General features: G+C 41.1%; 55 protein-coding genes (2 of these 55 cut by a window edge). 33 read left to right on the top strand and 22 right to left on the bottom strand.

Going from position 1 to position 57,671, the window contains the following annotated elements:
- The 5 genes in view from bioA to FTT99_RS12325 are tightly spaced (at most 39 nt apart) and all read left to right on the top strand, a layout consistent with a single transcriptional unit that may run on beyond the window.
- A protein-coding gene (gene bioA / locus FTT99_RS12345) for an adenosylmethionine--8-amino-7-oxononanoate transaminase (RefSeq protein WP_180129912.1) crosses the window boundary here: on the top strand, positions 1 to 345 show its final stretch. 948 nt of this gene lie to the left of the window's left edge; the window shows 345 of its 1,293 coding nt (coding positions 949-1,293); its start codon lies off the left edge, out of view; the stop codon is at positions 343 to 345.
- A complete protein-coding gene (locus FTT99_RS12340) occupies positions 342 to 1,499 on the top strand; it encodes an 8-amino-7-oxononanoate synthase (protein ID WP_180129910.1) in 1,158 nt (385 codons plus the stop codon). The genes bioA and FTT99_RS12340 overlap by 4 nt, the downstream gene beginning before the upstream one ends.
- Before the next feature lie 7 nt (positions 1,500 to 1,506).
- Positions 1,507 to 2,295 carry a malonyl-ACP O-methyltransferase BioC gene (gene bioC, locus FTT99_RS12335; protein WP_180129908.1) on the top strand — a complete coding sequence of 263 codons (789 nt, stop codon included), beginning with the start codon at positions 1,507 to 1,509 and terminating at the stop codon, positions 2,293 to 2,295.
- Entirely contained in the window at positions 2,292 to 2,936 is a 645-nt protein-coding gene (gene bioD, locus FTT99_RS12330; RefSeq protein ID WP_180077434.1) for a dethiobiotin synthase, read from the top strand. Before bioC ends, bioD begins: the two co-directional genes overlap by 4 nt.
- A gap of 39 nt (positions 2,937 to 2,975) precedes the next feature.
- Positions 2,976 to 3,434 carry a nucleoside deaminase gene (locus FTT99_RS12325; protein WP_180129905.1) on the top strand — a complete coding sequence of 153 codons (459 nt, stop codon included), beginning with the start codon at positions 2,976 to 2,978 and terminating at the stop codon, positions 3,432 to 3,434.
- Between the two features lie 103 nt (positions 3,435 to 3,537).
- On the opposite strand, the gene FTT99_RS12320 is transcribed toward FTT99_RS12325, so the two are convergent.
- The 5 genes from FTT99_RS12320 to FTT99_RS12300 all read right to left on the bottom strand — a co-directional run bounded on the left by FTT99_RS12320 (position 3,538) and on the right by FTT99_RS12300 (position 8,860).
- The gene (locus FTT99_RS12320) at positions 3,538 to 3,951 is read right to left on the bottom strand and encodes a biopolymer transporter ExbD (RefSeq protein ID WP_078190075.1); all 414 of its coding nucleotides are present in this window, start codon (positions 3,949 to 3,951) and stop codon (positions 3,538 to 3,540) included.
- 18 nt (positions 3,952 to 3,969) lie between these two features.
- A complete protein-coding gene (locus FTT99_RS12315; protein WP_078190074.1) occupies positions 3,970 to 4,395 on the bottom strand; it encodes a biopolymer transporter ExbD in 426 nt (141 codons plus the stop codon).
- A 14-nt stretch (positions 4,396 to 4,409) separates the two neighbouring features.
- On the bottom strand, positions 4,410 to 5,264 hold the full coding sequence (locus FTT99_RS12310) for a MotA/TolQ/ExbB proton channel family protein (RefSeq protein WP_373684559.1): 855 nt from the start codon (positions 5,262 to 5,264) through the stop codon (positions 4,410 to 4,412).
- A gap of 37 nt (positions 5,265 to 5,301) precedes the next feature.
- On the bottom strand, positions 5,302 to 6,000 hold the full coding sequence (locus FTT99_RS12305; RefSeq protein ID WP_180055273.1) for an energy transducer TonB: 699 nt from the start codon (positions 5,998 to 6,000) through the stop codon (positions 5,302 to 5,304).
- Positions 6,001 to 6,148: 148 nt separating this feature from the next.
- The gene (locus FTT99_RS12300; protein ID WP_078194235.1) at positions 6,149 to 8,860 is read right to left on the bottom strand and encodes a TonB-dependent receptor; all 2,712 of its coding nucleotides are present in this window, start codon (positions 8,858 to 8,860) and stop codon (positions 6,149 to 6,151) included.
- Positions 8,861 to 9,634: 774 nt separating this feature from the next.
- Between FTT99_RS12300 and FTT99_RS12295 the strand changes: the two genes are divergently transcribed.
- From FTT99_RS12295 to FTT99_RS12270, 6 genes are all read left to right on the top strand, one after another.
- Positions 9,635 to 11,362, top strand: a complete 1,728-nt coding sequence (locus FTT99_RS12295) for an ABC transporter substrate-binding protein (RefSeq protein ID WP_180114354.1) — start codon at positions 9,635 to 9,637, stop codon at positions 11,360 to 11,362.
- Positions 11,363 to 11,429: 67 nt separating this feature from the next.
- Positions 11,430 to 13,193 (top strand): ABC transporter substrate-binding protein, encoded by a 1,764-nt coding sequence (locus FTT99_RS12290; protein ID WP_373684558.1) that lies wholly within the window; start codon positions 11,430 to 11,432, stop codon positions 13,191 to 13,193.
- Between the two features lie 23 nt (positions 13,194 to 13,216).
- Positions 13,217 to 15,232, top strand: coding sequence for a M3 family metallopeptidase (locus tag FTT99_RS12285; protein ID WP_078190068.1), 2,016 nt, complete (start codon positions 13,217 to 13,219; stop codon positions 15,230 to 15,232).
- A gap of 10 nt (positions 15,233 to 15,242) precedes the next feature.
- The gene (locus FTT99_RS12280; protein WP_078190067.1) at positions 15,243 to 16,181 is read left to right on the top strand and encodes an ABC transporter permease; all 939 of its coding nucleotides are present in this window, start codon (positions 15,243 to 15,245) and stop codon (positions 16,179 to 16,181) included.
- Between the two features lie 7 nt (positions 16,182 to 16,188).
- Positions 16,189 to 17,328 carry an ABC transporter permease gene (locus tag FTT99_RS12275; RefSeq protein ID WP_180129900.1) on the top strand — a complete coding sequence of 380 codons (1,140 nt, stop codon included), beginning with the start codon at positions 16,189 to 16,191 and terminating at the stop codon, positions 17,326 to 17,328.
- A 13-nt stretch (positions 17,329 to 17,341) separates the two neighbouring features.
- Complete coding sequence (locus tag FTT99_RS12270) at positions 17,342 to 19,081, top strand: ABC transporter ATP-binding protein (RefSeq protein WP_180129898.1); 1,740 nt, start codon at positions 17,342 to 17,344, stop codon at positions 19,079 to 19,081.
- Positions 19,082 to 19,131: 50 nt separating this feature from the next.
- On the opposite strand, the gene rluB is transcribed toward FTT99_RS12270, so the two are convergent.
- From rluB to FTT99_RS12255, 3 genes are read right to left on the bottom strand one after another with little or no spacing between them, the layout of a single operon-like run.
- Positions 19,132 to 20,250 (bottom strand): 23S rRNA pseudouridine(2605) synthase RluB, encoded by a 1,119-nt coding sequence (gene rluB / locus FTT99_RS12265; protein ID WP_168379582.1) that lies wholly within the window; start codon positions 20,248 to 20,250, stop codon positions 19,132 to 19,134.
- Between the two features lie 41 nt (positions 20,251 to 20,291).
- The gene (scpB, locus tag FTT99_RS12260) at positions 20,292 to 20,888 is read right to left on the bottom strand and encodes an SMC-Scp complex subunit ScpB (protein WP_078190063.1); all 597 of its coding nucleotides are present in this window, start codon (positions 20,886 to 20,888) and stop codon (positions 20,292 to 20,294) included.
- Positions 20,885 to 21,679: a ScpA family protein gene (locus FTT99_RS12255; RefSeq protein WP_180129896.1), complete on the bottom strand. Its 795-nt coding sequence runs from the start codon at positions 21,677 to 21,679 to the stop codon at positions 20,885 to 20,887. Before FTT99_RS12255 ends, scpB begins: the two co-directional genes overlap by 4 nt.
- 339 nt (positions 21,680 to 22,018) lie before the next feature.
- Between FTT99_RS12255 and FTT99_RS12250 the strand changes: the two genes are divergently transcribed.
- Positions 22,019 to 22,738, top strand: coding sequence for a GNAT family N-acetyltransferase (locus FTT99_RS12250; RefSeq protein WP_180129894.1), 720 nt, complete (start codon positions 22,019 to 22,021; stop codon positions 22,736 to 22,738).
- A gap of 441 nt (positions 22,739 to 23,179) precedes the next feature.
- Here FTT99_RS12250 and FTT99_RS12245 read toward each other — a convergent pair whose 3' ends face one another.
- A complete protein-coding gene (locus FTT99_RS12245; protein WP_078190059.1) occupies positions 23,180 to 23,797 on the bottom strand; it encodes an L-threonylcarbamoyladenylate synthase in 618 nt (205 codons plus the stop codon).
- 89 nt (positions 23,798 to 23,886) lie between these two features.
- Positions 23,887 to 24,549, bottom strand: coding sequence for an elongation factor P hydroxylase (locus FTT99_RS12240; protein WP_180129891.1), 663 nt, complete (start codon positions 24,547 to 24,549; stop codon positions 23,887 to 23,889).
- A 97-nt stretch (positions 24,550 to 24,646) separates the two neighbouring features.
- Between FTT99_RS12240 and FTT99_RS12235 the strand changes: the two genes are divergently transcribed.
- The 8 genes from FTT99_RS12235 (at position 24,647) to FTT99_RS12200 (ending at position 29,297) form a co-directional block, all read left to right on the top strand.
- A complete protein-coding gene (locus FTT99_RS12235; protein ID WP_078194223.1) occupies positions 24,647 to 25,204 on the top strand; it encodes a DUF177 domain-containing protein in 558 nt (185 codons plus the stop codon).
- A gap of 77 nt (positions 25,205 to 25,281) precedes the next feature.
- A complete protein-coding gene (rpmF, locus tag FTT99_RS12230) occupies positions 25,282 to 25,464 on the top strand; it encodes a 50S ribosomal protein L32 (protein WP_004279227.1) in 183 nt (60 codons plus the stop codon).
- A gap of 205 nt (positions 25,465 to 25,669) precedes the next feature.
- On the top strand, positions 25,670 to 26,650 hold the full coding sequence (gene fabD / locus FTT99_RS12225; RefSeq protein WP_180129886.1) for an ACP S-malonyltransferase: 981 nt from the start codon (positions 25,670 to 25,672) through the stop codon (positions 26,648 to 26,650).
- Positions 26,647 to 27,381, top strand: a complete 735-nt coding sequence (gene fabG, locus FTT99_RS12220; protein WP_078190055.1) for a 3-oxoacyl-ACP reductase FabG — start codon at positions 26,647 to 26,649, stop codon at positions 27,379 to 27,381. Before fabD ends, fabG begins: the two co-directional genes overlap by 4 nt.
- Before the next feature lie 85 nt (positions 27,382 to 27,466).
- Positions 27,467 to 27,703, top strand: a complete 237-nt coding sequence (gene acpP, locus FTT99_RS12215; protein ID WP_078190054.1) for an acyl carrier protein — start codon at positions 27,467 to 27,469, stop codon at positions 27,701 to 27,703.
- A 191-nt stretch (positions 27,704 to 27,894) separates the two neighbouring features.
- Entirely contained in the window at positions 27,895 to 28,368 is a 474-nt protein-coding gene (gene lysM, locus FTT99_RS12210) for a peptidoglycan-binding protein LysM (RefSeq protein WP_078190053.1), read from the top strand.
- A 156-nt stretch (positions 28,369 to 28,524) separates the two neighbouring features.
- Entirely contained in the window at positions 28,525 to 29,004 is a 480-nt protein-coding gene (locus FTT99_RS12205; protein ID WP_180129884.1) for a hypothetical protein, read from the top strand.
- A 65-nt stretch (positions 29,005 to 29,069) separates the two neighbouring features.
- The gene (locus tag FTT99_RS12200) at positions 29,070 to 29,297 is read left to right on the top strand and encodes a hypothetical protein (protein WP_180129882.1); all 228 of its coding nucleotides are present in this window, start codon (positions 29,070 to 29,072) and stop codon (positions 29,295 to 29,297) included.
- A gap of 502 nt (positions 29,298 to 29,799) precedes the next feature.
- Here FTT99_RS12200 and hemJ read toward each other — a convergent pair.
- Entirely contained in the window at positions 29,800 to 30,252 is a 453-nt protein-coding gene (gene hemJ, locus FTT99_RS12195; protein ID WP_180022661.1) for a protoporphyrinogen oxidase HemJ, read from the bottom strand.
- 68 nt (positions 30,253 to 30,320) lie between these two features.
- A complete protein-coding gene (locus FTT99_RS12190) occupies positions 30,321 to 31,550 on the bottom strand; it encodes a beta-ketoacyl synthase N-terminal-like domain-containing protein (protein ID WP_180129880.1) in 1,230 nt (409 codons plus the stop codon).
- A gap of 273 nt (positions 31,551 to 31,823) precedes the next feature.
- Between FTT99_RS12190 and FTT99_RS12185 the strand changes: the two genes are divergently transcribed.
- The 7 genes from FTT99_RS12185 (at position 31,824) to rimI (ending at position 39,688) form a co-directional block, all read left to right on the top strand.
- Positions 31,824 to 33,284, top strand: a complete 1,461-nt coding sequence (locus FTT99_RS12185; protein WP_180129878.1) for an EcsC family protein — start codon at positions 31,824 to 31,826, stop codon at positions 33,282 to 33,284.
- A 155-nt stretch (positions 33,285 to 33,439) separates the two neighbouring features.
- Positions 33,440 to 33,814, top strand: a complete 375-nt coding sequence (gene rpsL, locus FTT99_RS12180; RefSeq protein WP_000246374.1) for a 30S ribosomal protein S12 — start codon at positions 33,440 to 33,442, stop codon at positions 33,812 to 33,814.
- A gap of 178 nt (positions 33,815 to 33,992) precedes the next feature.
- Positions 33,993 to 34,463 carry a 30S ribosomal protein S7 gene (gene rpsG / locus FTT99_RS12175; RefSeq protein WP_005011815.1) on the top strand — a complete coding sequence of 157 codons (471 nt, stop codon included), beginning with the start codon at positions 33,993 to 33,995 and terminating at the stop codon, positions 34,461 to 34,463.
- A gap of 131 nt (positions 34,464 to 34,594) precedes the next feature.
- Positions 34,595 to 36,730 carry an elongation factor G gene (gene fusA / locus FTT99_RS12170; protein WP_111885035.1) on the top strand — a complete coding sequence of 712 codons (2,136 nt, stop codon included), beginning with the start codon at positions 34,595 to 34,597 and terminating at the stop codon, positions 36,728 to 36,730.
- A 93-nt stretch (positions 36,731 to 36,823) separates the two neighbouring features.
- On the top strand, positions 36,824 to 38,014 hold the full coding sequence (gene tuf, locus FTT99_RS12165) for an elongation factor Tu (RefSeq protein WP_180077405.1): 1,191 nt from the start codon (positions 36,824 to 36,826) through the stop codon (positions 38,012 to 38,014).
- 216 nt (positions 38,015 to 38,230) lie between these two features.
- A complete protein-coding gene (locus tag FTT99_RS12160; RefSeq protein WP_078193116.1) occupies positions 38,231 to 39,112 on the top strand; it encodes a metal-dependent hydrolase in 882 nt (293 codons plus the stop codon).
- Positions 39,113 to 39,229: 117 nt separating this feature from the next.
- The gene (gene rimI / locus FTT99_RS12155; RefSeq protein ID WP_111885277.1) at positions 39,230 to 39,688 is read left to right on the top strand and encodes a ribosomal protein S18-alanine N-acetyltransferase; all 459 of its coding nucleotides are present in this window, start codon (positions 39,230 to 39,232) and stop codon (positions 39,686 to 39,688) included.
- Positions 39,689 to 39,773: 85 nt separating this feature from the next.
- Here the strand turns inward: rimI and FTT99_RS12150 are convergent, their stop codons facing one another.
- The 3 genes from FTT99_RS12150 to trxB all read right to left on the bottom strand — a co-directional run bounded on the left by FTT99_RS12150 (position 39,774) and on the right by trxB (position 42,406).
- Positions 39,774 to 40,589, bottom strand: a complete 816-nt coding sequence (locus FTT99_RS12150; protein ID WP_078190044.1) for an arginyltransferase — start codon at positions 40,587 to 40,589, stop codon at positions 39,774 to 39,776.
- Between the two features lie 21 nt (positions 40,590 to 40,610).
- Positions 40,611 to 41,342, bottom strand: coding sequence for a leucyl/phenylalanyl-tRNA--protein transferase (aat, locus tag FTT99_RS12145; RefSeq protein WP_180129876.1), 732 nt, complete (start codon positions 41,340 to 41,342; stop codon positions 40,611 to 40,613).
- A 110-nt stretch (positions 41,343 to 41,452) separates the two neighbouring features.
- On the bottom strand, positions 41,453 to 42,406 hold the full coding sequence (trxB, locus tag FTT99_RS12140) for a thioredoxin-disulfide reductase (protein ID WP_180129874.1): 954 nt from the start codon (positions 42,404 to 42,406) through the stop codon (positions 41,453 to 41,455).
- A gap of 253 nt (positions 42,407 to 42,659) precedes the next feature.
- Here trxB and FTT99_RS12135 point away from each other — a divergent pair, with 253 nt between their 5' ends.
- Entirely contained in the window at positions 42,660 to 45,773 is a 3,114-nt protein-coding gene (locus FTT99_RS12135) for a DNA translocase FtsK (protein ID WP_180129872.1), read from the top strand.
- 41 nt (positions 45,774 to 45,814) lie between these two features.
- Here the strand turns inward: FTT99_RS12135 and FTT99_RS12130 are convergent, their stop codons facing one another.
- Positions 45,815 to 46,711: a LysR family transcriptional regulator gene (locus FTT99_RS12130; protein WP_180161558.1), complete on the bottom strand. Its 897-nt coding sequence runs from the start codon at positions 46,709 to 46,711 to the stop codon at positions 45,815 to 45,817.
- A 104-nt stretch (positions 46,712 to 46,815) separates the two neighbouring features.
- Between FTT99_RS12130 and FTT99_RS12125 the strand changes: the two genes are divergently transcribed.
- Positions 46,816 to 47,718, top strand: coding sequence for an AEC family transporter (locus tag FTT99_RS12125; protein ID WP_180129870.1), 903 nt, complete (start codon positions 46,816 to 46,818; stop codon positions 47,716 to 47,718).
- 77 nt (positions 47,719 to 47,795) lie between these two features.
- On the opposite strand, the gene FTT99_RS12120 is transcribed toward FTT99_RS12125, so the two are convergent.
- From FTT99_RS12120 to FTT99_RS12095, 6 genes are all read right to left on the bottom strand, one after another.
- The gene (locus FTT99_RS12120) at positions 47,796 to 48,083 is read right to left on the bottom strand and encodes a PA4642 family protein (protein ID WP_067766167.1); all 288 of its coding nucleotides are present in this window, start codon (positions 48,081 to 48,083) and stop codon (positions 47,796 to 47,798) included.
- 287 nt (positions 48,084 to 48,370) lie between these two features.
- Positions 48,371 to 48,643, bottom strand: coding sequence for a cell division topological specificity factor MinE (gene minE / locus FTT99_RS12115; protein WP_078190039.1), 273 nt, complete (start codon positions 48,641 to 48,643; stop codon positions 48,371 to 48,373).
- A gap of 2 nt (positions 48,644 to 48,645) precedes the next feature.
- Complete coding sequence (gene minD, locus FTT99_RS12110; RefSeq protein WP_067670152.1) at positions 48,646 to 49,458, bottom strand: septum site-determining protein MinD; 813 nt, start codon at positions 49,456 to 49,458, stop codon at positions 48,646 to 48,648.
- 65 nt (positions 49,459 to 49,523) lie between these two features.
- Positions 49,524 to 50,243 carry a septum site-determining protein MinC gene (gene minC / locus FTT99_RS12105; RefSeq protein WP_078193110.1) on the bottom strand — a complete coding sequence of 240 codons (720 nt, stop codon included), beginning with the start codon at positions 50,241 to 50,243 and terminating at the stop codon, positions 49,524 to 49,526.
- 125 nt (positions 50,244 to 50,368) lie between these two features.
- Positions 50,369 to 51,433, bottom strand: a complete 1,065-nt coding sequence (locus tag FTT99_RS12100) for a preprotein translocase subunit SecA (protein WP_373684556.1) — start codon at positions 51,431 to 51,433, stop codon at positions 50,369 to 50,371.
- Between the two features lie 15 nt (positions 51,434 to 51,448).
- The gene (locus tag FTT99_RS12095; RefSeq protein WP_180129868.1) at positions 51,449 to 52,372 is read right to left on the bottom strand and encodes an acyltransferase; all 924 of its coding nucleotides are present in this window, start codon (positions 52,370 to 52,372) and stop codon (positions 51,449 to 51,451) included.
- Between the two features lie 247 nt (positions 52,373 to 52,619).
- Between FTT99_RS12095 and FTT99_RS12090 the strand changes: the two genes are divergently transcribed.
- The 4 genes from FTT99_RS12090 to FTT99_RS12075 form a co-directional block, all read left to right on the top strand.
- A complete protein-coding gene (locus tag FTT99_RS12090) occupies positions 52,620 to 53,252 on the top strand; it encodes an OmpA family protein (protein WP_168379081.1) in 633 nt (210 codons plus the stop codon).
- Positions 53,253 to 53,389: 137 nt separating this feature from the next.
- Complete coding sequence (locus tag FTT99_RS12085; RefSeq protein WP_078193107.1) at positions 53,390 to 55,429, top strand: UvrD-helicase domain-containing protein; 2,040 nt, start codon at positions 53,390 to 53,392, stop codon at positions 55,427 to 55,429.
- A 64-nt stretch (positions 55,430 to 55,493) separates the two neighbouring features.
- Positions 55,494 to 55,946 carry a dUTP diphosphatase gene (gene dut / locus FTT99_RS12080; RefSeq protein WP_111885270.1) on the top strand — a complete coding sequence of 151 codons (453 nt, stop codon included), beginning with the start codon at positions 55,494 to 55,496 and terminating at the stop codon, positions 55,944 to 55,946.
- Positions 55,947 to 56,508: 562 nt separating this feature from the next.
- On the top strand, positions 56,509 to 57,671 hold the 5' portion of the coding sequence (locus tag FTT99_RS12075; RefSeq protein WP_180129866.1) for a phosphomannomutase/phosphoglucomutase. It continues 262 nt past the right edge of the window; 1,163 of the gene's 1,425 nt are visible here — the first part of the coding sequence; it begins with the start codon at positions 56,509 to 56,511; its stop codon lies off the right edge, out of view.

The raw sequence follows: 57,671 nt of genomic DNA, 5'->3' as shown, positions 1-57,671 counted from the left end.
TTGGCTTGCGCTGTGGCTGTAAAAAGTACCGAACTGCTGCTGTCTCGAGATTGGCAAGCGAATATTCAACGTATCGAAGCTCAATTAAAGTTTCATTTACTAGCACTTTCATCGCTTGAACATGTCAAAGATGTGCGAATACTTGGTGCTATTGGTGTGGTGGAATTGACCTTTAATGTCGATATGAAAACGCTACAACAGGAGTTTGTTCGTCGTGGTATTTGGATTCGTCCATTTGGGAAACTGGTTTATGTGATGCCACCCTATATTATTTCTGAGTATGAATTAAAAATTTTGCTAGAACAAATGGTTGAGGTGGTGAAAAACATGGGGCAGTCGGTATGAATCTGCTTAGCCATTTTTCAGATCAACTTGATCAACTGAAACAGCAAGGCAACTTACGTCAGTTCACTTCTAATCTTCAGCATGATCATTGCATCAGTATTCACGATCACACTATGTTGAATTTAGCGTCAAATGACTATTTAGGTCTGGCTTCAAACCTACATCTACGTGAACAGTTTTTTGATGAAACCCCGAACGCACAGCGTTGGATGAGTTCATCCTCTTCGCGGTTACTGACGGGAAACTTTCCTGAATATGAACAACTTGAATCAACATTAAGTGATGCCTTTCATGGTCGATCTGCACTGTTATTTAACAGCGGCTATCACATGAATATCGGGATTTTACCTGCACTGGCAGACAGTAAAACCTTGATATTGGCGGATAAGTTAATTCATGCCAGTTTGATTGATGGCATCCGATTATCGACTGCGAAATATGTACGTTATCGCCATAATGATTTGGCGCATCTTTCTCAGCTTTTATGCAAATATCATGAAGATGAGGCTTTTGAGCGGATCATTGTGGTGACTGAATCGATTTTTAGTATGGATGGTGATGAAACCGATTTGGCTGAATTGGTACGGATCAAAAAACAATTTCCTAAAGTGATGTTGTATGTCGATGAGGCGCATGCAATCGGTGTACGCGGTGAGCGTGGTTTAGGCTGTGCTGAGCAATATCAAGTTATTGATGATATTGATCTTTTAGTTGGGACATTTGGTAAAGCACTGGCTTCAATAGGGGGGTATCTCATCTGTCATTCGATTATTCGTGACTATTTGATTAACTCGATGCGACCGTTGATTTTTAGTACTGCACAGCCTCCAATCTGTATGGCGTGGACAGATTTTATTTTCAAGAATGTTTTAAATTTAAAAGCAGAGCGTCACCATTTACAGCAAATCAGCCAGAATTTGCAACAAGCGGTGCAAGACAAAGGTTTTGATTGTCCATCTACGTCACATATTGTGCCCGTCATTATTGGCGAATCGAATAAAACTGTTGCCAAGGCTCAAGCTTTGCAAGCGGCAGGTTTTTATATCATGCCTGTACGTCCACCCACTGTGCCGCAGCATAGTTCGCGCTTACGCATTTCACTCACTGCTCAGATTACACAAACTGATTTGGATCAGTTGACTCAATTGTTGTGAGTGACTTGTGAATAATTTTGAGATTGATAAATCCCAAGTGGCGTTACGCTTTGCTCAGGCAGGGCACAGCTATGCTGAACATGCCGTAGCACAAAAAGAGATTGCTCAACATTTATTTGAGTTGATGCAGCAGTATTGTCCAAAGTTGCAAAATCATCCTGTGGAAACGCTTTTTGAAATTGGATGTGGCTCGGGGTATTTAAGCCATTTAATGCTGGAAAATATGCAAATCAATCGTTTGGTTTTAAATGATCTATATGCAGAAATTCAACAGCATTTTCAGTCAAGTCCGCAGATTCAGTACAGACTTGGAGATATCGAACAACTTGAATTTCCACAGCATATCGACTTGATCGCATCGAGTTCAGCTTTGCAATGGGTAGGGAACTTTGCGGGCATTGTCGAAAAAGCCTTTCAAAGTTTAAATCCAGAGGCATATTTTTGTTTTTCGACCTTTGGACAGCAGAATTTACAGGAAATAAAAGCTTTGACTGGGCAGGGTTTGGACTACCTCGATATCGACATGCTTCAAGCTATATTAAGTCAAAATGGTTTTGAAATTCTGCATCTTTCAGAGCAGACAGCGGCATTATATTTTGATCATCCAAAGCAGGTTTTGCAGCATTTAAAAGCGACAGGTGTGACTGCGACAGCCTCACATTTTCGTTGGACGAAACAATCGCTCTTTGATTTTTATTCAGCATATCAACAGTTTTCTTTGCGTGATGAAACTGGGCAGATGCGTTATACACTGACCTATCATCCGATTTTTTGTATTGCACGGAGAATGCCATGACAGGGCAAGTTTATTTCATTAGTGGGATCGATACAGGCATCGGTAAAACATATACCACAGGCTATTTGGCTAAAATATGGAATGAGCAAGGGGCGCGAACGATCACGCAAAAGTTGATCCAAACAGGCAATGTCGATATTTCTGAGGATATAGAACAACATCGTCAAATTATGGGTACAGGGTTGTTGGTCGAAGATGAAACCAAACTCACGATGCCTGAAATATTTAGTTATCCTGCATCGCCACATCTCGCCACCAAAATCGATGGACGTGACATTGATTTTGCTAAAATCGAATACGCGACAAAACGTTTAACTGAAAAATATGACAACGTTTTACTCGAAGGTGCGGGTGGGTTGATGGTGCCATTAACCACGGATCTTTTAACCATCGACTATGTTGTAGAGAAAAAATATCCCGTTATTTTGGTGACATCAGGTCGTTTGGGCAGCATTAACCATACGATTTTAAGTTTGGAAGCACTAAAAAGTCGTGGCTTGGCACTTTATGCACTGGCTTATAATTTAAATCATGAATCGCAAGATGCATTGATTTCTAAAGATACTGCTGAATATTTAAAAGCATATTTAGCCAAACACTTTCCAGAGGCGTTATGGATTGATGTTCCTGTATTGGCATAATGGGCTAACTCTTTATATTAACAATGATTGGGCGTATTTATGACGGATCATGCGTTTATAGAACTTGCGATTCAACTTGCGAAAGAAAATATTGAGCAAGGTGGTCGGCCATTTGGTGCTGTGATCGTTAAGCATGGCGTTGTGGTGAGTACAGGGGTGAATCAAATATTAATCTCGGGCGATCCGACATCTCATGCCGAGTTAAATGCATTAAGACAAGCCGCACAAAATTTAAATACGACGTCTTTGAAGGACTGTGTCGTTTATGCGAGCGGACAACCGTGTCCAATGTGTTTGGCAGCTCTGCGAATGGTTGGAGTTGAAAAAATTGTATATGCCTATTCAAATGCTGATGCAGAAGCCTATGGCTTATCTACAGCAGAGATTGCCGAAAAATTAAGACATGAACCTCATGAACAGCAAGGGTTGAGTTTTAGTCAGTTAAAGCCAAACTGTGATCATGAGCTATATGAATTTTGGAAGCAGAAAAATACTTAATAAATAATAAGAGTTTCTTTCTGAGTCACTAACTGTATAGATTTCTGTGAAGAATTAAAAAAGCCAACTGAGGTGATCAGTTGGCTTTATTGTTGGGGAGCAATTATTGATTTGCTGAGACCCCAATTTTTTTGACATTCAAACGTTGTGCTGCTGCCATCACCATAGCGACATCTTTATATTCTGTCATTTTGTCAGGTTGCACTTTGATCGTATCTTGATCTGCTTGTTGTGCAACACCAGCAAAAAGTGTTTCTAAAGCTTGCTTATTGGCAACGGGTTGACCATTCCAAAATAATTTACCCTGCGCATCAATGCGTAAGGTGACCGGCTCAGGCGGCTTTTCATTGGTTGGCGGTGGCGTACCGTTTGGTAAATCAATATTGATCGAGTTATTTGGAATTGGAATTGTGATAATAAACATAATGAGCAAAACCAACATCACATCGATCAATGGCGTCATGTTGACGTCCAACATAACATCATCGTCTTTATCGGAACCGACATTCATTCCCATACCTTGTCCCTCATCCGATTATGGTGCGGCAACAGGAGTCGTGACAAAAGCAATTTTGCCAATTCCTGCTGCTTGTGTTGCACTAATGACTTCATCAATCGCTTCATATTTTGTCACCTGATCGCCACGGATATGAACTTCAGGTTGCGGACGCTTTTTAGCTTCCGCTTGTAGTCGACTGATCAGCGTATCTTTATCTGCAATGTATTTTTCATTCCAGAAGATATCGCCATTTTTATTGACAGCAATCTGAATATTGATCGGTTTAGTTTCATAAGGCGTGTTCTTTTCCTCAGGCAACTTCACCGGAACTGTATGGATTGCAACAGGTACTGTAATTAAGAAAATAATAAGCAGCACCAACATAATATCAACCAAAGGTGTTGTATTAATGGCTGAAATTACATCATCTTCGTCACCATCTGAATTGACCATCATTCCCATGGCTGATGCCTCTCTTATTTTGTGTCGTTATTATTGTTTTTGATCTCACCGCTTAAAAGTACGGTGTGTAGATCTGAACCAAAGGTACGAACATTATCTAGAACTGCTTTATTACGACGCGTTAACCAGTTATAGCCAAGAACTGCAGGTACTGCTACAGCCAAACCAATTGCCGTCATAATTAGGGCTTCACCGACCGGGCCTGCAACTTTATCAATAGATGCTTGGCCTGAAATACCAATTGCCGTTAAAGCATGGTAAATACCCCAAACTGTACCGAACAAACCCACAAATGGTGCAGTCGAACCGACAGTTGCGAGAAAAGCCAATCCACCACTTAAATGGCTTTGAATTTTATCGATAGCACGCTGGATTGAAATAGTCACCCATGTGTTGAAGTCGATACGTTCCAGCAGATTACCGCCATGTTTTTTAGTTGAATTAATGCCTTTTTCTGCAATAAAGCGGTATGCACTCGATTCGTCTAAGGTTTCTGCTGCGCTATCAATTGAAGCAGCATCCCAAAATTTAGCTTCGGCTTCTTTGCCTTGACGCTTAATTTTAGCTTGTTGAATAAATTTAGTGACCATGATGTACCAAGTTCCAATCGACATCAGGACCAAGATAAAGAGTGTCGATTTAGCAACGATGTCACCTTCACGCCATAGTGCTTCTAAGCCATACGGGTTATAGACTTCTTTGGTTGCTGTAGGCATTGGTGGCGGTGCAGGTGTATTTGTTGTAGTCGTAGTTTCTACTTGTGTTGTTGCAGTATTTGTAGATTCTTCAGCAAATGCTGCTTGCAGTGGGAGTAATGTACTTGTTGCTAAAACTGTAGCAGATGCAAAAATACGCGCAGATTTCATCATTTTATTCATTTATATTCTCCAAATTTTTGTAGATTCATTAATCAAGTTTAAATTCGTATTCAATATCAAACCAATCTTCAACTGGCTCACCATTTTTGAGTGCAGGCTTAAATGTACATAGGCTGAATGCTTTGCTAGCAGCCTTATCTAGAGATTTAGTACCACTCGATTTTTTGACCTTCACTTGTTTCGCACTGCCGTCAGGCCCAACCAATACAGAGATGCGGACAGTTCCTACTTCTTCTGCCATTGCAGCTTCACGAGGGTAATCTGGTTCTTTACATCCAACGCTTCCCTCAGATGCACCACGTGTTTCCCCAGCTGGTTTTGGAGCAGGGGCAGGAGCGGGTGCTGCCGCAGCGACTGGTGCAGGTGCTGCAACAGGGCTAGGAGATGGAGAGGCTGTAGGCGTAGGTGTTGAAACGGCTTTCACTGTTTGTGTTGGTGCAGCTTTTTCAACAACCTTTTGTTCAGGTTGAGGGTCGGGTGTTTTGAGCACTTCCTTAACGAGTTTTGGTAATTCAGGTGGTTTTTCAATTGGTTTCGGTTTTTCTGGCTCAGGTTTTTTATCTTGAATAATGATTAATTCAACAGGTTCTTCTACAGTTTTCTCACCTTTTTTGGACAGGCCAGTAATTAATCCGTAGAGTACAATGAGATGCAGAAGAATGACTGCCCCAATTCCGATCAGGCGTTTGCCGGAATTATTTTCTAATTCGGAAAAGCTTTTGCCCATTACTACTCCTGAAATGTGAGACAAACAATCAATAGTGAAATTGGCACTTGAGATATAAGTGTTTTTTGCATTTTTTATGTTTGACTAATTAATTAAATAAATAGTGCAAGTACGATTCCTATTGGAATCGTACTTGCAAATTTAGCTTTTAGAACTTGTAAGTACCGCGGACATAGAATGTACGACCAGTAGGATCGCTATAACGTGGGTCATAGCCATATTGGAAGTTATCTAAAACGTTCGATGCTGCAGGTTCTTCAGCAAAGATATTTTTGATACCACCAGTGAGCTCTAAGTTTTTAAATCCACTGTAAGTTGTTGCAATGTTATAAAGGGTGTAGTCAGGAACACGATGTTTGTCGAACTGTGCTTTCCCAGTTTGGTTTTGGTCGTCATAACCACGGAAGAACTGTTGTTCAAAAATCATTTTCCAGTTTTCATAACTCCAGTTTAGATTTGCTGTGTGTTTCCAACGTAAAACAGCTGGATCGTCATACACGCCAACTAAGCCTTCCCAAGCACCATCTTTTTCTTCTTGATAGTCATTTTTGATGACATAGGTACCATTAATGCCAAAGCCGAAACGACCTGTCGCGGTTAATGGTGAAAGATAATCTAAGCTAATGTCGATACCTTGAGTTTTAATACCCCCTGTATTCATTAGAATGGTATTGATGTATTCAATACGACCATCGGCACCACGCACGAATAATGAAGCATATTTCTCAGGATCTTCAAAAATTGAAGTTTCACCCACTTGGCCAACTAATTCGTCAATTTCAATGTTGTAATAATCAACAGCTAAAACTAAGTTTTTAATTGGTTCGTAAACAAAGCCGGCTGTAAATGTTTTAGATTCTTCTGGTTGAAGATCTGGGTTACCACCTTGCATACGGTAGAACTGAGTATTACATTCGGTTTGATATTGAGTTGAGGTTGGTTTACCGCCTGGGCAAAGGACAGGGTCGTTATATTTTGCGCCAGTGTAGGTTTTACTTTGTTGCGCATTAATTTCCCAAAGGCTTGGAGCACGGAAACCAGTACTGTAGGTACTACGGAACATAAGTTGCTTCATTGGTTCCCAACGAATACCGACTTTTGGATTGAAAGTGTCGCCAAAATCGCTGTAGTCGTCATAACGTGCTGCAAGTTGAGCTTCAATTGTTTTGGTAATTGGAATTTGAAGCTCAGCAAAAGCGGCAGTAATATCTCGGTCACCTTTACTCAGAGGTTTGTCAGGGTCAATACCACTACCTGGTACAAGGCGTACTAACTCAGAGTTTACTTTTGCTTCCCAATCTTGAGTTGTAAAACTTCCACCAAATGCAAAACCAACATCACCAGCTGGTAAGGTGTAAATCGGGCGGCTCACGGTAAAGTCAAATGTTGTGGAATCAAGTGTTGCTTCGTTTGTTGTACCACTCACATTTAATGAGGTCCAAACGTTAGCATCTGCAGATGGACCAAATGGGTTGATTGTGCCGTCATTTAATCCTTCTTGTAGTTTGTTACGATTTAAGTATCCACTAACAAAGCTATCTGATGCTTCGCCTTTTGCGTAAGTTACGCCACCGTTGATATCCCAACCGTATGCTTCACCTTCAAGTCCAGCAAAAATACGATGAGATTCATTGATAGATTGTGAAACACGGTTGCCCGCTTGAGAGCGTAAGTAAAGTTGTAATGGATCACCACTTAGACCATCAACACCAGGGGTAATACCCTCGCCTGGATAATATTGACTGCTTTTAGGAATCGTGACAGAGCGGCTGTAGACGTCTGGAGCAATAGATGTCGTCACTTTGCTTTTTGCATAGACATATTCACCAATAGCGTTGAAGTTATCGCTAAGTTTGATGGTTGCACGACCAATTGCAGACAAGTCCTCAGTTTCTGGCTGAATACCAATTAAAGCTTGCGTATTGAGGAAGCAGAGTCCGCCATCTTCAGTGACATTGGTTAAATTATTACAATTGGCTGCACCACCATACGGGTTCGCTAATACACCTTCAGGATTTCCGTCAGCATCTAAAGGCCCGCCGTTTGGATCAAGAAAGTTAGCAGGGAAGCCATTTGCTGAACCAGCATCGATACCTAACTCAGGTAGAAGGCCACCACGACGGCTGACTTTACGGTCTTTTGCCATAATTTCTTTGGCTTTACGGTAGTCAATTGCGCCATAAACGTTAAAACCTTGTTCATCTAAGTCGCCATAGCCACCAAAAATCGAAACATCGTATTCTTCGCCGCCTTTATCTTCTGGTTTGAGTAAACCACCGCTAATACCTAAGCCAGTGTATTGTTTTTTTGTAATAAAGTTAATTACACCTGCGATTGCATCTGCACCATAAATTGCAGAGGCACCATCACGTAAAACCTCAATACGTTCAACCATTGCAAGCGGAATAGTATTTAAGTTGGTCTCAGATGTACTAAATGGGCTATAAGCCAAACGACGTCCATTAAGTAAGACGAGGGTTTTATCTGATCCTAAGCCACGTAAGTTCGCTGTTGAGCCTGACGTATTACTTGCACCAACGTTTTGCGCTGTACTGTAGCCCGCTTGGTTCGCACTAATTTTAGTTAAGGCTTCTTCAGTCGTTGTAACCCCTTGTTTAGTTAATTCTTCAACTTTAATCACCGTAATAGGTGAAGAACTTTGAGCAGAAACTCCTTTAATGGATGAACCAGTCACAGTTACTTTGGCTACTTTCGTTGGCTTTACTGTTTCTTCTTCATTTGTTTCTGCTGCATGCGCTAAAGATAAACACAGCATACTTAAACTAAGAGTACTTAATTTAAGTATTGTTTTGCTAAATGGTGTGCCCCCCACAGATTTAGCATTTTTTTTCTCTTTCATAGTAAAAGTATTCCTTTTTGTTGTAGTTAGCGATATTGCTTGATTCTTTTTAAGCAATTCAAGTGCCAAATTTATATTTAAATTTTATTTTCAAATATAAAATACTGATAAATATCTACATTATTGAGTTTAAAGTGGAGAACTTTAAGATGAACGGTAAGTATATTTTTTTTAAAGCTATCCTTTTAATTAGGTTTTATCAGGAATTTAACTTTTGATCAAAATTTTTTTTAAAAACATGATTAGGTACAAATTAAACCTTAAAAAGTGTGAATTAATTCATATTTATGTGTTTGATTTATAAGATTAATCAGTGAAATAAATAAAAAATAAAAACATATAATTCATAGGTTTATATGCTGATTACTTGTCATTTCATCTGAAGGTGATCCATTATGAATCAGGAATGTATTATATTTGTGCAAAATATGCTTGGATGCGTTCAACAACAAGAGTTGAATTTTTGATAAAAACGAGCTTTACTCGGAAAGTCGCTATTATTATAAATTTATCTTAAAAAATGAATTTAAAAGGATATTTAATTCAGATAACTTTCAACCAAGGAGTGGTGGCATGAATTTCGCTTTATATTAATTACTGTATTAAGTTCTACGTTTAAAACTTAATTTAAACTGGTTCATTTTATTTTAGTAAAGGTGGCTTTATTTAAAGTCTGCTTGCGGCTTTGTATTATTAAAAAATCATCAGAAAGGAAAAGGTTTGGAAACTAGAAAATTTAAAATAGCGCTCCTTGCATTATTAATTTCAACAGGGATGATGGCCGAGGTTCAAGCTTCTGCACAATCGAATAAAGTTTTAAATATTGCATTTGAAGCACCGGATGATGGTTTTGATATGGTCAAAACCTATAATTATTATAGTGGCAATATTGCGGAAGCCATTTTTGAACCCTTATTGAAATATGACTATCTAGCACGTCCTGTTGTTCTTGTTCCAAATACTATTGAAGCGATGCCAAAGATTGAACAAGAAGGAAAAGTCTATACCTTCAAAATCAAACGAGGCATCCATTTTTCAGATGATCCAGCCTTTAAGGGAAAAAAACGCGAGCTAGTTGCGCAAGATTACATTTACGCGATTCAACGAATTTTAGATCCAGCTAACCGTTCTCCGACCTATTCATTTATTGATGGCAAAATCTTAGGAGGGGATGCGGTCGTTGCGGATGCAAAGAAGTCAGGAAAATTTAATTACAATGCGGCTATTGCCGGCCTAAAAGCGATTGATCCTTATACTTTGCAAATTACTTTGACGCGCCCTGACTATAATTTTCAATATATTTTGGCCTATGTTACGTTTGGTGCAATTTCAAAAGAAGTTGTTGAATTTTATGGTAATAAAATTGCACAACATCCTGTAGGAACGGGGCCGTATCAGCTCAGTAAATATGTGCCACGTAGCAAGATCGAATTGGTTGCAAACCCGAATTATCGTGGTTTTGTCTGGAATTTTAAATCGACAGGCACAGCTTGGGACAATCAGTTAGTCAAAGAAATGAACGGGAAGAAAATGCCACAAATTGGCAAGGTTTCCGTCAGTATTATTGAAGAAGAACAGTCACGGTGGTTAGCATTTAAAACAGGGCAGCTGAATTTTGATAAATTGACCTCAAATGCAGTACCGCAAGCCTTAGATTCGCAAAATAAACTTAAGCCTGATTTGCAAAAGCTTGGCATTAAGCATTATCCAAATAAAGATGCTGAAATCACCTACAGCATGTTCAATATGCAAGACCCGCTTGTCGGTGGTCAAAGCCTTGAAAAGATTGCGTTACGCCGTGCCATCAGCATGTCATACAATCAAGCTGAAGCGATTAAACAGTTATATCAAGGGCAGGCCGTAAAGGCTGAAATGTTTTTGCCTGAAGGTGTGAGTGGTTTTAATCCAAAATATCGCAGCAGTTTAGGATATAACCCATTGCTGGCTAATAAATTACTGGATCGATTTGGTTATAAGAAAGGTGCTGATGGCTATCGAACCTTGCCCGATGGTAAAGCGTTGACCTTAAAAATAAATACTGAAAATAGCTCTAAATCGGTGATTCAATCTGAGTTGTGGAAAAAAAATCTCGATGCCATTGGGATACGGGTACAGTTTAAGGTCAGTAACTTTGCTGATAATTTAAAAGAAGCGATGCAATGTAAATATATGATGTGGTCTGGAGCGTGGATTGCAGATTATCCTGAAGGGGAGAACTTTGCTCAATTACTATATGGGCCAAACTCAGGACAAGGGAATTTAAGTTGTTATCAATCTAAAGCTTATGACGCATTATATAAACAAGCAATTGTGTTGAAACCTAAAGATCGTGAACCTTTTTATGAAAAAATGAACCGTCAAATTGAAGCGGATAACCCTTGGATTATTCATTCTACACGGATTCGTAATTGGTTAATTCACCCTGAAATTCAGGGGTATAAAACACATCCAATGATGAACACCAGTTGGCAATATCTCGATATTCAGCCTAGTAAAAAATAATTGAGTCAGGATTACAATGAAGCGAAATTCGAATTTTACGCTAACCAAATTTGCTACAGCGTGTTTGATGGGGGGAGTGCTATTCAGTGCGATGCCGACATTAGCAATGGCAAATAATCCAGCAGATCCAAATAAAGTTTTACGTCATATTTTCCCTGTCGCAGAAACAGGTTTTGACCCAGTAGGCGTACATGATCTGTATTCTGCACATGTGAATACCTCAATCTTTGAAACCTTATATACCTATGACTATTTAGCATCACCGGCAAAGTTGGTTCCTAAAACGGCTGCGGCGATGCCAGAAATCAGTGCAGATGGTTTGACTTATACCATTCGCCTGCAAAAAGGCATTTATTTTGCTGATGATCCTGTATTTAAGGGCAAGAAAAGAGAGTTAACCTCGGCTGATTATGCATATACCTTTAGACGTTTAGTCGATCCACAACTTCGCTCACCAAACAGTTGGCTACTCGATGGCCGCATTTTAGGCATGGAGAAGGTTTTAGAAAAGGCGAAAAAAACAGGTAAGTTTGATTATGATGCGCCCATTGAAGGCATACAAACCCCTGATCGGTATACCCTTGTCATTCGTTTAAATTCTCCAGATCAAAACTTTCCAATGTTATTGGCTCATCAACCTGCATCGGCCATGGCACGTGAAGTGGTCGAAAAATATCGAGACAAAGCGGGTTTTGTGATGGGTAAACCTGTGGGCACAGGGCCATATATTTTGACACGCTGGACACCCGGCTCACGAATTATTTTAAAGGCCAATCCAAACTATCGTGGATTTGTCTGGGACTTCAAGGCATCAGATGCCAAAGATGAAAAGATCGTAAAAGCCATGCAAGGCAAAAAAATGCCGCAAATTGGCGTGATTGATATTCAGGTGATGGAAGAATCACAATCACGTTGGTTGACCTTTGCAAAAAATGAAGCGGATTTGTTGGTGCTCGATGGAGATTTGTCGGTACAAGCCTTAAAAGATGGAGAGCTAAAGCCTGAGTTGGCTAAAAAAGGCATCCAAATGTCGCGCATTTCTGACCCCTCTATCGACTATCACTATTGGAATATGCAAAACCCTGTGGTTGGTGGTTTTAGTAAAGAAAAAATTGCATTACGTCGTGCAATGGCGATGGCTTATTCAGCAGATAATCAAATCAAAATTTTGATGAATGGTGATGCACAAAAATTACAAAGCCCAATTCCACTCGGCGTTGTCGGCTATGACCCTAATTATAAATCGAGTATTCCATACTCAGTTAAAGCGGCAAATTTATTGCTCGATCGTTATAACTATAAAGTTGGCGCAGATGGTTGGCGTACTCAACCGAATGGTAAACCGCTAACGATTGAAATGACGATATCTGGCAATAGTAGCCGCAGTCAGCAGTTGGGCGAATTTTGGAAGAAAACTTTAGATAGCATCAAAATAAAAATGACAACAAAGTCGATGCCATTTGCAGAAGCTTTAAAAGCCGAAAAACAGTGTAAAACCATGTTTAAAGCATCTGCATGGATCGCAGACTATCCAGATGCAGACAATTTTATGCAATTGTTTTATGGCAAAAATATCAATGTCACCAACAACGGCTGTTCAAAAATACCTGAATACGACCGTTTATATGAACAGACGCAGCGTATGAAACCGGGACCGGAGCGTGATGCAGTCTATCGGAAAATGTCACGCATATTAGAAGTGTACATGCCTGTCCAAATTAATTATGCACGTTACCGTAGTGTGTTGTCGCAACCACGCGTGATTGGTTATAAAAAGCATCCAATTTTGGTAACAGAATGGATGTACATCGATATTGACCCGAAAAAATAAAATGGAACAAAACTGGAGAAATTATGAAAAATAAAGCTTTGAAACTCACCACCCTCAGTATGTTGATGATCGGCGCTAGCCAATTCGTTCAAGCCGAAGATTCAATACGGAGTACTTTGCCAAAGTTCCAAGCCAAAGAAATACCTGCGCTGTGTGATGCCAAAATTCAGCAAGTGAAAACAGATTTAGCAGCATTTGAGCAAAAAAAGATAAAAAATAATGCAAAAGCAGCACCTGTTTTGGCGGAGTGGGATCAAATTTTTGCCAAATTTGAAGATTTTTATGGACCAATCGGACTATATAGTAACGTCGATCCTGATGAGGCTTTACGTAAGGCTGCGGAAGATTGTGAAATTAAAATTATGGAGTTTCAAACTTCGGTTTATCAAAATCCAAAACTTTATGAGCAAATTAAAAAACTCAAAACCAATGACGAAATTGATAAAAAAATGCGTCAAGACATCTTGGATGGTTTTGAAAATACAGGGGTACAATTTACACCTGAAAAACGTGCTCGTTTGAAAGCTATCTTTGATGAATTAGCAAAAATTGAACAAGAATATGCTCGTAATGTACGAGATAATAAAGAAAAACTGGAGTTTACACCGGCGGAGTTGAAAGGCTTGCCAGACAGCTATATTTCGGGCTTAAAGAAAAATGAAAAGGGCAATTATTTGCTCGGTTTTGAATACCCAGAATACCGTCCATTTATGGAACTAGCAGAAAGTGATGATGCGCGTAAGCGTTACCAAACTGCATTCACGCGTCGTGGTACTGAGAAAAACTTAGTATTGTTAAAGCAAGCAATGGATTTACGTTATGAAATTGCGCAGCTCTTTGGCAAAAAAAGCTATGCCGAATGGGTGTTGCAACACCGTATGGCAAAAGACCCTGAAACAGTGAATAAGTTCTTAGCCGATGTTCATCAAACGGTGGCACCTTTAGAGAAAAAAGAAGTTGAGACTTTACGTGAGTTCAAAGCGAAAAGCCTGAAAATTCCACTCGAAAAAGCTGAAATCAATCGCTGGAGTGAGAGTTACTGGAGTGAAAAACTTCGCAAAGAAAAGTATCAAATCGATCAAGAAAAATTGCGTGACTATTTCCCAACCCAAGCATCTCAAGAATGGATTTTTGCCATTTCATCTGACCTTTATGGCATTGAATTTAAGCCTGCGAAAGTTGATGTTTGGCAGTCAGAAGTTGAATATTATGATGTAAAAGATAAAAAGACCGGTGAGCTGCTTGGTGGTTTATATATCGATAAATACCCACGTGAAGGGAAGTACGGTCATGCAGCTGTTTGGGGCGTAAAAGGTGGTAGTACCTTGACTAAGCGTAAACCGATTTCTGCTTTAGTGACCAACTTTAACCGTAAAGGTTTAAATAGTGATGAACTTGAAACCTTTGTTCATGAGTTTGGTCATGCTTTACACGGTATTTTGTCCAATACACGCTATGCATCTCAATCGGGGACTTCAGTAGAGCGCGACTTTGTAGAAGCGCCTTCACAAATGTATGAAGAGTGGGCACGTCGTAAAGAAACTTTATCTACGCTTGCAAATTACTGTAATCCAGCGTGTCCACCTGTAGATGACGCACTGATTAATAAATTAAAAGCAGTTCATAGCTATGGACGTGGTTTACATTATGCACGTCAAGCCTTGTATGCAAAATATGATATGGCACTTCACTCATCAGATGCTTTGAGTGTTAAACCTTTAGATGTTTGGAAGAAAATGGAAGGCGAGACAGCTTTAGGCTATGTCCCAAGTACTGAATTCCCAGGACAATTCAACCATATCATGGGCGGTTATCAAGTTGGCTATTATGGCTATATGTGGTCTGAAGTGATGGCACTCGATATGTTGTCTGCTTTCGGAGATAACCTAAATAACCCTGAAGTGGGACAACGCTACCGCAAAACGATCTTGTCGCAAGGTGGTCAATATGAAGCAGAAAAATTGGTGCATGATTTCTTAGGTCGTAAACCTGATAACAAAGCTTTCTTTGATGAAATTACTGGACAACGAGTGAAGTAAGGACAACTTTATGCTGGCATATATCATACGGCGTATATGGCAGATGATCCCAACGATGTTGGGGGTTGTTCTGCTCATATTCTTCTTATTTAACTGGGTAGGTGGGGACCCTGCATATATTCTAGCAGGCAAAATGTCGAACCCAGAGCAAATTGAAAACATCCGTCAACAGTTGGGGGTTGATCAACCCTATTATGTACAATTGTGGATTTTCATTAAGCAGATTTTAACTTTTGATTATGGAATGAGTTGGAGTACAGGTGAGTCGGTGTCAGATATTATTTTGACCCGTCTAGGACCGTCACTGACGATTTTAATTCCTTTAACTATTTTGCAAACGATCATTTCAATTGGTTTGGCACTTGCTGTGGCTTCAGTTCGTGGCACATTAACCGATCGTATGATTATGATGCTTTGTACGATTGGTATGTCGATCAGTATTTTGGTTTACATTATTGTTTTCCAATACGTATTTGCATATCAGTTGAGTTGGTTTCCGGTTCAAGGCTGGAGTGATCACTTTAGCGAAAACTTATTTAAATACGGTTTACTGCCTATATTAATTATGTTGGTGGTGAGTATTGCGCCAACTTTGCGCTTATACCGCAGTTTTGTATTGGATGAAGTCAATCAAGACTATGTTCGAACTGCGCGCGCAAAAGGTGTGGGTGAAAGCCGTATTTTAGGTGTACATGTACTCCGTAACGCCTCAATTCCAATTATTACCGATGTCATGTCGAGTCTACCGGCATTGCTGATAGGCGCTTTCCTGATTGAACGATTCTTTGGTATTCCGGGTATTGGTCGTGAAGTCATTATTGCTGTTGAGCGCAGTGACTTCCCTGTCATTAAGGCGATTACAGTCTACGTTGCAGCGGCTACAATGATTTTTAACTTAATCGCGGATTTGATTTATAAACTTGTCGATCCACGCGTTCAGTTGAAGTAGGTGGCCTATGCTAGGAATATTCAATAAGACTAAAGCAACGGCATCAACACCTGCATCGATTGGCTTGTGGAAGTTGGCGATGCGACGCCTAAAGGCCGATAAATTAGCGATGGTGTCGTTGTTCGTTGTACTGTGCTATTTCGTAGTGTTGCTATTGTCGATGACAGGCGTGGTTGCATCCAATTGGAATAAAGAAGTGGCTGTTAGTTATGCACCTCCAAGTTTTATTGGGGCGGAACTCAATGAAACAGCCAAAACCAAAGCATCAGCAGAAGATATGGCATTGCCTGAAAATCCTGTTGATCCTTTAAAAGATGTAATTGCTGAACTGAATGCAGAGATTGCGACTGAGCAAGGTGGTGCCAATGCAATTGACTACTATGGCGTTGTCGATCCACTAGCAGAAGATATGAAGGCGATTGATCAGCAATTGGGTGGTCATTTGTTAGATCAACAAAGTGAGCTAAAACAAACTTTACCGTTTGGTGCGGATAAATGGGGGCAGGATGTCCTGCAAAAAACCATTAAGGGTGCTGAAACATCTATTATTGTTGGCGTGGTAGCTGCATTACTTGCTGTCGTGATTGGGACAATTTTAGGGGCAATTTCTGGCTACTTTGGTGGTTGGGTTGATGATATTTTAAACTGGTTCTATAACATTTTTACCTCGATTCCGTATTTGCTCTTGGTTCTTGCGATTGCTGCTGTACTACAACAAAAGGGGATCTTGTCAATTGTCCTCATTCTAGGACTTACTGGGTGGACGGGGGTATATCGTCTGATTCGTGCAGAGTATATGAAGCATACTTCGCGTGAATATGTGCTTGCTGCCAAAGCGATAGGGGTGAGTCATTTCCGACGCATCTTTGTGCATATCTTTCCGAACGTCAGTCATATTGCATTGGTGCAAATCTCGATTTTAGTGGTGGCCTTTATTAAGTCAGAAGTGATTTTGAGCTTCTTGGGATTTGGCGTTCCAGTTGGAGTTGTGTCATGGGGCAGTATGCTTAATGAAGCACAAAGTGAATTGATTTTAGGTAAATGGTGGCAACTTATCGCAGCATCTGTAGCGATGGCGGTTTTGGTTACGGCATTTTCAATGTTTACTGATGCATTGCGTGATGCATTAGATCCAAAATTGAAATAAGGAGGAGTAAAGGATGACGGAACAAAATCAAACTGTTAAACCAACGCTCCTCAGTGTTCAAAACCTGAAAGTGAGCTTTAAAGCCGAAGATAAAAGCTATATCGAAACGGTCAAAGGAATATCTTTTGACATTCCTGCCAATACAACTGTGGCGCTTGTGGGAGAATCTGGCAGTGGCAAGTCGGTGACCTCGTTGGCAACCATGGGGCTGCTGCCACGTGATCAAAGCCGTATAGATGCAAGCAGTAAAATAGTTTTTGAAGGGCAGGATTTACTGAGTCTGTCTCCAAGAGAAATGCGTAATATCTGTGGTAAAGATATTGCGATGATTTTTCAGGAACCGATGTCGTCACTCAATCCCGTCTTTACGGTGGGTGATCAAATTGCCGAAGTATTACGACTTCATCTAGGTATGGGACGTAAGCAGGCAAGAGCACGGACTTTGGAATTACTGAAGGAAGTGGGTATTCCTTCTCCTGAAACGAAAATCGATGCCTATCCTAGCCAGATGTCAGGTGGCCAACAGCAACGTGTCATGATTGCAATGGCAATTGCATGTGAGCCGAAGTTATTGATTGCCGATGAGCCAACCACGGCACTTGATGTGACGATTCAAAAGCAAATTTTAGATTTACTCGAAGCCTTGCAAAAGAAACGTGAGATGTCGATGCTGTTCATTACGCATGATTTAGCCTTGGTAAGCGAAATTGCCGATCAGGTGATTGTCATGCGTCATGGAGAAATCCGTGAACAAGGCTTGGTCAATGAAGTGCTAGATCATCCTAAAGATATCTACACTCGTGCTTTACTTAAGTGTCGTCCACAGATGTCAGAGCGTCCTTATAAATTGCCAATGATCAGTGATTTTATGCGTCAAAATGGTGATGAGTTGATTGAGGATGTACATTTATCTGAGGAAACCCGTAGACAACGAACGCGTGGTCTCACGGGTAACGAGAAAATTATTTTAGATGTCAAAGACTTGAAGAAATCGTTTTATAGCCGCAAGGGTTTATTGGGTAAGGATGAATATCAGGCGGTCAAAGGTGTCTCGTTTCAACTGGCGAAAGGTAAAACGCTCGGGTTGGTTGGAGAGTCTGGCTCAGGTAAAACCACAATCGGCCTTTTACTGATGCGTCTACAGGAAGCGACAGGTGGTCAGGCGCTGTTTGAAGGTCATGATATTTTGGCGATGAGCGAAAAAGAATTTACCCAATATCAGCGCAAAATACAGATCATTTTCCAAAACCCATATGCTTCACTTAATCCACGTTTTACTGTGGGTCAAATTCTGATGGAGCCGATGCAAGTGCATCAGATTGGGAAGGATGATGCAGAACGAGAGCAAATGGCGTTTGATTTACTTGAACGTGTCAGTTTGCCTGCACAAGCATTTTATCGCTATCCACATGAGTTTTCTGGTGGTCAGCGTCAACGTATTGCCATTGCACGATGCTTGACCTTAAAGCCAGAAATTTTGATCTGTGATGAGTCTGTCTCTGCATTAGATGTTTCGGTTCAAGCCCAAGTTCTGAATTTATTGCAAGACTTACAAGATGAGTTTGGTTTGAGCTATATCTTTATTTCACATGATTTATCTGTAGTGAAATATATTTCTGACCAAATCATGGTGATGAACCATGGTGATATCGTTGAAATTGCAAACTCGGATGAGTTGTATAGATCGCCGCAGCATGAATATACCAAGCGTTTGCTGAGTGCGATTCCACAAACCACTGAACAATTTGCTTAGTAATCATAAAAAAAACCGCTCAAATGAGCGGTTTTTTTATACTTAAGAAATTAAAATTTCTTAAAGCCTTTGTTGTTTCCGCTAAATGCACGACTTGGCACAGAGTCATTACGACGCTCACGATTGCCATAATTGTCGTTACGACGTTCACGGTTACCGAAGTTTTCACTGTTGCGATCATTACGGTTATTGTTGAACCCTTCGTTGCGACGCTCTGAACGATTAAATCCATTGCCTTGGAAACCACCTTCAGTACGACCAGTACGACGTTCGCCACGATTGTCTTGATAACCATTGCTTTGTTGTGGCTGGTTTTCGTCACTGTCACGACGTTGTTGGCGTAAGTAACCACCGCGACGTGCTGCCATTGGTTTGTCTTGCATACGTTCAGTACGACGTTTCGCCATACCAAATAGGCCAGTACCTTGACGTGGTTTAAGCTCAACGGACTTGGTTAAGTTGTCAATATCTTGTTTATCTAGCTCGATCCAACGACCAGTACGTAGTTCGCGTGGCAGAATTACTGAACCATAACGTGTACGTAAAAGACGGCTCACTTTTAAGCCTTGAGATTCGAAAATACGACGAACTTCGCGGTTACGACCTTCTTTTACAACCACTTGATACCAACGGTTAATACCGTCACCACCAATTTCAGAGAATGACTCAAATTTTGCTGGACCATCATCTAAAACAACGCCTTGTAACATGTTGTTTTTTAACTGAGGGGTGACTTCACCCATGACACGAACAGCATATTCACGCTCGATTTCGCTAGATGGGTGCATTAAACGGTTCGCCAGTTCACCGTCATTCGTGAACAGCAATAGACCTGTAGAGTTGATATCTAGACGACCTACCATTACCCAACGATCACCTGTAATTTGAGGTAATTGTTCAAATACCGTTGGACGGTTTTCAGGGTCATTGCGTGAGCAAATTTCGCCTTCTGGTTTGTAGTAAATCAACACACGGCGACGAATTTCGTCTTCAATTTGGAACTGAACTTTACGACCATCGATGCGAAGCTCATCGCCTGGTTCGATACGTTCACCCACTTGGGCAACTTGCCCATTTACGCTCACACGACCAGCGGCAATGACTTCTTCCATATAACGGCGAGAACCCAAACCAACGCGTGCGAGCACCTTTTGCAATTTTTCACTCATGACAGCATAACCTTAGAAATTATCATCAACAGTTCACCTATTTATGACTTCGGTGCATTCGCATCGAGGGCCATAAAAGCTTCCTTGGCATCCTGCAGGGGAGGCAATTGGCCCAAAGAGGTTAGACCAAAAGCATTTAAAAATTGAGGCGTTGTAACTAACAACGCGGGTCGTCCTGGGAGTTCACGAAAACCAGATTCTTTAATCCAGTTCCAGTCAAATAACGTACGTAAAATTTGACTATTGTTGGTCACCCCACGGATTTGCTCAATATCTGCGCGGGTTACCGGTTGATGGTAAGCAATGACAGAAAGAGTTTCGAGCAAGGATGGCGATAAACGAGTTGGTCGTTCAGGCCAGGTCTGTGCAATAATATTACGATATTTTGCACGTACTTGAAAACGGAAACCTTGAGCGGTTTCAACAAGTTCAATTGATCTGCCGTGTTGCAGCATTGAAAGTTGCTGCAAATATTGGCGTAATTCGGTTTTACTGAAACGGTCTTGGAAAGCCTCTTTTAAACGGGCAATACTCACTGCCGCTTCACTGGCAAAAATAATGGCTTCAAGCTGCATCAAAATTTCATGCAGATTATCTTCTGAAGAAACCGCAGTCATTTGTTTAAGTTCAGTGTTCATGCACGTGCTCCCTGAATTGCAAGCGGTGCTTCTACACCTGATGCGACAATTTGGACTTTTTGTTGGCGTGTCAGTTCCAACACGGCCATAAATGTCACGACAACACCCATGCGGCCTTGGTTTGGCTTGAGTAGGTCTGCAAAATCTAACACTTCACCTGACTCAAGCTTAGTTTCAATATAAGCAATACGTTCTTCGAGTAAGACAGGTTCTTGTAAAATTTGGTGGGTAACTGGTTCTGGTCGATTAAAAACACAGAGTATGACATCACGAAGTAATTGAATGTCATAGCCATCATTGGTTTCGACAATCGTTCCTAAACTGACATTGGTATCGAAAGTATCTCGATCCAACACTGACATTTGACCTAATCTTTCCGCAGCTTGTTTGATGCGCAAATACGTTTCTAAACGGTCAATCAATTCTTGTTTAGGATCTTGTTCATGTGCCGCGGTCGATTTAGGTTTTGGCAATAATAGACGCGATTTTAAATCGGCCAATAGGGCTGCCATAACCATATAGTCTGCAGTTAATTCAATATCTAGAGATTTCATTGCATCCATATAAGACAAATATTGGGATGCAATCGGGGCAATATCGACTTGTAATAAGTCGAAGCCATTTTTTTGAATCAGGTAAATCAGAAAGTCGAGTGGTCCTTCGAAATGCTCTAATAGAATTTCAAATGCAGCGGGTGGGATGTACAAATCTTCTGGAATAGCTTCTTGCCACTCATCCAAAACGCGAATGTGTGGAGCATCTTCCATAGAATTATGGACAGTTTGGTTCATTGCAATTATAGGCCACGCGAATTTTCAAAGGCATGCAGACAGCTTTCGCTTCGATCTCACATCGAAAGTAAAAGCACAAAAGTTATAGGGAATAGTGTAATGGAAAAATGCGTTTAAAGAAATTACTGAACGGTTGAATTGGATAAAAAACTTAAAATTTATAGGGAATAGGCTTTATTTATACACATGTAAAATTTTAAAGCTGTGATATCGATCACATCTTGTGTTAATTGTAAAAAATACACTCATCAATCCATGAACTCATCTAAGCTGTGATGTCTGGATGATGGGCGTCCATTATGAAATGATTTGAATGAATTGACTAAAAGAATATTAGCTATGCCACAACAATATAATCAATGGGGTCAGGCCGTAGGGATGACGTTGGCGCAGTTTGAACCTTGCCAGTTCAGATGTAAAACCGAAGTGGGGCAATCTGTTCGACTTATTCCGATGTTGCCCGATCAGCTTGATGATAGTCTTTTACAGCGGCTATGGCAGACAGTACAACAAGAACCCGATGAACGTTGTTGGACGTATTTGCCTTATTCTCAAATTCAAAGCATGCAGCAATTGCGTGATTATTTTCAGCAATCCTTTCATTTTGCGGGTTCCATGCATTATGTCATTGAGGTTGGTGAAGCCGTTGTAGGGTGGATTGGTTTGCTCAATGTACGCCCAGCACATGCCGTCATTGAAATTGGCAATGTCTATTTTTCAAGTTTAATGAAGCAATCAACCGCAGCAACAGAAACTATTTATCTGTTGTTAAAAGCATGCTTTGCAGCGGGATATCGACGGGTGGAGTGGAAGTGTGATGACTTGAACGCGCCTTCGAAAAACGCTGCTTTGCGTTTTGGCTTTCAATTTGAAGGGTTGTTTCGTCAACATGTGATAGTGAAAGGTCGTAATCGTGATACTGCTTGGTTTGCGATGTTGGATCAGGATTGGCCAATGTTGTCTCAAGCATATGCAGCTTGGCTCAATACAAATAATTTTGATGAGCAGGGACAACAAAAAATTCACTTAAAAGAATTTATGCAGCTTTATTGCGCTTGAGCAAAAGTACACGATCAAGGCTTTGAACCTGTTAGTAAGACCCTTTGTTCAAGTGCAAATTCGATAATGTGTTGGCACTGTGCTTGCGAGCAGAGATTTTGACTGGATAGTCGTTTAAACAGCGATTTCACAGTTGATGTATGTAGAAAATAATGAAAAGCCTGAGGTGGTGATGTTGATGAAATTAAATTTTTATCAGATGCTGCCCTTAGTTGAGCCGTGGATTCTAAAGTCCATGGCTCACTGGCATATATAGCAAGATGATTAAGACTGTTTTGCTCGGAGACACTGAGGTCTATCGCATTTTGGAGCTTGAGTAAAATTTGAAATAAAGTCATCAGGTCGATTCCTTTATCGAAAGGTGCTTTAACCGCGTTTTGAGCAGATGACCTTTACATGCTGTGCCTCTGATCGGTAACAGCATGTATTTAACAGTACATGCTATTCAAAGGCACTGACATCACCGACACCACGGCGAATCACTTCAGGGTATTCACCTGCAAGGTTTACAACGCTAGTGGTATTTAAAGTACCTAAACCGCCATCAATCAATACATCTATGCGTTTACCGATTTGCAGTTCAATTTCGTAAGGATCATCAATCGGTTCTTTTTGGCCCGGTAAAATTAAGGTCGATGTTAATAAAGGCTCACCCAATTCTTTGAGTAATAATTGGCAAATCGGGTTGCTCGGAATACGCAGTCCAATGGTTTTCTTTTTAGGATGCATTAAACGGCGAGGAACTTCACTGGTCGCAGGCAAAATAAAGGTAGTGACAGCAGGGGTGTTATTTTTCAATAAACGATACATGGCATTGTCGACTTTGGCATAAGTGGCAATGTCAGATAAATCTGCACAAATAATCGCATATTGATGTTTAGCATCGAGCTGACGAATTTGGGCAATGCGTTCCATGGCATTTTTGTTCCCAATCTGGCAACCGATGGCATAGGCGGCATCTGTAGGATAAACCACCACATCGCCGGCACGAATCCGTTCAACGGCCTGCGTAATTAAACGGGGCTGAGGATTTTCCGGATGTATTCTTAAATGCAACATGTCGTTTTCCTCTTATTATTAAAAGCTCTAGACATTATGTCGCGGTCTATTCGCTTTGTGCAATGTGAAATGCAGTCAAATTGTATAATTTAATCAAGCATTTCACGTTGAAATTCATTCGCCTGTAACATTTTGCCAGCACGTGTACAGTGACAAATGCATTGGATAAAGCGCCAAGCATCGCGTGGAAGTTTGGCTTCACCCTTAAAATAAGCCTGTAATTGTGCATAGACATTATCTTTAAAGCTGCTGCCATCTCCTCCTTCACCTGTGAGGTTGTCGAGTGATACACGAAACTTACGCCCAAAGGCTTTGGCAAATAACCATTCGATCGCTTGGGGCTTAATCTCCACCTGCTCAAAGAGGGCTTGCTGCTCTTTACTACGACCATCTGGTGCATACCAATAGCCTAAATCAGGAAGTAAACGGCGTTGCTCGCCAGCAATAGTCCAATGGCTAATTTCATGCAAAGCGCTATTGAAATAACCATGAGCAAATTGAATACGGGCAGGGCCATTTGAATCAGCAGGAAAGTACTCGGGCTCACAGTCACCTTTCACTAAGCTCACATTCAGGTGGGAAAACCAATGATTAAAGTGTAAGATGAGCCATTCGACGTGTTCTGTTTCTGTGGAAAGTTTCTCCCAAGCCGAGAGTTGCACTTGGTCGGTTGAAATGTCAGAATCAAGCGTTGAAATTGTGCTCATAAGTGATGAAACATTCACTTCTGTTTGCGGCTGCAACAGATGCATAACTTAAGTTACCCAAATGGTCTGTCTAAATAAGTACAAAATTGTATCTTAATCTTTGACAGAGTACTGATGAATTTGTAGAATTGCCGCCTTAATTATGTCAGCAAATACCTTTCCGGCACAGATTGAGCCGTTTAAATGGGCTGAACAGGGCTTTAAATGGTCAGGAACACTGCCATTATCTCGCTTTGTTCGTATTGCTCGTGAAGCTGTTGGATCAATTGATGATCAATTGATTAACATAGACTGTAAGCTATCAATGGATGCTTATCATCGCATTGTATGGCTAGATGGTCATGTTGAAACAAATGTTCCAATGGAATGCCAGCGTTGTCTGGATACTGTTGAGATCCCACTTGTTTCAAGTTTTCATCTAGCTCTTGTAGATGACGAGTCACTGATAGAGCGCTTGGATGAGGATGCTGATTTCATCGTTTTAGGTGAAAGTGAAGCAACAACCAAAGGTTCATATGATGCGCCTGCGACTGCTGATTTACTCTCACTGATAGAGGATGAATTGTTATTGTTGATGCCTTTGTCACCTAAGCATGACGCTTGTGAACATAAGCATCAACCTGCCGCTGAAGAGCTTGTTGAAGAAAAACGGGACAACCCGTTTGATGTTTTGGCAGGTTTGAAGGGTAAACTTAACTAATTTTTGTGTTATACTCTTGAGTATAAGACAATCGAATTTGTTCTGATCCATTTTTTCGATCTTTGTAAGGAGCCATCATGGCCGTTCAGCAAAACCGTAAAAGTCGCTCTCGCCGTGACATGCGCCGTTCACATGACGCTTTAACCGAGAATGCATTAACTGTAGACCAAGCTACTGGCGAGACTCACCGTCGTCACCACGTATCTAAAGATGGTATCTACCGTGGTCGTCAATTATTCGCTAAAGCATCTGCTGAATAATTGGTGATGTATTAAGCGTCAAGCTTAGTAGAAAAAATGGGAGCGTTAAGCTCCCTTTTTTTGTACCGATTTTTTGTTGCATTTGGCAATTACCAAGACAAAAATTAAGTGTTAAATTTCCGTCCCTGAAACAAGCTTACATGGGATTGTGTTGAATAAATGTCCAAATAGCATAAATTCACCAGTCTTGATAAAGGATTTTTTTATGTCTGCTAAACAACTCGAGCAAGCAGCTCAAGCTACTAAAACTGCATTCGTGTTCCCGGGTCAAGGGTCACAGAAAGTCGGCATGCTCGCTGAACTTGCAGAACAGTTTAGTAGTGTGCAAGCAACATTTGCAGAAGCATCAGAAGCAGTTGGCTTTGATCTTTGGCAAATTGCGCAAAGTGGTGAAGGGTTAAACCAAACAGAATTTACTCAACCTGTACTCCTGACTGCCAGTATTGCTTTATGGCGTGTGTGGTTAGAGTTAGGTGGTGTTGCACCGAAATACCTTGCAGGTCACTCATTAGGTGAATACAGCGCCTTGGTTGCTGCGGGAGCGATGAGCCTAGGTGATGCCGTTAAACTGGTGAACCTACGTGGTCAGTTAATGCAAAGTGCTGTACCTGAAGGTCAAGGTGCAATGGCGGCAATTTTGGGTCTAGATGATGCCAAAGTCATTGAACTTTGTGCTCAAGCAGAAGGCCCAGGTTCAGTAGATGCTGCAAACTACAATGCACAAGGTCAAGTTGTCATTGCGGGCGATAAAGCCATGGTTGAAGCGGTTATGGCTGCTGCTAAAGATAATGGCGGTAAGGCAATCGCACTTCCGGTTTCTGTGCCATCGCATTGTGCATTGATGAAACCTGCTGCTGAACAGTTTGCGACAGCATTGGAACAAACTGCCATTGAGCTGCCTACTATACCTGTAATACAAAATGTAGGCGCTGAAATCGCGACTGATGTAGCGCAATTACGTCAGGCGTTAACTGCACAGTTATACCAATCTGTACAGTGGACAAAGACCATGCAGTATTTGCAAGACCAAGGTATTCAGTACATTGCTGAATGTGGTCCGGGTAATGTCCTTGCGAATCTCGCAAAACGTTTGCCAAATATTGAAAAAGCATTCCCACTCGACACGAAAGGTCGTATGGAAGATGCACTGAATGCCATTTTAGTGGCAGAAGGGAAAATTGCATGACACAAGAACGCAAAGTTGCTTTAGTAACAGGTGCGAGCCGAGGGATTGGAGCAGCAATTGCTCAGCAATTGATTCAAGACGGTTATTTTGTTGTAGGTACTGCAACTTCAGAAGCGGGTGCGGAAAAATTATCTGCTGCTTTTGCTGAAAATGGTGCGGGTAAAGTTTTAGATGTACGTGATGCAACTGCAATTGATGCATTGGTATCAGACATTGAGCAAAACTTTGGTTCTGTATTGGTTTTGGTGAACAATGCTGGTATTACCAAAGATAATTTGTTACTTCGTATGTCAGAAGATGATTGGGATGACATTCTCAACATTCATTTGAAAGCCGTTTATCGACTTTCTAAACGTGTTTTAAAGGGTATGACCAAAGCACGTTTTGGCCGAATTATTAATATTAGTTCTGTGGTTGCACATTTTGCTAACCCAGGACAAGCAAACTATTCTGCTGCAAAAGCAGGGATTGAGGCCTTTGGTCGCAGCCTTGCAAAAGAGATGGGAAGCCGCCAAATCACTGTAAATGCAGTGGCTCCGGGCTTTATTGCAACAGAAATGACAGAACAGTTAAGCGAAGAAATTCGTAAAAAGATGAGTGATCAAGTGGCTTTAAACCGTTTAGGTGAGCCACAAGATATCGCAAATGCCGTAAGTTTTCTTGCTTCTGAAAAGGCAAGTTACATTACCGGAACTGTATTACATGTAAATGGTGGTTTATACATGAGCTAAGCGCTCAAGTATAAACTTTCAAAACGATTTAGATTCAATTAAACTAACGGCATTAAAAACGCCACAAGCAATGAGGAGAATTCCTGTGAGCGATATCGAACAACGCGTAAAACAAGCAGTAGCTGAACAACTTGGTCTTAAAGCAGACGAGATCAAAAACGAAGCTTCTTTCATGGATGACTTAGGTGCAGATTCTCTAGACCTAGTTGAATTAGTTATGTCTTTCGAAAACGATTTCGACATCACTATTCCTGATGAAGATTCAAACGAAATCACTACTGTACAATCTGCAATTGACTATGTTTCTAAGAAACTAGGTTAATTTTAGATTTCAGCGATGCTGATTTAAAAAGCCACCATTCGGTGGCTTTTTTTATGCCGAATATTTTGTTTTTACATTAGCTTACGTTTCTGTCACCAACAACAACTCAAAAGCGGTTATTTTTTAGCTATAAGAATAGAGTTTGAACAATAGTTAAATGATTTAAAACAGTAAAAACAACGGAGAAAAATATGGGTCTTTTTGATTTTGTAAAAGGTATTGGTAAAAAAAATACAGCGCCTGCGGAACCTCAAGCAGCGCCAGCAACACCTTCTGAACCATCTGCACAAGAAATTGCCAATAAGTTATTGGGTCATATCAAAGCACTGGGCTTGCCTGTAACTGGTTTGTCTGTGAGTTATAACGGGACTTCAGATCTAGCAACAGTGAAAGGTCAGGTACAAAGCCAAGCAGATCGTGAAAAGATTATCTTAGCAGTAGGGAATATTGATCATGTGGCACAAGTAGATGATCAGTTAACAGTGACGAGTCCTGAGCCTGAAAGTAAGTTCTATACTGTTAAGTCGGGAGATAACCTGTCTAAAATCTCTAAAGAATTTTATGGTGATGCAAATCAATACAATAAAATTTTTGAAGCAAACCGTCCTTTGTTAAAAAATGCCGATGACATTTTCCCAGGGCAAGTGCTGCGTATTCCTGCATAAATATTTGTGTTTACAGTAAAAAAGCCATCTTTCGATGGCTTTTTTTTGTATGCGTGAATGGTGGAGTTGAATATAATGCGGCTGAAATAATTCAAAATAAGAAATCAATGAAACAAAAAAATCATCTTTATTATCTTACTGTTGCTTGCAGTTGTTGTGTGTCTTTGGCTGCGGTGGGATGAGCGTATTGATCCTCGGGTGCTCAAGTGGCAGCAGTCTGAAATTTCTTATCTTTCAAATTACACACAAGAGCCGTATTTTAACTTGCTTGGGCTGAATGCTGGAGATCGGTTTTCGGCATCGAATGTTCGGCGCTATCGTTATCATCAAGATTGGGCATTTAGTTTGTTGGGGCAAGAGCATCAGAATGCATTGGGCCAGCCATTGAATGTGAAGCTAACGCGTGAAAAGTGGTCAGAAGAACAGACGAATTTAGTTGCTGAGTTTCAGCAATTGCTGGTCGATGATCCTACGGCGGTTAGTGCATTTGTTGTTGAGCATCGTCTGGTGCTTGGTGCGTTGATACAGCAAGAAAAGGTGCCGTTGCAGCGCTTTAACACATGGTTGCAGCATGCAGACCAATACCGCAGTTTAAGTATGCCGAGCAATTCCACATATCCAGACTTAAGTATTTAAATCAGTTGGCGATCCTTTATCTGATCAATATTGCTTTAAATAAAGAGGATAAGCTGGATGCATATATGGCTGAATATCACAGATTGCAGCAGATGCTTGAGCGCCCGAACTCATTGGTTGAAAGGATGCTGATTCAAAACTGGCTGGCACGTTATGTTCGAATTATACGTAATGAGCAATTAAAGACTGGACAAGTTGTTTATTTGGAGCCTTTAAGTGTCAGTCAGTTGAGTTTGCGCTCAGCAGCACAATTGGAAGCCTATGGCGTATATGCGGTGTTGAAGCGGGTGTAGCAATCATCGGGCTGGAGTACCTCGTTGATGTATTGGTTTTATTTGCCAAATCAAACTACGAATCAATTGTTTAAGCAATATGAAAAGGCGGCACAGCTATCTGAGTTTTCTTATGATTCGTTTAGGATGCAGGCTGGTCAAGAGCAGGGATAGTATTCATCTTGGCATATCAAAAACTATTTGGGCAATACTTTGTCCAATATAGAGGGGTGCCTTGGGAGCGCTATGTGCTTGCAGGGCACATTTTGAATGATCGTATTATGATTTTTAATTTGTTGAATCAGGGTGCGACTGATTTAACGCAGTTGAATCAAAATAGCCACGGCCGACGTTTCTTTAAAAGGAGGGGGTGTTGCGTGCTGAAGTGCCGTATCCGCGTGAGCAATTTAGAGCACACAATTGGAATATTTTAGATAGCTGTGTGCAGTTGTAGTTTTTGTATATAAACATTTTGATATAGAAATAAAAAAGCCCCAATGAGTAGGGGCTTTTTTACAGTCGTTTAGAAGCTTGGCTTCACTACAACTAAAATAACAACCGCAAATAAAATCAAAGTGGGCATTTCATTAAAATAACGCCAGAATTTATGCGACTTATAATGTGCATTTTCGATAAGCTTTTTACGGTAATAACCACAAACAAAATGATAAATCACCAATAGTCCAACCAATCCAACTTTTAAATAGAACCAAAGCGCTTCATGGTAGTGTCGTGTTGCATCACCCCAATCGACGAGGAAGTGCGCCGTGATCAGTGTAGCAATCATTGCAGGCCACATAATGCCGCGATATAGCTTGCGTTCCATGATTTGAAAGCGCTGATGACTCGTAGCATCATCACTCATGGCGTGGTAGACATAAAGGCGAGGGAGATAGAATAGCGCTGCGAACCAGCAAACAACTGCGATGATATGCAATGCTTTTACCCAGAGGAAAGCATCTGATGGAGCATCCATATATTAACCCTTAAAAGGGCGGTGGGTATGTGCTTTGGCACCGAAGCGCCAAAGCAGCAAACTTTATATTAAGCTTCCCATTTTTTGAAAACGAGGCAAGCGTTTACACCGCCAAAACCAAAACTGTTACTCATCACAGTATTCAATTTTGCATCACGTTTTTCAAGTACGATATCAAAAGGTTTTGCGCCTTCGTCAAGTTCAGTCACGTTGATGTTCGGTGCAATAAAGTCATTTTGCATCATTAAAATAGAATAAATCGCTTCTTGTACGCCTGCAGCGCCCAGGCTGTGACCTGTCATCGACTTGGTTGAGCTGAGCGGAGGAACTTGCCCTTCACCGAAAGCAAGCTCCATCGCTTTAAGTTCAGTGACATCGCCTGCCGGAGTAGATGTACCATGTGTATTAACATAGTCGATGGTATCTACACCATGTTGTTTAGCTTCTTCTAAAGCCATAAGGATACAACGCGTCGCACCTTCGCCCGATGGTGCAACCATGTCAGCGCCGTCAGAATTTGCTGCATAGCCGACAACTTCAGCCAAAATGTTTGCACCACGTGCTTGAGCATGTTCAAGTGACTCTAGTACAACGAAGCCACCGCCGCCAGCGATCACGAAACCGTCACGGTCAGCAGAGTAAGGGCGGGAAGCAGTTTCAGGAGTGTCATTGTATTTTGAACAAAGTGCACCCATTGCATCAAATAAAAGACTTTGTGACCAATGGTCTTCTTCACCACCACCAGCAAGCATTAAGTCTTGTTTGCCTAATTGAATCAAATTGTATGCATAACCAATGGCATCTGCAGATGTTGCACAAGCGCTAGTAATGGTGTGTGCAATACCTTGCATTTTAAATGCCACACCCACGTTTGCGGTAATGGTGTTGGTCATGTTACGTGGTACAAAGAATGGACCAACTTTACGTGCACCTTTGGTGTCTAGAAGTTCTTTCATTTCAACAACAGATGCAGTTGAACCACCACCTGAACCACCCGCAATACCGTAACGTGGATTACCGCCAATTTGTTCTGCTGTTAAGCCTGCATTTTCTACCGCAGCCAAAGCTGAGTTGTATGCATACATTGCGCATACGCCCATAAAGCGTTTTAAACGGCGGTCAATACCGTCAAAGTTTTGTTCTGCAGCCGCACTGACATGACTTTTAAAATTAAGTTCAGCATAACTTGGGTTGAAACGTGTTCCAGAAATCCCGTTTTGCAAAGAATGAGTGACATCTTCTAATGTATTACCAATGCATGAGTTGATGCCCATACCAGTGATTACAACACGTTTCATCTACAGATCCTTTATAGGTAGTGTGTGAGCAAGCTATAGAAAGTATACGAAGGAAACTTTCTAAATAGGCGAACTCATATAATTTGATTGGAATAATGATAGCAGAAAGCTTTTTGAATTCTTATGGCAAATCCTATGCCTATTGTTGACTGAGCTAATTTGCAACTTTGCAGCAAAAAACTTAACTTAAAGATACATATTCAAGTTGTGATAAAGTTTGACTACACCTAGTATTTATCAATAATTTCAAGAATAGTTTTAATGAGGTAGGGAATGGTGAAAACGAATAATAAACCAACGGCAGGTCTACTCTCAAACGCCTTTGGAGTGGCTAAAAAGCTCAGTTCTACTGGGGTGTCCATCATTAATCATGTCGCACCCGAATCCGTAACTAAGGTCATTCAACCTCAAAAAAATGGTCAAACCTTGGAGGGGCAGTCAAGGCAAGCGGGCGTATTTGATGTAAAAAAATATGATAATCCTCAGCAAATCTTACGTGAACACGTTCCAAATGTTTCTAGACAATTATTCGGTCGACATTTTAATACTGTAAATAATGTGGCTAATTTTGTTGCTCCTCAATTTAGTGACAAAATTTCTGATTATTTATTTGATCGACTTAATCATTTTAGTTCGGATATTTCATCTGTAGATGCTGTACTGGATGAAGCTGGGGTACGTGATTTAGAAGAGTTGACACAAGATGTCGATCGTTCGCGTCGTATTAGTCAGGCTCTGGGTGAGCAAAATAAATGGATTGCTTCGATTCAAGGGGCTTTAACAGGTGCGACAGGTGTCATTGGTTCAAGTGTTGATATTCCTGCTTCACTGATTATGACTCTGCGAGTGATTTATCAAGTTGGACGTTCTTATGGTTTCGACTTAAGCAAAGAAAGTGACCAAGATATTGTTCAGTTTATTTTTAAACAGGTCGACTTGAGTTTAATTGCAGAAAAACAAACTTTGCTTATGGCAATAAAAGCTCTGAGTAGTACGCTACAAAATAGTGATTTACATCAATTGCAGCAATTGGTGGGTTCAGATACTGATGCAGCAGCATTGAAAAAATATGTACTAGATGAAAATGGTCAGTTTAAGTGGGCATGGCTCAATCAAATGCCAAAAGTTTCATTGTTAAATCAGCTATCACGATTATCTCCTGTGGCGAGTGTTGGTGTAAGTGTGGTGTATAGTCGCCGTTTAGTGGATGAAGTGAATCAGAAGGCACAGCAAGTCTTTTCTAATGCGCGCCAATATATTTTGCAGCATCAGGATATTAGCTTGTCACCTTTACATGCCTATGAGCGCTCTCTTGAGTTACTTGCTCAAGCGACACCTAAATTACTAGAAGGCATTAAGGCGAAAGATATCGATTTGGCTGAGCCAGTATTGGATCAAACCATAGATGTTGCAGGTCATGAGAGTATTCGTGCAGTAAAAGTCATCAAAAAAGCACAAGCTAAAACCGCTGATGCAGCCGAAGTGGCAGTAGAGCAGGAACAAAAAGTCTCAGAAGGTTTGGAGGCACTTGCAGGAAAAGTTGTTGAGCCTCATTCACCCGTGGCTGCGCAAAAACCTGCTTTAGCTGAAAAAGATGAGTTTGATGTGTTGGAATCTGTACAGCAGGAGGATGTCTCCGTGGATAAAGCTGCACCCAAAACTAAGCCGCGTAAAGTCAAAACAGCAGCCGTAGATAAAGTTACAAAAAAATCAGCAGATTCTTCTGAAAAATAAACTATTTATTTGTGGGTGAAAAATTGCGCAAATCACGATGAATAAATGTTTTCGATGATCGTATATTGTTGACCAATTTTAAGTCTTCGCTTACAATTGCATGCCCTCAAAAAGTAGTATTTTTTGGGGCTTTTTATTAACGGGAGAATTGCCAAATGGCAACAACAAATCAGTTGATCCGTAAGGGTCGTACAACTTTAGTTGAAAAATCTAAAGTTCCTGCGTTGAAGGCTTGTCCACAACGTCGTGGTGTTTGTACACGTGTTTACACAACTACACCTAAAAAACCTAACTCAGCAATGCGTAAAGTTTGCCGTGTTCGCTTAACTTCAGGTTTTGAAGTTTCTAGCTACATCGGTGGTGAAGGCCATAACCTACAAGAGCACAGTGTTGTTCTTATCCGTGGTGGTCGTGTTAAAGATTTACCAGGTGTACGTTACCATACCGTTCGTGGTTCTTTAGACTGTGCTGGTGTTAAAGATCGTAACCAGTCTCGTTCTAAATACGGTGCTAAACGTCCTAAGAAATAATCTGAAAAGATTAACTTCTTAGTTCGTTAGAACTGCAATCCTTTATCGTCTCGCTTGTCTGATTTCTGCATTTTTTGTGAAAATTCCAAGCGACGTATAGTAAGGCCAGCGAAAGCACATGACACTTTGTGCACCTGCTGGAGTAACCTGAAGTGTCATATTTATTAGGTGTATTAAAATGCCAAGACGTCGCGTAGTTGCTGCCCGTGAAATCCTTCCGGATCCTAAGTTCAGCAGCCAAACAATCGCTAAATTCATGAACCACGTAATGCAAGATGGTAAAAAATCTATTGCTGAAAGTATCGTTTACGGTGCTTTAGACCGCGTTCAAGAAAAATCTAAAGTAGACCCAGTTGAATTTTTCGAGACTACTCTTGAAAAAGTTCGTCCTATGGTCGAAGTAAAAGCACGCCGTGTTGGTGGTGCTACATACCAAGTGCCTATGGAAGTACGCCCATCCCGTCGTACTGCCTTGGCTATGCGTTGGTTAGTAGATGCTGCTGCTAAGCGTTCTGAAAAAACTATGGCTTTACGTCTTGCTGGTGAGTTGCTTGATGCAGCTGAAGGTAAAGGCGCAGCGATCAAAAAACGTGAAGATGTGCATCGTATGGCTGAAGCCAACAAAGCCTTCTCTCATTACCGTTTCTAAGCGGATAAGACAGCCCCTATTCAGGAGGGTGACAAATCAGTTGTCACTGTTTTGTCATCGAATCGCTTTAAGTTGCTATGCAGCTTAAAGCGTCCTGTTTTAAACAACAAAATTTAGGAATGCTAGAAATCATGGCTCGTCAAACCCCAATTTCTCGTTATCGTAACATTGGTATCTCTGCGCACATTGATGCTGGTAAAACTACCACTTCAGAACGTATTTTGTTCTACACAGGTGAGAGTCACAAACTTGGTGAAACTCACGAAGGTTCTGCAACTACAGACTGGATGGAACAAGAGCAAGAACGTGGTATTACTATTACCTCAGCGGCAGTAACATGCTTCTGGAAAGGGATGGGTAACCAATTCGAACAGCACCGTATTAACGTAATTGATACCCCAGGACACGTAGACTTCACTATTGAAGTTGAACGTTCTATGCGTGTTCTTGACGGTGCATGCATGGTTTACTGTGCTGTAGGTGGTGTACAACCTCAGTCTGAAACTGTATGGCGTCAAGCAAATAAATATAAAGTTCCACGTATTGCATTCGTGAACAAAATGGACCGTACTGGTGCGAACTTCTTCCGTGCTGTTGAACAAGTTAAAACACGTCTTGGTGGTAATCCAGTGCCAATCGTTGTTCCAATCGGTGCAGAAGAAAACTTCCAGGGTGTTGTTGACCTAATCGAAATGAAAGCGATTATCTGGGACGAAGCGTCTCAAGGTATGAAGTTTGAATATGGCGAAATCCCTGCTGAATTAGTTGATACTGCTAACGAATGGCGTACTAACATGGTTGAAGCTGCTGCGGAAGCATCAGAAGAACTCATGGACAAGTACCTTGAAGAAGGTGAGTTAACTAAAGAAGAAATCGTTTCAGGTTTACGTGCACGTACATTGTTGAATGAAATTCAACCAATGCTTTGTGGTTCAGCGTTCAAAAACAAAGGTGTTCAACGTATGTTGGATGCTGTAATTGAATTCTTACCTGCGCCGACTGATGTCGAGGCGATTAAAGGTATCCTTGACGACAAAGACGAAACTGAAGGTTCTCGTGAAGCGTCTGATGATGCTCCGTTCTCTGCGCTTGCGTTCAAAATCATGAACGACAAATTTGTAGGTAACTTAACATTCGTACGTGTTTACTCTGGTGTGCTTAAAGCAGGTAGCCCTTGCTATAACCCAGTTAAAATGAAGCGCGAACGTGTTGGCCGTATCGTACAGATGCACGCAAATGACCGTCACGATATTGAAGAAATTCGTGCGGGTGATATCGCAGCATGTGTAGGTCTTAAAGATACTACTACTGGTGATACATTATGTGATGAAAATAATGTAATTACACTAGAGCGTATGGAATTCCCAGAGCCAGTAATTGCGCTTGCGGTTGAGCCTAAAACTAAAGCAGACCAAGAAAAAATGTCAGTTGCTTTAGGTCGTTTAGCGAAAGAAGACCCTTCATTCCGCGTACGTACTGACGAAGAATCTGGTCAAACAATTATTGCTGGTATGGGTGAGCTTCACCTTGACATTATTGTTGACCGTATGAAGCGTGAATTCAACGTTGAAGCGAACATTGGTAAACCAATGGTTGCGTATCGTGAAACTATTAAAAAGTCAGTTGAACAAGAAGGTAAGTTCGTACGTCAAACTGGTGGTAAAGGTAAGTTTGGTCACGTATACGTACGTTTAGAACCACTTGCTGAAGATGCTGGTAAAGACTACGAGTTCGCTGAAGAAGTTGTTGGTGGTGTAGTACCTAAAGAATTCTTCGGTGCGGTTGACAAAGGTATCCAAGAACGTATGAAGAATGGTGTCCTAGCTGGTTATCCAGTTGTTGGCATCAAAGCGACATTGTTCGATGGTTCTTACCATGACGTCGACTCTGACGAATTATCGTTCAAAATGGCTGGTTCTTACGCATTCCGTGACGGTTTCATGAAAGCAGATCCTGTTCTTCTTGAGCCTATCATGAAAGTTGAAGTAGAAACTCCAGAAGACTACATGGGCGATATCATGGGTGACTTAAACCGTCGTCGTGGTCTTGTTCAAGGTATGGACGATTTACCTGGTGGTACTAAAGCTATCCGTGCAGAAGTTCCACTTTCTGAGATGTTTGGTTACGCAACTCATATGCGTTCTATGTCTCAAGGTCGTGCGACTTATTCTATGGAATTCGCTAAATACGCTGAAACACCACGTAACGTGGCTGAAGGCATCATCGCTAAGTTCCAATCTGGCGGTAAAAAAGGTGACGACGAGTAATCTTTCGATTACTATAAGCCCAAACTAATTCATAGTTAAAAACCAAATGCTCATGCAGTATCCCTGCATGAGTAGTTTAAAAAGGAAGATCTCATGGCTAAGGCTAAGTTCGAACGTAATAAGCCACACGTTAACGTGGGTACAATTGGTCACGTCGACCACGGTAAAACTACTTTAACAGCTGCAATTGCAACTGTATGTGCAAAAAAATTCGGTGGTGAAGCGAAAGATTACGCTGCAATCGACTCTGCACCAGAAGAAAAAGCACGTGGTATTACAATTAATACTTCACACGTAGAATACGATTCTCCAATCCGTCACTACGCTCACGTAGACTGCCCAGGTCACGCCGATTATGTTAAAAACATGATCACTGGTGCGGCTCAGATGGACGGTGCGATCCTGGTTTGTTCAGCGACTGATGGTCCAATGCCACAAACTCGTGAACACATCCTGCTTTCTCGTCAAGTAGGTGTACCTTACATTGTTGTGTTCTTGAACAAATGTGACATCGTTGATGATGAAGAGCTAATTGAACTAGTAGAAATGGAAGTTCGTGAACTTCTTTCTACTTATGACTTCCCAGGCGACGACACTCCAGTAATCCGTGGTTCTGCTCTTGCAGCGCTTAATGGTGAAGCTGGTCAATACGGCGAAGATGCTGTAGTTGCTCTTGTTGAAGCTCTAGACTCTTACATCCCAGAACCAGAACGTGCTATCGACCAAGCATTCCTTATGCCAATCGAAGACGTATTCTCAATTTCAGGTCGTGGTACAGTAGTAACTGGCCGTGTTGAAACTGGTATCGTGAAAGTAGGCGAAGAAGTTGAAATCGTTGGTATTAAAGATACAGTTAAAACAACTGTAACTGGCGTAGAAATGTTCCGTAAACTTCTTGACGAAGGTCGTGCGGGCGAGAACTGTGGTGTTCTTCTACGTGGTACTAAACGTGAAGACGTTCAACGTGGTCAAGTACTTGCTAAACCAGGTACAATCAAACCGCATACTAAATTCGACGCAGAAGTATACGTACTTTCTAAAGACGAAGGTGGCCGTCATACTCCATTCCTTAACGGTTACCGTCCACAGTTCTACTTCCGTACAACTGACGTAACTGGTGCGATCTCGCTTAAAGAGGGCGTTGAAATGGTTATGCCTGGTGACAACGTAGAAATGTCAGTAGAATTAATCCACCCAATCGCAATGGACGCTGGCTTACGCTTTGCGATCCGTGAAGGTGGTCGTACAGTTGGTGCGGGTGTAGTTTCTAAAGTAACTGCATAATCACTAAATGTGTGTAAAAAAGCGCCTCTTTGAGGCGCTTTTTTTTATGCTTATTCAATGTGATAGGGAAATTGTCTGACAATATTTTTTAAAGCTGTCCTTTAGTGATAATTCACTGTCCTTAACTGAAATAATTACGTGTCAATAAAACCGTAATATGAACTCAAGAAAACCAATAAAAGTTTGAGTATTTCATAACTCAAAAAGGAGTTAGGCATGAACGCTAAAGTAAAGATTACTAATCGAGCAGGTGCAAGTTTCCCTGTACGTCGCATGAATTTTGATTTTGATGCGGTACCAGAGTACTGGATGAATGGCTCAGCAGGTTTGACACATTTTATGACCGCATTGTCTGCTTTATTTCCCGCGGGTGAAATGTTCTTTATTGATAGTGTGCGTGCAGTACGTAAACACCCCGCGATCGCAAATAATGAAGCCCTACAAAAAGAAATTAGTGCTTTCATTGGTCAAGAAGCAATGCATACGCAAGAGCATGAGGGTTTTAATGCTTCTGCACAAAAATACGGTCATGATGTCGAAACACTTGATAAGGCAACGGGTCGTGTTATCCAAGGTGTGCGCAAAGTCTTTGCACGTATTGGTAAACCTGTTGGTATTACTCAAGAAATGGTGGATCTTACTGCAACTACGGCACTTGAGCATTTCACTGCAACGATTGCTTCACAGTTATTGGTAAACCCACATATTCAAGCCTTAATGACTGATGAAACCATGAAAAATATGTGGTTATGGCATGCGATTGAAGAAAATGAGCATAAAGCCGTAGCTTATGATGTATTTGAAGGTGTCTTTGGTCAGGGAATAAAGGCCTACGCACTCCGTACAGGTTCATTGATTGGCGCAATGGTGACATTATTCTTCGTACAAAGTTATTTTGTCGCTCGTTTATTAAAAGAAGATAACAAGCTTAATTTTGAAGCATTAAAAGATATTTATACCTATGGTTATAGCCCTTCAAAAGGCATCATCACTGGTATGGGTAAAGAAATGCTGATGTATTTTAAACCAGGTTTTCACCCGAATGATTTAGATACTTCTGGTTTGTTAAAAACGTGGAAAGCATATTTGGGTCTCTAATCACAGCGCTGTGGTGACTTTTTCAGAAGGGCGATGTAAATCGCTCTTTTTTTTATTCAACTTTATAGACAAACTTTTTATAATGCGCATACCCTAGCTATAGAAAGATAAACGAAGATGATTCGTTTGATGCAAGACGCTGATGTCCAGCAGGTTTACGATATCGAGCGCCGCGTACAAAGCCATCCTTGGACCATAAAACAATTTCAAGAATCGATTGCTGCCTATCAAAGTACGGTGATTGAGCGACAAGGAAAAGTTGTAGGTTTTTGCATTTTACAACCCGTTTTAGATGAAGCAAATTTATTGTTAATGGCGATCGATCCGAGCCAGCAAGGCAAAGGATTAGGTTTTCAATTACTCGATGAATCTATTGCCTTACTCAAAAATAACCCCATTCAAATCTTCTTAGAAGTGCGAGAAGGTAATCAACCAGCGATCCGTTTATATGAAAAAGCGGATTTTCATCAAATCGATTTGCGAAAGAATTATTATCCAAATGCCGATGGAACTCGTGAGCACGCCATTATTATGGTGAAGACTTGTGGTGATGATTTTGCAGCTTTATTTAAATAAAAGCGGTGAAGAGTGATCAAATTTAAAGAAAGCATTCGTGAATAAACGGATGCTTTTTTATTGAATATCTTTTGTTTGATCCCGTTTATTTAATAATAGGATTGTTCCAACCGGAAGGTAGGGTGGTCATCAGGGAATCCCCCAGTTGGCTGATTTCTTCTTGGGTCAGTGGTCGGTTGAGTCGACGCCATTGTCCATCAAGCAGAAGTTCCAGTGGAATGTACTGAGATTTATAATTCATTTTTTGCGAATCGGGCACCCAATAGCCCAAGTAGACATATTGCAGTCCAAGTTTTTGTGCATGCTCGATTTGTTTCAGAATGGCAAAAGTCCCTAGGGAGCGACGGCTTTCATCAGGATCAAAAAAGGTATATACCGCTGAAATACCATCATCAAGTGGATCACAGGTAGATACACTGATCAGTTGCTCATCTAACCACAGCTCTAAAAAGAAACTGTCAGTGCAGCTATTAATTAAAAATTTTTCAAATTGATCTTGGCTAGGTGGGTACATATCACCATCAGCATGCCGCTCATTAATGTAGCGTTCGTACAGCGCATAATGCTTTGCATCGGCATCTTGAGGGCGGCTAATTTTCACCGTTAAATCTTGATTCCGTTTCCACGCTTTTTTTTGCACGCTGTTCATTTGAAATTCATGAACAGGAACGCGAGAGGACAAACATTGGCGACAAAGATGACATTCAGGGCGATAGACAAAATCACCACTACGACGAAAACCCATGCGGGAAAGTTCGGATAACGTGACCACATCAATACGATGGACCGGGTCCAAAAAGACCATCCGAGCAGATTTATTTTCTAAGTAGCTACAATCATGCGGAGGCGTGATGTAGTACTGTAATTCGTTCAACAGGGACTTTGGTTGATAGGAATTCATCGTAATATCCCTCTTTTATTGTCATGCGCTGAGACTCGCCCATTGCGCTATTGTTTTACTTGAAAATACACTGTCCTGATACTTTTTCCAATCGATAGAGGGTTGTTTAACAACATCTTGTAACGAATTAAGGTATTGTTGGCGAGAAAGTGTACTCGCACCTAAGCTTAAGAGGTGATCGTTGACCAATTGGCAATCAATCCATGGCAACTGATTCTCTTGCCCGATGAGCATTAAGGTGTAAAACGCCATTTTAGAGACATCTGTTCGTGTACTAAACATAGACTCGCCAAAGCAGCCATGACCAATATTGACACCATAGAGGCCACCGACAACGATCTCGTTTTCCCAAACTTCAATGCTATAAGCATAGCCTGCGTCAAACAGCGCAGAATATCCCTGAATAATATCTTCTGAAATCCATGTTTCATTGGCATAACTACGCGGCAAAGAACATGAGCGAATTACAGTTTCAAACGCATGATTAATGGTGATCTTATAGTCCATTTTTTTCATGCTGCGTAATAACGATTTGCTCGGATGATAGTCCTTCGGTCGAATAATGCAGCGGGGTTCAGGACACCACCAACAAATCGGATCACCTTCACTGAACCATGGGAAAAGACCGTGACTATAGGCTTCAAACAGTGTGGAAGGGGAGAGGTCAGCACCGATGCAAATTAAGCCTTCACCTTCGGGATCGCATTCAACAGGATCGGGGAAAGTAAATTCAGAAGGAGGGAGTATCGGCATGCCAAGCTTCTTATTGATGTATACGGATTTTTATCATACATAAAAAAGCCGACCATCAGGTCGGCTAATTTTTAAAACTATTTAGCTAAGCAAATGACTTAAGCAAAAGATTATTCACCGAGTGCATCAAGGTATTTTTCAGCATCGAGTGCAGCCATACAGCCTGAACCTGCAGAAGTAATGGCTTGACGGTAAATGCTGTCGGCAATATCGCCCGCAGCAAATACACCCGGAATCGACGTTTGTGTTGCATTACCCGCAGTTCCGCTTTGAACTTGAATGTAGCCATCACGTAGGTTTAATTGACCATCAAAAATACCGCTGTTTGGTTTGTGACCAATTGCCACAAACATACCAGTGACATCAACATTTTGAGTTGAATCATCTTGCGTAGATTTAATACGTACAGAAGTCACACCGGTGTTATCGCCAATGACTTCATCCACTTGGTGATTCCAGATGATGCTGATTTTACCTTCTTTTTCTTTTGCAAAAAGATGATCTTGCAGGATTTTCTCTGAACGTAAAGAGTCACGACGGTGTACTAGAGTGACATGAGAAGCAATATTTGAAAGATACAGCGCTTCTTCCACCGCGGTGTTACCACCACCAACAACCATTACTTTTTGGTTTTTGTAGAAGAAGCCGTCACATGTTGCACATGCGCTCACGCCTTGACCCATAAATGCAGCTTCAGATTCGAGACCTAAATATTGTGCAGTTGCACCTGTACAAATAATCAGTGCATCACAAGTGAACTCTTCCATATCGCCTTTAAGTACGAATGGACGAACATTGAGGTCAACTTCGTTGATATGGTCATACACGATTTCTGTGCCAAAACGTTCAGCATGCGCTTGCATTTGTTCCATTAGGGCAGGGCCTGTTAAACCTTCTGCACCACCTGGCCAGTTGTCTACTTCTGTTGTCGTAGTCAATTGACCGCCTAATTGAATACCTGCGATGAGTGTCGGTTTCAGGTTCGCACGGGCAGCGTATACCGCAGCGCTATAACCTGCAGGACCAGAACCTAAAATAATTAGACGTGAGTGACGAGCGCTCATCCGTAGAATCCTTTTTTTATATGATAATTTGTGGAATTATACGTCAAAGTTTGAAACGATTGTGTGAGATTAAAGTCGATATTATTGATCATCAAAATCGTTTTGAGCTATATAGAATAAAGTTAACAACTATACTTAAATTATCTTGCATCTTTTTTATTGAACAGGTGCATAATAACAGGTTTAGATTCAGCCCATTTTTGTTGTGGGTAATGACAAAAACATTCATGAAGAATTGGTTACAGGAACGTATATGACAGCGGTGTCGGGTGCATATGCACAGCGCTTAATAATGACATTATTCCTTGTTTCATTTGGGATATATCTGTTCCTTGCAACAGTCACATATACGCCATTTGATCCGGGATGGATGCATTTATCCAGTGATACTCAGCAAGTTTCAAATGCCAGCGGCGTCGCAGGCGCATGGATAGCTGACTTACTCTATGGATTTTTAGGTTGGGCAAGTCTGCTGATACCTGTCTATTTATTTCTCGAAGCAATTCAAGTATGGTGGCCGCGTAGTTTTCTAAACCGTCCATTTCGCTATGCCGCTCAGTTCTTTATTTTACTGGCAACTTCAAGTTTACTTTTCCTGTTTTGGAATGTTCCCGAAGATACTTTAGAAAATGCATCGGGCGGGATTATTGGTTATGAACTGGGTCAAAGTCTTGAACAAATTTTAACGGTCTATGGTGCAGCAGTATTTCTCATTGCATTTTGGATCATGTTGTTCACTTTGGCCTTTGGTATCAAGTGGAATAAGACATGGGCAACCATGAAGTCCACACCGGCTTATCTCCAAGATTTGTTCTATCGCAATGTGCCTGAAGGCGATACTGCTTTTGACCGTACCGTACCAACGACTAAAAAAGGCAGTGTGACTACTAATGTATCAAAAGTGATTGCACCAGTCACACCCGCCCATGAGCATCATGCTGTAGAGGTTGATCCTGTAGTACGTGATCGTGTTGCTGAGCGTTTATTTGATGATATTGCTGATAAAGAATGTGCAGACAAAGAAGGCAATGCACAGCATTTATCTACGGTAAATTCGCCGGAGACTGCTACACCATCCGATGAAGATTTTGAACATACTTTGGCGAAAGTGCGTCAGCTTGAGCAAGATCAACAACGTGTTGTTGCGACGGGAGAGGTTTGGCGTGCGTTGCATTCAAATGATGACCAACGGCACAAACAAGATATTGATGCTTTACTGAAAGCTGCAGAAGAAGAGCAGCCTGCCAATCAAACTGAATATTTCAACAAAGCAGCGGATGTGCATTCGACTTCTTCGACAGAAGCGGTGCAACCTGCTAAAAAATCAGTGGATTGGGATGATGATGAAATCTTCGATGAGCTGTTAGCGGCTGTCCCGAATGGTAAAACAGCGACGGATGTGCATAGCCCATTTAATACATCGCAAAATGAAAGTCTAGCAACGCATTCAAATGATTTTGCAACAGGTACTGCTGCAACTGTTGTAGGATTAGGTGTGGCAGCTGCACAAACGACAACGCTCACCACACCGAAAAATATCAGTGCTGAAGCTGAATTTAATGATCTCGATGATTTGCTGGTTGAAGAAGCAGAGCGAGCGATAGAACAGGCACAGCCAGTTCGTACAACCAGTAGTTATGCGCAATCTACGCCTTTGGTTCGTGCTGAAATTAATACGCAGCCGCAGACTTTTATATCTGACGATGAAAAAGCGTTAATCAGCTCGAATAAAGATGCTTTCCGTGAAGTATGGCAAGAAACAGCAGGTAAGCCTGAAGACATCGATTTAGATCTCGAAGATGATTTTGACTTTGATGCGCCTTTAACCGATGCCTCTGGTCGTCCAATGTCTCGTGCGATGCAAGTGGCAAAAAAACGTTTGGATTTACCGACTTTGCCGGGCTTGGAAATATTAGATCCTGTAGATCCGAATAAGAAAGTTAATTTTACCGCAGAGCAATTGTCTCGCTTGTCTGAACTTTTAGAAATTAAGCTGCAAGAGTTTAATGTCAAAGCTAAAGTTGTAGAAGCACAGCCGGGCCCTGTCGTGACACGTTTTGAACTAGATTTGGCACCCGGTGTAAAAGCATCGAAAGTGACCAATATTTCACGTGACTTGGCACGCTCAATGTCTATGGCTTCTGTGCGTGTGGTGGAAGTCATTCCGGGTAAACCGTATATCGGGATTGAAGTCCCAAATAGTTCACGTGAAATGGTTCGTCTTATTGAACTGTTAGAAACGCCGGCATACCGTGATCCAAATGCCTTACTTAGTATGGCGATGGGTAAAGATATTTCGGGTAATCCTGTCTTGGCAGACTTGGCGAAAGCACCACATATGTTAGTGGCAGGTACTACAGGTTCTGGTAAGTCAGTCGCAGTCAATGCCATGTTGCTATCGATGTTGTTGAAATATACACCTGAGCAACTGCGACTCATCATGATTGACCCGAAACAGTTGGAACTTGCCAACTATAACGATATTCCACATTTATTAACGCCTGTTGTAACTGACATGAAAGATGCGGTGAGTGCATTGAACTGGTGTGTGAATGAAATGGAGCGTCGTTATAAGCTGATGTCTTTGATGAAAGTGCGTAAGCTAACTGACTTTAACCGCAAAATTGAAGAAGCAATGGCCAACGGGGAAGATCTCATCGATCCAACTTGGAAGCCAGATGACTCAGCAACGCAAAGTCGTGCGCCACGTTTACAGCCTATGCCGTTGATCGTAATTGTTGCCGACGAATTTGCCGACATGATCATGCAAGTGGGTAAAAAAGCTGAAGAAATGATTACCCGTCTTGCACAAAAATCACGTGCAGCAGGGATTCATTTGCTGTTGGCGACGCAGCGTCCAACCGTAGATGTAGTGACAGGTTTGATCAAAGCCAATATTCCAACGCGTGCTGCGCTACGTGTGAACAGTAAACTGGATTCACGTACTATCTTAGACGCTGGTGGTGCGGAAGACTTACTGGGTCATGGTGATATGTTGTTCCTCGGACCGGGTAAAATTGAGCCTGAGCGGGTGCATGGCGCGTTTATTTCAGACGATGAAGTGAACCGTATTTGTGATGCATGGCGTGAGCGCGGTGAACCGAATTATGTCGATGAAATCCTCACGCCTTATGATGAAGAGCCGACATCTCGCGGTTTTGAAGATGGTGATGGCGGATCAGACCGTGATGCGTTGTATGATCAATGTGTTAGTTTCGTTTTAGAAACACGTAAAGCATCGACCTCATCTTTACAGCGTAAATTCAGTCTCGGCTATAACCGTGCTGCACGGATTATTGATCAAATGGAAGAAAATGGTATCGTAAGTAGTATGGGGCCAAATGGTAAACGAGATATCTTGGTCTAAGTCCTAAAACAAAAAACCTGCTTCGGCAGGTTTTTTTATTTTTAGATTGAGAACCTATCTTGGTAGAACATGGACTGGGCCAGTTCGATAAAGGCTTTGCAGGCAGGGCTCATGAGTTTTTGATTTTTTACGGCGAGTCCAATCTGCCGTTGGGTATTTGGAAAGAGTGGACGTTTAACCACATGTGGATGCAACGCCAACAGCTCAGTAGGCATCGCCATATCTGCAACAATAGCAATCCCTTCCTGTAAATTCACCATGTTTAAAATGGTTAACAGTTGCGACATTTGATAGGTAATTTTAGGTTGTATGTAGTGTTGTTTAAGCAGTTTTTCGACATGGGACTGGCTGCCTGCACGGGTCATAATAAAGGGGTAATTTTGCAGGTCTTGGATATCTAAATAACTGTGTTTGGAAACTGAATAACTATCTGGAATCAAGGCAATGAAAATGTCTTGAATTAAGGGGAAGGTGAACAGCTGCGGCTTGGGGAGTACGGCAAAACCAACATCAATCTGACGTTCAGAAATCCAACGAGACACTTCTGCATCGGTACCTTCTTCGACATAGATTTCAATGTGTGGATAGCGCTCTCTATATGCCTTTAATAGCTCTGGAAGCAGATGAATCGAACTAGAAGAACCAAAAGAGCCAATTCTCAGCGTTCCTTGTTGAATACCATGTGCGGCATGCACTTCTTGTTGCATGATTTGTGCCGTATTGATGACTTCTTTAGCATGCAGCAATAACTGCTGACCAATGTGGGTCAGGCTAATTTCGCCTTGTTCACGGCTAAATAAGCTGACATTCCAATGTTGCTCTAAACACTTTAAGGCATGAGAGACAGCTGACTGAGTAATTCCCAGCTGTCGAGCAGCGAGAGTAAAGCTTTGTTGTTCTGCGACTTTAATAAAGATTTCAAGCTGAGAAAATGTCATTGCCATGAGTAATTACTCATTTTGTTATGAGTCTAGATGAGGATTATATTGTGCTACATAAATGGTTAAAGATGAAATAGCTACTTTATTTCAAGGCGTACAGCATGAATATCGTCGTCGCATTGTTTCCCCTCGTTGCATTAATCGCGATGGGCTATGTGCTTAAATTCACACAGTTTGTTCAGGATGAATTTTGGGCAAATTCAGAAAAACTTAATTACTACGTTTTATTTCCTGTGCTGCTTTTTTTGAATGTATCAGCCGTGCAATTGGATATGAACACCGTTTCACGAATGTTGACAGTACTGGTTGCGGGCACCTGTTTGATCAGCATTGTGTTGTGGGGGATCAAGCAGTTTATGCATATCCCCGTGCAGCGTTTTGGCGTGTATATCCAAAGTCATATCCGTTTTAATACCTATATTGGTTTGTCGCTCATGGGTGCTTTATTTGGCTCCACAGGCATGCAGATGTTTGCTATGTTAATTGCCGTTGCCGTCCCCTTAGTGAATATTATTTCAGTCTTGGCGTTTTCAAATTTAAGTGTGAAGCAATTAGGGCAGACCTGTCAGTCCATCGCAAAAAATCCCTTAATTTTAGGCTGTGTTGCAGGGGTATTGTTTAATTTATCAGGCTTGAGTCTGTTTGAAGGCTTACCTGAACTATTAAAAATCTTGGCAGCCATGAGTTTACCGCTCGGACTACTTTCTGTTGGGGCAGCATTACAGTTTCAGCAAATGCGCGCCGATCTACGTCGTTTAAGTTTAAATACGATAGGGCGTCTCATGTTAATGCCATGTATTGCTTATCTATTGAGTACTTGGATGGGTTTGACTGATTTTGAGCGGATGATTTTAGTGGTCTTTTTTGCTTTGCCAACTGCATCTTCGTCTTATATTTTGACACGCTATTATCAAGGCGATTCACAACTGATGGCGGCCATTATTAGTGTACAAACCATTGGTTTTGGCTTGATGTTTCCATTGCTCATATTGACCATGCATTGATTATGATGATATTCAATAATGCTAATTTTAAATCAGATAAAAAAGCCCGCATCATGCGGGCTTTTTTTTACTCGAAATTAAGCAAATTTTGCCAATACTTCGAGGAAACCTGCGCTTTGACGTGGATATTGAGCAATCACGTCATGAATACGCTGACCTTCAGGATTAGTTGCGTTCACATCACGGCCATCGGCAACGAATTGAGTCAAAAGACGCTCATAGTCATTTGGACGCATATGTTTGAAAGCATGGTAAAGCACGTGAAAGTCGCCATTCACTCCTTCAGGAGGAAGCTGAGTAAGGTAGGCAAAAACACGCTCATCTGACCATTCTTCGTTGAACGTTGCTGGCTGAGATAATGCCATCGCAATCTCCTTGCTGGTTTAAAATACAAAAAGGCAAAAATGAGTACGCAAGTAAAATGGTTTTATTCGCCATCTCTAAGTTAAGCGACTCATTTTATGGTTGGATCTAAAGTTATTTTTTTTATCCCGTTTACTCGAAGCAAAGCTTTTGATCTAACACAGGAATAAAACTAATCCAGCCCACTCGAAGCAAAGCTTCTCATCTTGCGGCTGGGTAAAGCAGCGCTTTACTGATCCAGCCTCACATTTTGCCTTGATTCAATTTACTTGGCTAATCAGAATTCAGATTAACGTTCTTCAGGCAAATTGATATTCATTTCAAGCATTTCAATATTCGCTTCAGAACGAACAGACATTTGAATATGTTGCTCATCTACACCACGAACATAGCGGTTTACTACTTGCATGATTTCTTTTTTCATCATGTCAATCTTGTCTTGGCTGAGGCGTTTACCTAAACCATTTTCAGATGCCACGATGACTTTTAAACGGTCTTTTGCTGTTTGTGCGCTTGAGGGTTTCTCGTCGCTGCTAAAAAGTTTGCTCCAAAATCCTGCCATGATTACGCTCCAAATAGACGTGCTAACCAACCCTTAGGTTTTACCGTAATGTGACGGTAAGGGCGCTCTTCACCAAGGAAACGTGCAACAAGGTCATCATACGCTTGGCCAGCCGCTTCTTCTGTAAACAGAATCACTGGTTTACCTTCGTTTGATGCTTGTAGAACGCTTTTACATTCAGGAATAACACCTAAAGTCGGTACGCGTAAAATATCTTTTGAAATGTCATCAATCGTCAACATCTCTTGTTTATCCGCACGTTCTGGATTGAAACGTGTAATACAGAGATGCTTACGGATACGACCTTCGTTTTGTTCTACTTTTTTGGTTTTGCTGTCGAGCATACCAATAATACGGTCAGAGTCACGTACCGAAGAAATTTCTGGGTTCGTCACAATGATCGCTTCATCAGCATGATACATTGCTAAAATTGCACCACGTTCGATACCCGCAGGTGAGTCACAAATAATGTAATCGAACTCTTGAGAAAGTTCGTCCATTACACGAGCTACACCTTCATCTGTTAACGCGTCTTTATCACGTGTTTGAGATGCTGGCAAAATGTAGAGATTTTCAATATCTTTATCGCGAATAAGCGCTTGTTGTAATCGAGCTTCGTTATTCAATACGTTTACAAAGTCATATACAACGCGACGTTCACAGCCCATGATCAAGTCAAGGTTACGTAAACCCACATCAAAGTCGATCACAACAGTTTTGTGGCCGCGAAGGGCTAAACCTGTTGCAAAAGATGCGCTTGTAGTTGTTTTACCTACGCCACCTTTACCTGATGTTACGACAACAATTTTCGCCACCGAATCCACTCCTGTTATGGTTTAAATCCCCTTTTTTAATTAGGGGTTTGGTGATTATTTATACATTAAAATTGCAAAGCTTCAAATACTAGCTCTTGCTGGTCATTCAAATAAATGTGTACTGGCTGTTTGACCACATGAGGTGGAATGTCATCAGCGACACAGTAAGTCCCTGCAATTGAAACCAATTCAGCTTCTAATGAATGGCAGAAAATACGTGCAGCCGTGTTCCCACCAGCTCCGGCAATGACTCTACCACGAGCACTACCATAAATATGTATATTTCCTGAAGCAATTACTTCTGAACCGCTATTAATACCAGCATTAATAATGATATCGCCATGGTCTTGGACTAAACATTGACCTGTACGCAAGATTTCATTGTGATACGACGTAGCATGACGAATGGTCGGTACTTCGACTGCAGCAATTTTATCTTCGGTTTTTTCTTCTGCAGGCGCGGGTTCTTCAACCACTTGTTCGCGTGTCGGTTTAACTTGTTGTAGTTTGCGATCCGCAGGAACTACGGGAAATTGGATAGCACGTGCTTGGTCCGATAGCGGACCTTCAGTGACACCAATCGGTTGAATTTCAATACTAATAAGTAGTTGAATCAGTGCAATTAGTTCTTGATCAACCGTACTTTCAATCACGGCTAATGTTCCGGGTGGAAAAGCCTTTTGGAACATTGGAGTAAGTTGCTGGCGGATCGCATCATGATCATTGGTATCGAGGTGAATGCGAATCGCATTGACCATTTTGCCTTTTATCCGTATATCAGCCATATTGAATCCTTGAGACTTCTAACTATTACTTTTGTGCCGAAGTAGTTATGTTGTAAATAGAGCAAATCCTAGAACAATTTGCATGAATACTCTAGCGGAGTTCGCAATTATTTTTGACTAAGTGTTTATTCTGTAGCTTGGTCCTGTTCCTGCATAATCTGCTGCCACTGTTTTACTTTCACTTGCTTACGAATAGCTTCTAGACTTTCAAAAACCGCAGAGCGAACCAACTCATCCAGCTGGGCATTATTTTCGATTTCAATACGGCTAACACGCTGTGAAATGTCTAAATATAGATTGGGTTTCTGAGCCGTCGATGTATTGGGATAAGCCAACGGGGAAATTAAACCTTGGGTAATATTTTCACCCAAACGTTGCCCGATACTTTGAATCTGCTGTTCAATGCGGCTGCCAACGATTGGCACTAAGCGCAATAGCTGCGTGAGTTCTGGGGTGTCTTCGATGGCCTGACTGACGATTTGTCCGACATTTTGGGCGATCAATTCACGTTCAGCACGGAGTTCTTTGCTTAAATTTTCTTGCAAAATTTCGGCCAAGACTTGGGTAAATAATTCGCGGTGATGCTGAACGACATTGCTAATCAAATCTTTATGTGTGGTACTGGTGTTTAACTCATGTCTAACTCCATCGAGTACGGTGAGTACCACTCGATCAGACAATTCTTCCATCACCACACGATAATAAAACAAAGCTTTCTTTTGCCATGCCGATGGCACAATCTGATAACCCATTTCATAAAGTCGATAGGCAATCACGCCCGCGCGAAATAAACGCAGGAAACGTAAATGCGGCACAATAGCTAAAATTTCGTACCAATGTATAAACGGGAAGAAGAACCAGCGCTGATGGTGCTTGTTGATGATGGCAATCGCCCAGCGCACCAACAATTCTACAATCAAAAAGATAATGAACCACGCTTCGGTGGTAATCACCCACGGATGCAAATGTTCACGGTAAAAACTCAGCACATCGGGCAGGTGGATACTGTTAAAGAACCAACTGCCAAGATTGCTCATGAGGAAAAAGTTCATGCACAGGCAGAACAAGTTAAAAACAATAATAAACACCATGAATATGTCATAAATTAAAAACAGTTTGAATGACCAACTGTTTGGATTGACATGATGATATTTAGATTTCTTGTTTTGCGGCATGCTGTTCTGCGACATAAAACTTCTTCTTAATTATTCAGTAACTGAGTATTTAGCTTTCATACGAGTAATGAGTTGGTCTTTCTCCGTCCACAGCTCATCTACCCAATGCTGAAATTTTTCACGGAATTCTGCATCATCTTCATAGTTGCCGCCATGCACCCACGTTGGAATTTCAATTTTACGTAAATCCACGGCGATACGTGGAACTTCACCGAGCCAAAATTCGCCATAAGCTGGTGCACCATTTGGATAGACGATGGTCATATCTACGAGAGCATCAACTTGATCCCCTAAAATATTGAGTGCTAGTGCTAAACCACCCGCTTTCGGCTTAAGAAGGTTTTGATACGGTGATTGCTGCTGCGCATGTTTTTCAGGGGTAAAGCGAGTGCCTTCCAAATAGTTCAGCAGGGTAAAAGGCTGGCTCAATAACTGTTCACAAGATTTACGCGCTTCTTCCATATCTCGATATTTAAGTTCAGGATTTTTCGCGATTTGTTTTTTGCTGTGTCGTTTCATCATTGGAAAGCCTAAAATTTTAAAAGCTTGTCCAACAAATGGAATGAAAATGAGTTCCCATTTGGTGAAGAAACGCGTCAGTGGCATACGGGTTAAACCAAAATATTGGTTAACTGTTGTATCGACCCAACTCTGATGGTTACAGGTCATGAGATAGCGACCCTGCAAATTTAAGTCGAGGCCTTCATCGATGGTGATATCCCATTTTGTGTTGGGTAAAACGTGATCAATTAACCAGTTATTAACCATGAGCCAACTGTTGGTAATTTTTATGTTGGTTTCATCAACCTTTTTTGATTTTTTAAAGAGTTTGGTTAGACCAAGGGCTAGTACAGGAGGACCATGGAAAAAAGTACTGCCTGTCATAACTGAACCGACGGTAAGTCCTTTGCTAATTTTTTTTAGTGTCGGTTGCTTATTTGTTTGAGATGACATATAAAAAGTCCTAGCGGAAATTGTCCAAATAATGATTTATTCTAATAAATATAGTTCGAGTTGATTAAATAAAAAAGGGCATCTGCAGAACTGTGAAGAAATTGTGATGGAATTAACAAATAAATCTCGTATTCATATTACAAATTGTAACTAAACGTTTTATTATTAACAAAAAATCAATGGTTCAGCCATTTGTTTTACTTCATCATTTCAACCATACAACAAAACACAAAGAAGGAGGCATGCAATGCGTGCACTAGTAATTTCGGCAGTAGTTGGGGCAATGGCACTTACTGGTTGTCAAAACATGGAATATGACAAAGCAGCAATCGGTACTGGTCTAGGTGCTCTTTTAGGCGCTGGTATTGCTTATTCTAATGCTGATAAAGACAAAATGGGTCAAGCAGCTGCAATTGGTGCTGTAGTTGGTGGTGGTGCAGGTCTTCTTCTTGATAAGAAAGAAAAACGTCTTAAACAAGAATTGGCTGGTACTGGTGTTGACGTAGGTCGTAATCCAGATGGTTCGATCAACCTTGTTATGCCATCAGTAACTTTCGCAACTAACTCTTCAACTATTCAATCTCAGTTCCAATCTGCGTTGAATGATGTTGCTAAAGTATTGCGTGAAGACGGTACTGCAAACAAACTTGCAATCGTTGTACACGGTCACACAGATAACACAGGTTCTGATGCGATCAACAACCCACTTTCTCAAAACCGTGCAAACTCAGTGAAAAACTACCTAGCGTCTCAAGGTATTTCTTCAACTCGTATTACTGCACGTGGTTACGGTTCAACTTCTCCAGTAGCGGATAACTCAACTGCTGCAGGTCGTGAACAAAACCGTCGCGTAGAAATCTCAGTTTACGAAACTAAATAAGTTTTAGTTCGAAACGAAAGGCCACCCTCGGGTGGCTTTTTTTATGGCATTTTTAATGACCGATAAAATACATTTTGCATTAGGCAAGATCGTTTCAGATGACTATAATCATCCTCGAATTAATAAGAGGAAAGACTATGTCACTGGCAAGTCAGTTGAACGACAAGCAACTTGAAGCAATGAAATACACTCAAGGACCCTTGTTAGTACTTGCAGGGGCAGGTTCAGGCAAAACATCGGTGATTACCCGTAAAATTGCCTATTTGGTGAAGCATTGTGGTATTCCTGCGCACCGTATCACCGCGATGACCTTTACCAACAAAGCTGCGCGTGAAATGAAAGAGCGTGTGACGAAGCTGATGAGCCGTGAAGAGGCAAAAGGGCTGTCGGTTTCTACATTCCATAACTTCGGGCTAAACATGCTCCGTTTGGAATTAAAAAATACACCACTGAAAAATAACTTTTCAATTTTAGATGCAGATGACTGCAAACGCATTTTGATGGACTTAATGCATCGCGACAATTTATCCGGTGCAGAAAGTAAAGAGCTGATTGCCAAAGCCATGAAAATGATTTCAGATTGGAAAAACGATCTGATTCCACCTGAGCAAGCGCATACCACCTGTGAAACAGCAGAAGACGTTCAGTTTGCACATCTGTATCAACTGTATGAGCGTAATTTACGTGCCTACAATGCTGTGGATTTTGATGATTTGATTGTCATGCCGACGCGCTTATTACAAGAAAATGCAGAAGTGCGCGATCGTTGGCAGAATCGAATCCGCTATTTATTGGTCGACGAATATCAAGATACCAACACCGCGCAATATATTTTGGTGAAATTACTCGTGGGTGTCATGGGACAGTTCACCGCGGTAGGTGATGATGACCAATCGATTTATGCATGGCGTGGTGCTAAGCCTGAGAATATGGCTTTATTGAAGGAAGATTTCCGTAATCTGAAAGTGATTAAGCTTGAGCAAAACTATCGCTCGACCAGTCGTATTTTAAAAGCTGCCAATACAGTTATTGGCAATAACCCACATATTTTCGATAAAAAGCTTTGGTCAGATAAAGGCCATGGTGAAGTGATCCGCGTGATTACTTGTCGTAATGACGATGATGAATCAGAACGCGTCGTAAAAGACTTAATTACACACAAGCTGATGAACGGTAAAAATTGGAAAGACTACGCCATTTTATACCGTGGTAATTTCCAAGCACGTGCTTTGGAGACACAGCTACGCCAAATGCAGATCCCGTATAAATTATCGGGTGGTCAGTCTTTCTTCGCTCGTGCTGAAATTAAGGACTTGATGAGCTACTTGCGTCTGATCATTAACCCTGAAGATGACAGCGCATTCTTACGAATTATCAATACACCAAAACGTGCGATTGGTCCTGTGACTTTGGAAAAGCTTGGTCTATTTGCGCAGGAAAGTAATTTGTCTTTGCTCAGTGCAGCAGGGGATCAGCGCTTGAGCATGGCGATTCCGAAAAAAGCTACAACCCAATTGGCTGAATTTGCAGACTTTATTTCGACCTTTACCCGTGAATTATTAGAAGATGATGAGCCTGTTCCCATTATTCGTCGCATGATGATTGAAGCAGGTTATATCGACTATGTTAAAGAGTCTGCTGCTACTCCTGCGCAGGAAAAAACCAAACTGGATAATATTGAAGTGCTATATAGCAGTATTCAAAGTTTGATAAACCGCGCTGAAGATGTAGATGAAAAGAACATTGAAAGTGTGATTCGTAAAATGGTGCTGCTCGATATGTTAGAACAGCAACAAGAAGAAGAAGACACCGATAAAGTCAATTTGTTAACACTTCATGCGTCGAAAGGTCTGGAATTTCCATTCGTTTATTTGATTGGTCTGGAAGAAGAAATTCTACCGCATAAAAACTCCATTGCTGCCGACACGGTTGAGGAAGAACGTCGACTGATGTATGTGGGGATTACTCGTGCACGTCAAGGTTTAACCATGACTCTTGCAGAGCAGCGTAAAGCCGGTGGTCAAATGCGACAAATGACACCAAGCCGTTTCTTGGACGAACTGCCACAAGATGAATTGGAGTGGTTAGGGCGCAAGAAAAAGCTGGCAGGGGATATCGATCCTAAACAGCAAGCACAGCATTATTTAGAAAATTTACGCGCGCTGATTAAGCGTTAAAGCTTAATGCGTAGAATATTTTATTTATTTTTTGAAATTCGTTTTATTGAAACAGGAATGAACCATGAAAGTTCAAGTTAAAGTTCTCGACACACGTTTAGGTACGGAATGGCCAATGCCAACTTATGCCACAGCAGGTTCGGCAGGTCTTGATCTCCGTGCATGTGTAGAAGAAACCACCGTAATTGAACCGGGTCAAACTGTTCTGGTAAAAACAGGCCTATCGATTTATATCGAAGACACTAACTTTGCAGGTTTAATTCTGCCACGTTCAGGCTTAGGTCATAAACACGGAATCGTGTTGGGTAACTTGGTCGGTTTGATTGATTCAGACTACCAAGGTGAATTGATGGTATCTGTTTGGAACCGTAGCCAAACGGCATTTAGCCTAGAGCCGGGTGAGCGTTTAGCACAATATGTTTTAGTGCCAGTTGTACAAGCTCAGTTTGATATTGTGGATGAGTTTGAAGCCACTGAACGAGGAGCAGGCGGTTTTGGTCATACAGGTAAAAACTAATCAGCGCAAGACTTTTGCTCCAGTGTGTTGACAAGTAAATGCCTAAAATCACGTAGCGAATAAAAAACCATCCTCGTGATGGTTTTTATTTATATCATTTTATTTAAATTTTTATTTATTCAAATTCAAATCTATATTTAGAGTATTTTGGATCTTATCAGGATTTTTAATTCTGATGAGTTTACTTGGTTTATATTTTAGGGGTGAGGGTAAAGAATAATTAGAATTTTGTGTATTGGTTTAAATTTGATCGATTTACTATATTTATACACATTTGAATAAATAATCAAAAATATTTGAAAAGTAAAATATTTAAGACTGAATGATAATTTGATATTTTTATTAATGTAAAATATTGATTTTATTTTAAAAATAAATTATTGGATAAATGTGAGTGTAATTTTTAGATCAGTATTTAAATATTATTAATTGATTGTTAATTAAATTTGTTATAAAAAAAGCTACACTTTTTTTCAGGATTTTATCCTTTAATTAAAAGCTTAAATTCTCAATAGAATTTTAGATTTTTTAATTAATAAAGATGTAATTAGAAGAACATAGTATGGGTTCACTGTTTAGTCACTTTCCGCAACATATTTTTCGTGCATATGACATTCGCGGGAAAATATCGCTCTTAAATGCTGATTTAGTTCAGTCAATTGCTTGTGGCTTAGTCAAACAATATTTAGATGTAGGGCAAAAGAGACTTGCTATTGGCTATGATGCGCGTTTAACCAGTCCAACCTATGCAAAAATAATTCAAAAAGTCTGCCATGAGGCTGGCCTTGAAGCGGAAATTATTGGCTGCTGCTCAAGCCCGATGTTGTATTTTATTGCGGGACAATTTCAAGGCAATGGCATTATGGTGACGGCGAGCCATAATCCTAAATCAGATAATGGTATCAAGTGGATTATCAAAGGTGAGCCACCTTGTCCGGAGATGATTCAACACGTTGCAGTCGAAGCACGAAATTGTTTTTCATCGGAACGTGTGCATTTGATGACTGAACTTGAGCCACACGAAATCAAGCCTGAATATTGTTTGGCCTATCAGAAATTTATTTTAGATGACATACATTTACAGCAACCACTTAAAGTTGTGATCGATGGCATGCATGGTTCAGCTGGGCATTGTGCAGCCTTATTATTAAATAAATTAGGCTGTGAAGTTTTGGCATTACGTTGCCAAGCTGATGGACATTTCCCTGATCATGCTCCAGATCCATCACAGCTCAAACATTTAACTCACCTTCGCCAAGCTATAAAGCAACAACAAGCCGATATTGGCATTGCTTTAGATGGTGATGGTGATCGTTTAGTGCTGATTGATGAATCTGGCAAAGTGGTTTCTGCAGATCGATTATTATGTTTATTTGCTGAAATTTGTTTGACTCAAAAACCACATGCAGAAGTGGTATTTGATGTGAAATGTTCAACAATGATTCGGGATACCGTGTCTGATCTAGATGCGCAGCCTGTCATGATTCGAACGGGCAGTAGTTTCTTGCGAAAGTATATTTCCCAATCTAAAGGCAAAGCGGTTTTTGGTGGTGAATACGCAGGGCATTATGTTTTTAATGACGGTCGTGGTGGTGGCTATGACGATGGTCTATATGCTGCCTTAAGGGTCTTAGAATATATTCAAGCTCAGGGGCTGACATTGTCACAAGCTTTGGCGAAATATCCAGAGCGCTTTAGTACCGAAGATTTATATGTCAGTACACA

The organism is Acinetobacter sp. YH12040, from assembly GCF_013420005.1.
Classification (GTDB): Bacteria; Pseudomonadota; Gammaproteobacteria; order Pseudomonadales; family Moraxellaceae; genus Acinetobacter; species Acinetobacter amyesii.
The sequence above is the reverse complement of the archived record's forward strand: the minus strand, read 5'-3'. Positions and strand labels throughout refer to the sequence as shown.

Coding starts and splice junctions, on each gene's coding strand:
- FTT99_RS12340 (WP_180129910.1), top strand. CDS start 342: ATGAATCTGCTTAGCCATTTTTCAGATCAACTTGATCAACTGAAACAG.
- bioD (WP_180077434.1), top strand. CDS start 2,292: ATGACAGGGCAAGTTTATTTCATTAGTGGGATCGATACAGGCATCGGT.
- FTT99_RS12325 (WP_180129905.1), top strand. CDS start 2,976: ATGACGGATCATGCGTTTATAGAACTTGCGATTCAACTTGCGAAAGAA.
- FTT99_RS12320 (WP_078190075.1), bottom strand. CDS start 3,951: ATGGGAATGAATGTCGGTTCCGATAAAGACGATGATGTTATGTTGGAC.
- FTT99_RS12315 (WP_078190074.1), bottom strand. CDS start 4,395: ATGGGAATGATGGTCAATTCAGATGGTGACGAAGATGATGTAATTTCA.
- FTT99_RS12310 (WP_373684559.1), bottom strand. CDS start 5,264: ATGATGAAATCTGCGCGTATTTTTGCATCTGCTACAGTTTTAGCAACA.
- FTT99_RS12305 (WP_180055273.1), bottom strand. CDS start 6,000: ATGGGCAAAAGCTTTTCCGAATTAGAAAATAATTCCGGCAAACGCCTG.
- FTT99_RS12300 (WP_078194235.1), bottom strand. CDS start 8,860: ATGAAAGAGAAAAAAAATGCTAAATCTGTGGGGGGCACACCATTTAGC.
- FTT99_RS12295 (WP_180114354.1), top strand. CDS start 9,635: ATGATGGCCGAGGTTCAAGCTTCTGCACAATCGAATAAAGTTTTAAAT.
- FTT99_RS12290 (WP_373684558.1), top strand. CDS start 11,430: ATGGGGGGAGTGCTATTCAGTGCGATGCCGACATTAGCAATGGCAAAT.
- FTT99_RS12285 (WP_078190068.1), top strand. CDS start 13,217: ATGAAAAATAAAGCTTTGAAACTCACCACCCTCAGTATGTTGATGATC.
- FTT99_RS12280 (WP_078190067.1), top strand. CDS start 15,243: ATGCTGGCATATATCATACGGCGTATATGGCAGATGATCCCAACGATG.
- FTT99_RS12275 (WP_180129900.1), top strand. CDS start 16,189: ATGCTAGGAATATTCAATAAGACTAAAGCAACGGCATCAACACCTGCA.
- FTT99_RS12270 (WP_180129898.1), top strand. CDS start 17,342: ATGACGGAACAAAATCAAACTGTTAAACCAACGCTCCTCAGTGTTCAA.
- rluB (WP_168379582.1), bottom strand. CDS start 20,250: ATGAGTGAAAAATTGCAAAAGGTGCTCGCACGCGTTGGTTTGGGTTCT.
- scpB (WP_078190063.1), bottom strand. CDS start 20,888: ATGAACACTGAACTTAAACAAATGACTGCGGTTTCTTCAGAAGATAAT.
- FTT99_RS12255 (WP_180129896.1), bottom strand. CDS start 21,679: ATGAACCAAACTGTCCATAATTCTATGGAAGATGCTCCACACATTCGC.
- FTT99_RS12250 (WP_180129894.1), top strand. CDS start 22,019: ATGCCACAACAATATAATCAATGGGGTCAGGCCGTAGGGATGACGTTG.
- FTT99_RS12245 (WP_078190059.1), bottom strand. CDS start 23,797: ATGTTGCATTTAAGAATACATCCGGAAAATCCTCAGCCCCGTTTAATT.
- FTT99_RS12240 (WP_180129891.1), bottom strand. CDS start 24,549: ATGCATCTGTTGCAGCCGCAAACAGAAGTGAATGTTTCATCACTTATG.
- FTT99_RS12235 (WP_078194223.1), top strand. CDS start 24,647: ATGTCAGCAAATACCTTTCCGGCACAGATTGAGCCGTTTAAATGGGCT.
- rpmF (WP_004279227.1), top strand. CDS start 25,282: ATGGCCGTTCAGCAAAACCGTAAAAGTCGCTCTCGCCGTGACATGCGC.
- fabD (WP_180129886.1), top strand. CDS start 25,670: ATGTCTGCTAAACAACTCGAGCAAGCAGCTCAAGCTACTAAAACTGCA.
- fabG (WP_078190055.1), top strand. CDS start 26,647: ATGACACAAGAACGCAAAGTTGCTTTAGTAACAGGTGCGAGCCGAGGG.
- lysM (WP_078190053.1), top strand. CDS start 27,895: ATGGGTCTTTTTGATTTTGTAAAAGGTATTGGTAAAAAAAATACAGCG.
- FTT99_RS12200 (WP_180129882.1), top strand. CDS start 29,070: ATGGCTGAATATCACAGATTGCAGCAGATGCTTGAGCGCCCGAACTCA.
- hemJ (WP_180022661.1), bottom strand. CDS start 30,252: ATGGATGCTCCATCAGATGCTTTCCTCTGGGTAAAAGCATTGCATATC.
- FTT99_RS12190 (WP_180129880.1), bottom strand. CDS start 31,550: ATGAAACGTGTTGTAATCACTGGTATGGGCATCAACTCATGCATTGGT.
- FTT99_RS12185 (WP_180129878.1), top strand. CDS start 31,824: ATGGTGAAAACGAATAATAAACCAACGGCAGGTCTACTCTCAAACGCC.
- rpsL (WP_000246374.1), top strand. CDS start 33,440: ATGGCAACAACAAATCAGTTGATCCGTAAGGGTCGTACAACTTTAGTT.
- rpsG (WP_005011815.1), top strand. CDS start 33,993: ATGCCAAGACGTCGCGTAGTTGCTGCCCGTGAAATCCTTCCGGATCCT.
- fusA (WP_111885035.1), top strand. CDS start 34,595: ATGGCTCGTCAAACCCCAATTTCTCGTTATCGTAACATTGGTATCTCT.
- tuf (WP_180077405.1), top strand. CDS start 36,824: ATGGCTAAGGCTAAGTTCGAACGTAATAAGCCACACGTTAACGTGGGT.
- FTT99_RS12160 (WP_078193116.1), top strand. CDS start 38,231: ATGAACGCTAAAGTAAAGATTACTAATCGAGCAGGTGCAAGTTTCCCT.
- rimI (WP_111885277.1), top strand. CDS start 39,230: ATGATTCGTTTGATGCAAGACGCTGATGTCCAGCAGGTTTACGATATC.
- FTT99_RS12150 (WP_078190044.1), bottom strand. CDS start 40,589: ATGAATTCCTATCAACCAAAGTCCCTGTTGAACGAATTACAGTACTAC.
- aat (WP_180129876.1), bottom strand. CDS start 41,342: ATGCCGATACTCCCTCCTTCTGAATTTACTTTCCCCGATCCTGTTGAA.
- trxB (WP_180129874.1), bottom strand. CDS start 42,406: ATGAGCGCTCGTCACTCACGTCTAATTATTTTAGGTTCTGGTCCTGCA.
- FTT99_RS12135 (WP_180129872.1), top strand. CDS start 42,660: ATGACAGCGGTGTCGGGTGCATATGCACAGCGCTTAATAATGACATTA.
- FTT99_RS12130 (WP_180161558.1), bottom strand. CDS start 46,711: ATGACATTTTCTCAGCTTGAAATCTTTATTAAAGTCGCAGAACAACAA.
- FTT99_RS12125 (WP_180129870.1), top strand. CDS start 46,816: ATGAATATCGTCGTCGCATTGTTTCCCCTCGTTGCATTAATCGCGATG.
- FTT99_RS12120 (WP_067766167.1), bottom strand. CDS start 48,083: ATGGCATTATCTCAGCCAGCAACGTTCAACGAAGAATGGTCAGATGAG.
- minE (WP_078190039.1), bottom strand. CDS start 48,643: ATGGCAGGATTTTGGAGCAAACTTTTTAGCAGCGACGAGAAACCCTCA.
- minC (WP_078193110.1), bottom strand. CDS start 50,243: ATGGCTGATATACGGATAAAAGGCAAAATGGTCAATGCGATTCGCATT.
- FTT99_RS12100 (WP_373684556.1), bottom strand. CDS start 51,433: ATGTCGCAGAACAGCATGCCGCAAAACAAGAAATCTAAATATCATCAT.
- FTT99_RS12095 (WP_180129868.1), bottom strand. CDS start 52,372: ATGTCATCTCAAACAAATAAGCAACCGACACTAAAAAAAATTAGCAAA.
- FTT99_RS12090 (WP_168379081.1), top strand. CDS start 52,620: ATGCGTGCACTAGTAATTTCGGCAGTAGTTGGGGCAATGGCACTTACT.
- FTT99_RS12085 (WP_078193107.1), top strand. CDS start 53,390: ATGTCACTGGCAAGTCAGTTGAACGACAAGCAACTTGAAGCAATGAAA.
- dut (WP_111885270.1), top strand. CDS start 55,494: ATGAAAGTTCAAGTTAAAGTTCTCGACACACGTTTAGGTACGGAATGG.